We start from the raw sequence: 57671 nt of genomic DNA on the forward strand, positions 1-57671 counted from the left end.
TGGCCCCGCTCGTGAAAGCGAATTATGGGCGCTGTTTGATCGTCTTCTGTTTTCATACACTTCTTTTTAGTGTATAGTTTTTCCCGGACGAGTCAAGAGTCAAGAGATTAGAATCAAGAGTTAAGACAGCTTCAATTAAAAAGCTGGCAGTGGGCTACTACAGACCTCGGCTGTTCGAACAGCGGGGGAGAAATTACTTTTAAAATTAAAAAGCGGACAGAAGACACCTACGGAACCGGAATATTCGGGCATGATCTATAAACACGAGACTCCGCTGGAGTCAGAAATCTATTTTCAGGCTCCGGAGGTGCCCCGTGTTTATAGTAAATGTATATCCTGATATTTGGCTCCGTCAGGTGCCTCCTTTTTAAAAGCGGTCTCCCCCGTCCATATAATCCGTTTGTGCCGCATTAATTATTAAATAACAGTATTTATATAACCAGTATTAAACTTAACTATGCAATTATGTAATTTGCAACCTTGTTTATTCAGTTCATTGATCATTGTTCATGGAAAAAAGAAATTGCTGTAACAATTGTTAAATTGCATGCGTCTGTTATCCTGTATCATTATTTATGAATCGATAACCATGAACCATTATCTATGATCCATGAACCATTAACTATGAACTATAAAAAATGATATTAAAAAAAGCTACCATTTTAATTGTTGATGATGATCCGGATGTACTTACCGCCGTTAAGCTGTTGCTTAAAACACAGGCCGGTGAAGTAATAACCGAGAAAAATCCCGAAAACCTGAACTGGCTGTTGCAAAAAAACGAGGTTGACCTGGTTTTGCTGGATATGAACTTTAACAGTGCCATTAATACCGGTAACGAGGGCCTTTACTGGCTGCGCAAGGTTAAGGACTGGAAACCCAACGTTTGCGTGATCATGATAACCGCTTATGGTGATATTGATTTGGCTGTACGGTCATTAAAAGAAGGTGCCGACGACTTTGTGGTGAAACCATGGCATAACGAAAAGCTGATAGCCACCATAAAAGAGCTGCTTGATAAAAAAGAAGGCGGCGCTAAAGTGGCTAAAGCGGCTGTAAAAAGCACTGCCGGCGATACTTCTATACTTGGAGAATCGGAAGTGATGCAGGATATTTTTTACAAGGTGAACAAGATAGCGCCTACCGATGCCAATATCCTCATCCTGGGCGAAAACGGAACCGGTAAAGATTTGATGGCCAAGGCTATTCATGAACGTTCCTTACGGGCCGATAAGCCCTTTGTAAAGGTTGATGTGGGCGCGCTTACCGATACTTTGTTTGAAAGCGAACTGTTCGGCCATAAAAAAGGTGCCTTTACTGATGCGCGGGAAGACCGTGCCGGCAGGTTTGAGGATGCACAGGGCGGCACTTTGTTTTTAGATGAGATTGGCAATATCAGCCTGCAACAGCAAGCCAAACTGCTTACCATACTGCAAAACAGGCAGGTAACACGGTTAGGAACTAACAAAGCTGTTGATGTTGATATCAGGCTCATTTGCGCTACCAACGTGCCAATGAGCGAACTGGCTAACGAAAACCGTTTCCGTAAGGATTTAATTTATCGTATAAACACGGTAGAGATCAATATGCCGCCATTGCGCCGCCGCAATGAGGATATTGTGATATTGGCCAGGCATTTTGCCAAGCTATATGCAAGCAAATACCTTAAAGCGGCTATGGATTTTGATACCCCCGCTTTGCAAAAGCTAAAATCATACAACTACCCCGGCAATGTGCGCGAATTGCAATACACCATTGAACGCGCGGTGATCATGGCCGATGAAAGCACTTTAAGGCCCGATGACCTGATATTTTCTATCCTGGAAACCGCTACAGATAATAACACCAACGATGATAATATCCAGTTAAGCACCCTGGAAAAGAATGCCATTTTAAAGGTGATTGAAAAGCACAATGGCAATATCACCCGTGCGGCTAAAGAGCTTGGCCTCACCCGCACCGCCTTATACCGAAGATTGAGCAAATATGATATTTAACCGTTACGAATGGCGGCTGCTGCTGCGCGTATTTTTAATGTTCCTGGCTTTATGTGCCGCCGCCTTTGTTACTGTTAAGGGTCAACCACTATACCTTGTTATTTTTATTCCGCTCATTATTTATTCGGTGATAGAAATGATTCGCTTTCAAAAGAAGGCGCAGGATGAGGTTAACCAGTTTGTTGAATCGATCCATTACCGCGATTTTTCGCGCCATTTTGATGTACGTAAAGCGCCTAACGAATTAAAGCCTTTGCGCAAGGGTTTTAACGATATCAACACAACCTTTAAGCTCATCAGCCGCGAACGCGAAACACAATACCATTACCTGCAAAAGATATTGGAACTGGTAGATACCGGCATTTTATCGTACGAGGAAGATACAGGTAACATTAGCTGGATCAACGAAGCTTTTAAAAAATTGCTGAGCATCCCCTACCTTAAAACTATTCAATCCTTAGAAAAAAGGGAGGCCGACCTATACCAGGAACTGATCAAACTAAAACCCGGTGAAAGTAATATCATTACCATTACCCGCAACCAGCAACTGGTTAAAATATTGATCACAGCCAGCTTAATGCGCAGCGACGAGAAGCTTTATAAGCTGATAGCTTTTCAAAACGTAAGCGAAGCGCTTGACGAAACAGAATCAAAGGCATGGTCGAAATTGTTGAATGTAATGACGCACGAGATCATGAACTCCGTAGCCCCGATCTCATCATTGGCAGATACCTTGAAAAACCGGCTGCAAAGTCCGGAGATTGCCGAAGCTATGGATGGCAGCGACCTGGAAGACCTGGAACTGGGCATTGATACCATTAAACGCCGCAGCGATGGTTTGCTTAAATTTACCGAAAGTTACCGGAGCCTCAACAAGATCACCAAACTGGACAGGGACAAAGTATTGGTGCGTAACCTGTTTGAAAACCTCAACAGCCTGATGAGGCCTACGCTGGAGAAAAAACACATTGAGCTGGAAATCATCCTGCGCGACCCTGCCCTTGCCATTGAGGCCGATATAAACCTGATAGAACAGGTGATGATTAACCTGCTGGTAAACGCAATTGAAGCCGTTAAAGACCGCGAGGAACCCCGCATCACCCTATCGGCCGAAGCGCAAAGCGGCAGCAAAACACTGGTTAAAATTACCGATAATGGTATGGGCATGCCGCATGAGCTGTTAGATAAGATCTTTATCCCTTTCTTTAGCACCAAAAAAACCGGCAGCGGTATCGGTTTGAGCCTGTGTAAGCAGATCATGCTATTGCATAAGGGTAATATCCAGGTACAGTCTACCGAGGGTAAAGGGTCATCGTTTATTTTACAGTTTGTGCCTTAGGATAAAATAATTGTTTTTAGGACTACATCTTTTAATAAAAAAATGTCATTTCGATAGAGCGAAGAAGGGGGCTTAGTAAAGGGCGAAAGAGAAATCTTATACATCTTGCAATAACCGCAAAGTCGCTCGCATAAGATTTCTCCTTACCCCAACGCACAGCCTCTCCCGTTCGTCGAAATGACAACTTTTTTTACGGATAATGTAAAACATCTTTTTAAATGACCCAACATAAAATCCTCGCCATCTCCGGCAGTTTAAGAACAGGATCAACCAATCATAATATTTTAAAATACTTAGGCGGATTGATGCCTGCGGATATTGATTATACCATTTATGATTCATTAGCATTGATCCCTCCTTTTGATCCGGGCAATGACGATGACTATCCCCCTGAGCCTGTTTTTGAAGTGAGGGAGCTTTTAAAACAGGTTGATGGTGTAATCATTTGCACGCCTGAATATGCTTTTGGTGTGCCGGGTCAGCTAAAGAATATGCTGGATTGGATGGTTTCAAGTGCCTCGTTCTCAGATAAGCCGGTCGCCCTTATCACCGCCTCCTTAGGTGGCGAAACAGCCCACGCCGCCATGCTGCTGATCCTGGGCGCGCTTAATGCCCGGGTTGCCGATGGGGCCAGGTTGAATATCTCCTTTATCCGGTCTAAAATGGATGGCGATAAAGTAGCCGATGAGGAAACAATAGCGAAATTGAATGATGTAGTGAATGCGTTTTTGAAAGCATTCTAAAACCTTACTTATTAACCGATTTTGATTTTTTTGTATAGCGATTTTTCGCGATTTGTTTGGTTGATATTTTACCTTTCGCATCAATTACACTTTTAAAAACAACGGAGTCAACAACCAGTTCCCCTACCGGACCTTTATTTGCATAACGAAATTTAGATACACGATAACTTATAATTTCATTTTTATCTAATACCGAATAACTCTCAGTTTGATAATCAGTATAACTATTGTGATCCTGCGGAAAATAAGTTGGATCATCAAGGTCAATGTAGCTTATCGCTTTTCCATTTTTGTTCAATATAATCAATCTCAAAGCGAAGTAATCATGAACTGCCCCAACTGAAACTATAATGGGCTGCAATGACCCTATTTTATTTTGCTTTGAAACAAAATGTCCCCACATTTCATCAACAGCGTAATCAACTCCGTAACCGACAGGTAAAAAAGGGGCTAACAACAGAGCGCATTGATTTTTTGAGAATAATTTCAAAGGTTTTTTACAGGTCGAGTCGCTATATTTAATAAAGATTGATGAATCTATCTTGCTCTTTCTGTCTACAAAATTCAGGTTTTTAGTGGTACTTATATTTTTATAAACGTAATTACTATCATCCAGAAGCGAAGTATCCTCAGTTACCTGAAAAACGCTTTTTTTATTTTCGCAGCTTGTTATCGAAAAGAATGCCGGAGAAAAAAGCACTACTGAAACCAGTACTTTTTTCATTTTTGAAAGCGTGAAAATTTTCATGAACTATATTTATTTAAGTGCTATACGTCATTCAATAGATATCTTGTTCTCCTGGGTAACAAAATGCTGTTTAACCGTTTGTTTGGTGTTAAAACTGCCATCTGTTTGTATCAGCGTTTTAAATACATTGGAGTCTATCTGTATATCCTTTTTCGTGGTGTCTTTATAATCAGTTTCTTCCATCCGTACGGTGGTTATTTCCCTGTTTCTTAATTTAGAGTAGCTTTTCAGGTCGAATTTCATCAGCGAATCACCGATGTCTTCCGGCCCCGGCTGCATGCCTCCATCCAGGTTATAACCATCTATGGGCTGATGCAGTTTATTTAAAATGATCATGCTTAATGAGCCGTAGTCATCGCCGGTTATCCAAACAATAATAGGCTGTAAGTCCCCTATCTTCTTTTGCTTCGATATAAAGTAAGCCGACATAAGATCCCTCGCAAACTTCGGTTTAACGTCAAGCGTTTTGCCAATGAACGGACCGATCAGCTGAAGCTTTTGAGCAACTGTAAGTTCTACGTACTTGCGGGAGTAAGAAGAGTCAGTATAGATATTGTTATCCACGCTGGTGTCGTTAGTTCTCCGGTTAATCATCTTAACATGCCTGGTATCGAGAATATTTTGATATACATAATTCTTATCATCCAAAAACGAGGTATCAATTGCCAGGGTGGTATCTTTATGAGCAGTTGCGGGAGTTTCCTTCTTTTTGTTTTTGCAACTAATTACCGAAAGTAAAGTAACCAGTAAAAACAGGTTTAGGGTTATTATTTTTTTCATGTTAAGGTTTGCCATCGGCCTGGTAAAAATAATTAAAATATTCAAAATCTATCAAAACAAGACAATGGTGTACCAAAGGATGTAGAAAGGTGTTGCAAGGGCAATAAAAAAGGTATCTCAAAGGTATTTAAAAGTGTGCCGCCGGGTTACCGCCGGTAAGGTATTTATCGGCAGGCAAAAAGCAGTTTTTTATATTCCACTGCCAATTTGACAACTTATTGATCTTTGGAACATGCATTGATGGTTGCAGGTTGTAAATCATATTTAACTCAATCATAAATAATATTATGCAAGAAAAAGGCAGTATTTCGATCCATACCGAAAACATTTTTCCGATCATTAAGAAGTTTTTATACTCAGACAACGAGATATTTTTGCGCGAGCTGGTATCAAACGCTGTCGATGCTACCCAGAAGATCAAACGCCTGGCCTCTTTAGGTCAGTACAATGGCGAACTTGGCGATCTGCGTGTTGAAGTTGCATTTGATGAGGCCAAAAAAACCATCACCATTAGCGATAATGGCCTGGGTATGACCGCCGAAGAAATTAAAAAATACATTAACCAGATAGCGTTTTCGGGCGCTACCGAGTTTATGGAAAAGTTCAAAGAAGCTAAAGATGCCAATGAGATCATCGGCCGTTTTGGTTTAGGCTTTTATTCGGCCTTCATGGTTGCCGATAAAGTTGAAATTCAAACACTTAGTTACCAGGAAGGCGCCGAACCCGCTTACTGGGTTTGCGATGGCAGCACCGAATTTGAGATCGGCGAAGGCGTTTTAGCCGAGCGTGGTACCGAGATCACCCTGTACATCAACAGCGAATCTGAGGAGTTTTTAAGCCAGTACAAGCTACAGGAAATCCTTGACAAATATTGCAAATTCCTGCCTGTGCCTATTAAATTCGGCACCAAAACAGAGCAGGAAGAAGATGGCGTTGATGAAGAAGGCAAACCAAAATACATTGATGTTCAAATAGATAACATCATCAACGATACCAACCCTATCTGGACTAAAGCTCCATCTGAATTAAAAGATCAGGATTACCTTGACTTTTACAAACAGCTTTATCCTTTCAGCGAAGACCCCTTATTCTGGATCCACCTGAACGTTGATTATCCGTTTAACTTAACAGGTGTACTATACTTCCCTAAGCTGAAAAACGATTTTGAGATCTCAAAAAATAAGATCAAACTATTTAGCCGCCAGGTGTTTATCACCGATGAGGTAAAGGACATCGTGCCCGAGTTTTTGATGCTGTTACATGGTGTTATCGATTCACCGGATATCCCGTTGAACGTATCGCGTAGCTTCTTACAGGCCGATAGCAACGTTAAAAAGATCAACAGCTATATCACCAAAAAGGTAGCTGACAAATTATCAGAACTATTTAAAGCCGACCGCAAAGCCTACGAAGAGAAATGGACTGACATTGGCTTGTTTGTAAAATATGGCCTGGTAAGCGAAGACAAGTTTTATGATAAAGCAAAAGACTTTGTTTTGGTAACCAACACCAAAAAAGAAAACTTCACTTTGCCCGAATATAAAGAGAAAGTAGAAGGTAATCAGACAGATAAAGATGGCCAGTTAGTGTATATCTACACCAATGATCCGGCTAAACAGGATTCGTTTATCCAGTCGGCTAATAAAAAAGGGTATGATATCCTGGTGATGAACTCTCCTATTGATAACCACTTTATCAGCCAGTTAGAGCAAAAATTAGAGAAAACATCATTGAAACGTGTTGATGCCGATGTTGCTGATAAACTGATCAAAAAAGATGAAGCACCTGAATCTGTTTTAACCGATGAGCAGTCAACCAAGGTTAAGGATATCTTTAACAAAGCCATTAACAAACCTGCATATAGCGTTCAGTTAGAGAGCCTTAATCCAGATGAGTTGCCTGTTACTGTAACTATGGATGAGTTTATGCGCCGTATGAAAGATATGGCAGCCATGGGCGGCGGCATGGGCTTTTACGGTAATATGCCCGATAATTACAAGGTAATTGTAAATGGTAACCACAAGCTGATCACCCGTATCTTACAGGAAGATAACGAAGAAGTGCAGGCTCAATTGTCAAAACAAGCATTTGACCTGGCGTTACTTTCACAGGGATTATTAACCGGTGCCGAACTTACTGAGTTTGTAAACCGCAGTGTTAACCTGATATAAGGTAAACACCTATAAATAATAAAAAGCCATCCGTTTTATGCGAATGGCTTTTTATTTAGAGCCTGTAAATATTTACTCCTGGAATTTGTAATCAGCACTTTCCATCTCGTGGTTGTACTTCCCTAACTTGGCGGCCCCGTTGCAGGCCACCCTATGTAATAAAGCCTGTTGCGCTTCAAGAATATTTTCGTCTTTGCCTTTCCATATCTCCAAAGCGGGTTGCTGCACAGCTCTTGAATAGGAAAAAGTAAGCCCCCAGGGCATAACATTATCAAATTGCACGTGCATCTGGTTTAATCTTTCTGAGGCCAGTTCGGCAGGTTGTCCGCCCGACAAAAACGCGATACCGGGCACTGTTGCAGGCACTGTTCTTAAAAAGCATTTTATGGTAGCTTCTGCTACCTGGTTTGCCGAAGGCTTTTCAGCGCTACCCTCGCCGGGCAGTACCATATTGGGTTTCAGGATCATGCCTTCCAGGTCAACCCTATGCTGATACAAGGCGTTAAATACAGCGTGAAGTACCTCGGTGGTTACTTCGGCACATTTCTCAAGCGAGTGACCGCCATCCATTATAACTTCCGGCTCTACAATTGGCACCAAACCAGCTTCCTGGCAAAACATGGCGTAGCGGGCCAGTGTATATGCGTTTGCTTTGATGCAGGTTGCCGAAGGAATTTCAGCACCGATAGTAATTACAGCCCGCCATTTGGCAAAACGGGCACCCCTATTGTAATAATTTTTTAGGCGATCACCCAAACCATCCAGGCCTTCAGTGATTTTTTCGCCGGGGAACCCTACCATAGGTATGGCTCCCTCATCAACCTTTATTCCTGGAATAATCCCGTTTCGTTGCAGAATATTCACGAATGGCGTACCGTCATCAGCGCTTTGCTTAATGGTTTCATCAAACAATATTGCGCCACTTATATATCTACCCAAACCGGGTGTATTTACGATAAGATCGCGGTATTTACGGCGATATTCCTCTGTTTGGGGGATACCAACTTCTTCAAAACGTTTGTTACAGGTATGGGTACTTTCATCCATAGCCAACAAACCTTTATTATCGCGCATTAGCTGACCGGCAATGTCCTTAAGTGTAGTGGTGCTCATAAATACGAATGGTTAAAACGTATAGCAAGAACGCTGCTAATTGCCACTTGTTTTAAGCATTTTTAATTCATTGCCTTGTGTTGACAAAAATGGACTTATAAACAATTATTCCCAATAGAAATTGGGTTAGGATACGTTTTAATTGGCAATAATAAAGCCTTACCTTGATACCGGTACCTCAATGAAACTATTATTATACCATTTTACATTCAAAGGGATTTGGGCATCGGCTATGCTTTCGGTACTTACATCTTTACCCGTGCCATAATTGATTTGGCAAAACCGGTTTTTATTTACGTTGATCACAACCACCAGTCTGCTCCCTTTTTGCAATTGCCTGCTTACTATTTTGGTATTACTAAACGGCAATGTAGTTATTTTGCCCGGTTGTAGTAATTTGCGATGACTGATATCCCACGAATAACTTGCCCGTCCTACAAAATAAGTAAGCTCAAAATATTCGCCGTTAGGCATCATTTCATATAATACTACGCTATAATCAAAATCTTTTTTGTTGATGGAAGCCGTAAGCCGGCCGATGAACGCACCGTTTACTATCAGCGCTTGTTTTAAACTATCGCTTACAAAAGTGAAGCCGTTACTGCTGATATCTTTTTGAATAATGGGGTATGGATAAGCAAACGTGTTCATGGTAGTGCGATCTGCAAAATCAACCTCCTGTTCCAAGCTGGTAAGTTGCGCGGGCTTTTGTGCCGATAGTTTAAACTGGTCGTCCTTTTTAACGTTGCTGAGGTAAAGTCTGAGCATGCTGTTATGCATTTTATCTAATGATGGCGCATGCCCCCAGCGATTGGCCCCCATCACTTCATAACTGATCCTGCCTTTTAAAATGTCAGGCTTTTTCCCGTTTTTCATAATGTAATCAAACCATTCAAAAGTGATCCTTTTGGTATCGATAAGCGCTACAGAATCAACAACATAATCGCGCAGGTTGGCTACTCCTCCTCTTTGTGCACCGAAATGATCATAAGGGCCCAATATCACATAGTAATTTGCTTTGGGGTTGTATTTAGCCAACTGGCGGATGTAATAAAGCCCGGAGGTTTGCCCGTCATCATAATAGCCATCAAACGCCAACACGGGGATATTGATCTTTGCATATTCGTGGCCATATGGAATTGTAGATTGCCAGTAACTATCAAAACCGGGATGCTTTAGCCAACGTTGCAGCCAGGGATTGGGGGCATGGTCAACACTGTCTATCCTATTATAGGCTGCTCCGCTTTGATACCAGTTAGTTTGGAGGTTTTGCCAGCGCTCCTGGTTATTATAAGTGGCGGTATCCAGGTATTTGTTGTTAGTAACGTAAAAGGCCCAACCGTAATTGGCATTCAGGAATACGTTATTTTCCATGGGCAAACCCATCCCGGGTATCGCCGAAACATAAGGAACAATGGTTTTAAGTGCCGGGTGAACTTTATATTTAAGCCCTGCCCATTGCGCAAAGCCCGAATAACTACCGCCATACATCCCTATTTTATGATTACTCCAGGGCTGTTTACTTATCCAGTCTATTACCTCATATACGTCTGTTGCATCGTTTTCGTAGGGGGCAACCCCATCCAGACTAAGCCGTTTACCCCGCACATCGGCAACAACGCCTACATAGCCATGATCGGCGGAGTATTTTGCTTCGGCTAAACTCCTTTTGGTATCAGAATAAATAAATACAAACAGCGCAGCAGGTTGCGGGCCAGTCATATCGCGTCTGCGTATAACTACGGCCGAGAGTGTATGCCCCTGCGGCGTTTTTATAAACACGCTATCGTTAATAATGTACTTTTCCTTATCGGGCTGAGGCAAATTTTGAGCATAAAGTGTTACACACCGGCTTATGATAGCCAGTAAAAGGAATAATTTTTTCATGATGATCTGTTTTGGTTGAAACGGCGTATTACAATCCGTTTAGGGTTTTAAATTTTACCGATTGCCTTTCAGATACTTCCAGCAACTCACCGGTTTTAAGGCTGATGCTTAGTTTACCGCCGGGCAATGGGGTAACTTGTTTAATAAAAGTTGTGTTGATGATCTGCGCCCGGTTAATTCTGAAAAATATAACTGCGTCCAGCTTTTTTTCCAGTTGATTTAAGGAGCGTTTGATGTAAGTTTTTTGATCGTTAAAATATAAGCGGGCGTAATTGTCCATTGATTCAATAAGGTACAACTCGCTCAATTTTATAAAATGACATTTATCTCCGTCTTTAACAAAGATCTGCTGACTAGCGCCGGAGGAACTTAACTTATGCCTTACCTTTTCAATTGCCTTTGCAAAACGTTCGTCGCGTACCGGTTTTACAAGATAATCAAGGACGTTTGCCTCAAAGGCTTTTACGGCATATTGGTCAAATGCCGTAACAAATATTACTTCGGGTACCGGGTTGATGGTTTCCAGAAGATCAAATCCAGATTCGCCGGGCATTTGTACATCCAGTAAAAGCAAATCGGGCTTTTTTAAATTAACCATTTGCCGGGCTTCACCGGCATTACAGGCTTCGCCCACAATTTCAAGATCAGGGAAATTTGCTATCGTGCGCTTCACTTCGGCCCTTGCCAGGCGCTCATCATCTACAATTAATACTCGGATCTTCTTCATGATACCTGTATTTTAATGGTCGATAAAACCCGTTCGCCTGGTAATTGAATGATCGTAAATGATCCCTTGCTCCGATATTGTAGTTCCAATCGCTCCCTTAGGTTTTTTAAGCCCAGGCCAGTAGCTGTATTAAGGCCGTTTAATCGGCCGGTATTTTCAACACATATGGTAATATATCCCTGTTCGGCAGTTACCACAATACTAATTTTACCGCCATTTTTTTGCTGCGCGATGCCGTGTTTAATGGCATTCTCAACCAGGGTTTGGATACTTAAGGGCAGGATCTTGCAGTCGTTAACATGTTCATCTACCTTTACCAATATCTGTAAGCGATCTTCGTAACGGATCATTTCCAGTTCAAGATAATCATTCACCAGGTTCATTTCATCGCTCAAGGGGATAAGGCCTTTGTTGTTGCCATATAATGAGTTTCTCAATAAATCTGATAACAAATCAATAGCCCTGCGCGCCTTTGACGGATTAGTGCTTACCAGCGCTTTAACACTATTGAGCGAATTGAAAAAGAAATGAGGGTTTAATTGCGCCGATAACTGCTGTAACTGCGCTTCGTGGGCTACCATCTGCAAACGGGCATTATCCTTTGCGATACTAATTTCCATAACCGCATAATGATATAAATGAAAAGCCAGTAACCATATAGCCATCAGCCGAATCCCGGTAGCCGAAATGATGAGATAATTTTCGATGAAAAACTGCTTTAGGCTTTCATCAAACGAGTAGCTGAAATATATCCTTATGGCATACAGCTTCCATATTACCAGTAACATGTACAGCAGGCCCATTAAAATTACTGCTGGTATTAAACGTATGGGCATATCTTGAATACGAAGCTTTATCCAACCCAGCCTATGGGCAAATACGTGATAAGCATGCGTAACTCCAATACCGATGATGATATCCAATACAAAATGAACAAAAGCCAACAATATATTGAAATTTTGCGGCGACTGCACCCATGCCAAAAACGCCCAATATGTTGCCGCTGCCGACCAGCCTATGAGCTGACATATCCAATAAAGTGATATTTTTTTTTCGGGTTTCAATTTGAATGATTTGCCTGGTTAACAAAACAAACCAACAAAATCTATTCGGTATTATAAAGAGAAAATACAGCGGCGCGGGGATTTGGGGATAAACGGCCCTTTTTATACCAAAACAGGGCTTGTGTTTATACCAACAGGCAATGTAAAATAAAAACGGCTTCCCTTACCAGGTACGCTTTCTACCCCGATATGCCCTTTATTTTTTTCAACAAACTCCTGGCAAAGCATTAAACCAAGGCCGGTGCCTTGTTCATTAACCGTACCACGAGTGGTAAAATTTCCTAATGCAAATATACGGGTCAGGTTTTCTTTGCTTATCCCTACGCCGGTATCTTCTACACTGATGATCAGTTCACTATTTGACATCTCGGCTTTGATATAAATATAATCGCCACTACGGCAAAACTTAATAGCATTATTAACCAGGTTCCGTAGCACCGCCTGTATCATATCTTCATCGGCGTAAGCAAATGTTAGCTCTTTAACCTGGTTATGGATTACAACTTCCTTTTCATCAGCACTGCGCTGAAAAAGACCAAGCAGATGCTCCGCAGCCAGGTAAAGATCAAAACTTACCGGGTTTATGGTGGCACCGCCCAATTGGCTTTTCGCCCAAAAAAGCAGGTTATCTACCAACCCCGATGTATAGGTAATGTTTCTTGACAGTTCGGGCAGCATCGATACAAATTCTGCCTGACTTAAGTCGCCACTTTCTATCAAATAGATCATATCACCTAAATTGATCATAGGGGTGCGCAGGTCATGTGCTATGATAGAGAACAACCGGTCTTTCAGTTGATTTAGCTCTTCCAGTTTTTGCTCGTTCTGTTTACGTTCGGTAATATCTCTGAATAAAAATACATTGCCACTGTAAATAGTACGTTTTTCAAACAAAGGGGTAACCGTTACAGCATAAAAACGCGTTTGCTCCTGTTCTTTCCTGCTAATCTCTAATTGATAATTTTCGGGCCAGTTTTCGGCTTGTTTAAACAGGTCCATATCAATAAAAAGCTCATCAATATGATTGCCTATATAGGATGCCCGCTGCGCATCAAGCAATTTTTTCATTCTCGGGTTAAGGTCAATGATCATCCCGTTCAAATCGGTAACCAGGATACCTTCCTGCAATGCTTCAATGATCTTTTCGCGGGCAATGGGCACAATATCAAACAAACGGAACCGCAATAAACCAACACCAATAACCAGCGATGTGGCGATGAAAGCAAAGGGTGTAAGATCAAGATATTTAAACGGGCGAATATGTAGCAAGTAAATGAGGTTTACAACCCAGGGAAACATAGCGCCAACCAATATGATCCTGTTCTGTCGCCTAAGAATACCTTCGGCTTTTTTGAATTTGGCAACAATCATCCAAAAACCCCAGGCCAGCATGGCGTAAAAGAAAAGCGTGTGCACACGGTACCACCAACCTGGTGTAATATCTAGTAAAGGAAACGGCCCGTTATTGGCTACTTTGACAGTCGCGTATTGTAAGCCCCAGGCACCTGTCCATTTAAAAATGAGCGTTAAAGCAGGTTCTAAAAAGATGAGGGCCATCCCCCATATGCTAAGCCAGTTTTCTCTTCCGGTAAACCGCATCACAAATATTATCCACAGGCTTGGCAGCGTGGCCACACCAATGTATTCCAGATGGGTAAACATTACCATGGTTTGCAAGTTATTGCTACTTAGTTCAAAACTATAGGTAATGGCCCAAATGGCGGTTGCCAGTATAATACTACCAAACCAACGTACGGCACCGCCCAGTTTTTGAAAAACAGCAATACCTACGCCAAAGCTCACCAACCCGGTGATGAGTAGTGTTAAAGCAAAAATATTATCCGGTAAGTGCATAATGAGGGAGGGCAATAAGCTTTTTCCGGCATTTATACGGATGGATGGCCACAGGGTTCAAATTTTATGCAATTTATGTGTTAGCTGACAAACAACGATGCAACCTGCCGGGCTATGCCCTGCATAGAATTAACCAACACCGGTTGATGTTTGAGAGATTTATCATGTAGCAAGGCGGCTATCATAGCTGGCAAATCTTCGGCATTATCTGGAATATGATGCTGCGCAGGGCGTACATCCATCGGTTTTACCAGGCTAACCACATGTGCGCCCGCGTAAAGGGCTTCATTCAATACCACGCCATAACCTTCATAGTTGGAGGTATGCAAAAGCACTTTAGACCGTTGCATCAACGCCAATACCTGCCGATGAGGTAGTTCTCCTTTCAGCTCAACATTATTTTCGAGACCAAGCCTGTTTATTTGATTTTGCAGATTTTCCATTTCGGGCCCTTTGCCGCAAATGACAGCTTTGATATCCGGAAAATCGTTTGCTATACTTTTAATTACGTTGATAAACAAACTGTATTGTTTTAGTGGGATCAATGACCCGGCCCCCATAATGTCAATGTCGCGCGCTCGGGCATTTTTCTCAAAAATGGAGGTATCAATACCCACGGGGATCACGTGCCGGGGCTTAATGTTATAATTGAGATAAAACTCTTTTGCCAAAAAATCAGATAGGGCTATAACAGATCCAGGCATGGGCCTCACCTGGTCAACATAATGATTTCCCGCTTTAGCATCCTGGCCAAGCAGCCAGCAGTAATGCAGCAGGTTATTCCGCTTGGCAAACTTGTTGGCAACCAAGGCACACTCACCCATCCAAAAGCTTAGTAAGCCTGTTATTTCGTAATCTCGTGCTATCTTTTTCAATGCCTTAAATGCACGCTGCCAGGTAAGCAGCCGGTAAATCCGCCCCCGCCCCTTACCTGCCAGCGCTATTATTTCGGCACCGTACCAAAAGTAGCGGGATGCTTTAAATGGGTACTGAAAACTGATCACCATAATATTCAGTTCGGGGTTATCCTGCTGAAGTGTTCGCACAAAAATTTGCTGTAAGGGCAGGCAGGCGGTGTCGTCGCCATCGGCCGGGAAACCCGGACTTAATATAATCAGTGCTTTAGGTTTAATCATTCAGGGGTATTATTTTGTTGCAGTAAGCCAGGCTTGCTACATTGTGTGTAATAAAAATGACCATCTTACCCTGCGCCATTGCTAACTCTTTTAATTGACACAGGATAGCTTCTTCGGCCTGCTGGTCTAACTCGCCAAAAGCTTCATCCAATATCAACAGATCGAAATCATGGTACAGCGCCCTTGCCATAACGATGCGCTGCCGCTGGCCGCCGCTTAAGTTTTTGCCATTTTCGCGGATGACTGTATTCAATCCTTCGGGGTAGTTGATTAAAAGTTGATCGAGACCGCAAAAAGCAAATGCCTCACGCAGTTTATCGGGGTTATAGCCATCATCGCTCAGGGTAATATTTTTGAGGATTGTATCATGAATAAGATATGTTTGTTGCTTTATGTAAGCTATATTTTTCCAGTGTAATTTTCTTTTTTCTGTATCCAGGGTACGTTCGTTAATATAGATATACCCGGCATCAGGAGTTAAAAAGCCCAATAATAAATTAATTATAGTGGTCTTTCCCTTGCCAGAAGCTGCCGAGATACCGACAAAATCGCCGGGATTAATCTCAAAGTTGACACCGTTGAGCACCTGCTGATCTTTATAACTGAACCGTACGTTGTGGAATCTGATAGAACTAATAGGCTGTGGTATATTGATCAGCTCGCTTTTTATCTGGCAATCTGTTTCTTTAATTTTGAGCAGATCATTTAACGTAAATTCGTAGGTTTTTATCTGACCGCCACTATTCAAGATTTTGATAATACCCGGAATGATCTTGTATGCCGCTGCCATAAAAACCCCAATGGTAAACAGATCCACAACCGGTTCATGCGCCGACCATTTGTTGATTAACACCAGGATAAAAAAACCTAAAATAGCAAATACCTCTACCATGCGCGATGGCAAGCTTAACAGCGTTTGCTGGCCTGCAATATTGTTGTTCAATTGCTGCTGATAGCTGCCATAGCGATTAGCCAGGAAACTGGTTTTATCGTAAATATTACTTTCAACAAAGCCCGATAAGGATTCCTGTAAATGCTGGATACTTTTTTCGCTGGTTAATTTTATTTGTTCGCGGATGTGTTTTGATCCTCTCCTGAGAAAATAGGCCAGTAAAATTACAGGGGGCACCAGCAATACTAACAACAACAAAAACAATAAGGGCCGATAGAGTAAGATTGCCCCTATAGTAAATGCGATAAGGATAGCTTGCGAAATAATTTGCTGTACATTATTCAAGATATAATGACTAAACTCGATGGGCTGCTGACTGATTTGCCGGATATGGATGGATGAATCCACATTAACAAAATCAGCATAATCGCCTTTGAGATATTGTACTATATTCCTGTTAGATAAGCGCGTAGCCACATCATAAAAAAAGTGATGCTGAAAACGCGTAATCAAATAACCGAGCAGGTTTTTAAAGCAGAAAAGTATAAGGAAGATGCCTATTGGTAAAAGCGTATTGTTATTAAGCCAGGCGGCAGGGAGTAAAATATGGTGTTTTATAGACGCGCCACTGGTATAAAGCCCGATGACGATAAGCAGCATCCCCAAAAAGGCAATATCCAGCACGTTAATCAACAAATCGGACAGGATGAGCCTGTACAACCTGTTTTTTTCGCGGGTATTAAGGAGGGTCAAAATCCCTTTAATAATATGCTTCAAAGCGCCTGTTAAAGTGTAGTTATTACTTTAAACATTACGCTCCGGCGTGCACAATGGTTGCCTATTTAAATGCTCATAGTTGATAGATCATGGTTCATAGCAGCGATGAGGCGATTTTAAATAAAAATGGCTCGAAAACCTGAGTTCTCGTATGAACTCTGGTCTTCGAGCCACATTTGGTATAAATGACCTTTCGTCTATGATCTATGAACCATCAACTATGAACTAAAACTAATTAAGTTTTATCTCAACCCTACGGTTCAATACACGTCCTTCTTCAGTCGCGTTATCAGCAATTGGTTTGCTTTCGCCGTAGCCTTTAACTGTTAAATTATCAACGCTGATGCCGCTGTTAACTAAATATGTTTTTACCGAGTTGGCGCGTTCAACTGATAATTCCATATTGCGTTGGTCGGTACCTTCGGCAGATGAGTTTCCATTCAATATGAATTTTACAGTCGCGTCTTTTTTCATTTCAATAACTGCCGCGTCTAAAGCCTGGTACGACCCGGTTTTTAACACTGCCGAATTAAACTCAAACTGAATATTGCTGAAATTATAATTTGGCTTTACCGGCGCTGGTGGAGGTGTCTGAGCCGGGGCCGGTGCAGGCGGTGGAGTTGGTTTTGGCGCAGGCGCATACATTTTCTCTGTCTCAACAGGTGCTGGTTTCTCGGCTAATTTTTTTGCTTTACAAGCAGGTAAAGCTAAAGCTGCGGCCGCTATTAATAATACGAAAGAAGATGTTTTTAGAATTTTCATTGCTGAGTTTGTTTTTTGGGTAAACATAAAAAATATTGGTTATTTAAGCCTAAACCAAAGCAACCTAATTATAAATAAAGGGATAAAATGACAATTTATTTCAGTTTTGCCGCTCCTCTCCCATGCTGCCAGTTAAAACGACAATTTATCGGCCTAAGTATTCCCTGCCTTACTCCTGTTTTACTGGAAAACTATTTTAAGCATCACCAAATCACCATATAACGCTGTATTTTAAGTATTTATACGCAAACTTTAGCGTACAACTACTGGGAATATTTTGTAAATATTTATGTTATTTAGTATATCTAAACAACACACTATGAAAGCCGAAACCCCTTTTGAGCCTATCGATACACCGGATATTCATTTTTTGCGCCGGATAGAAGTTTTGAAAAAACATCCCGAAGTAAAGCAACTGATGGGTTATGATCCATGGGCCGCTGTGTTAACGTTTTTTATTGTAGCCGGGCAAATTAGCTTTGCCTGGAGTGTGAGCGTTTGGTTTCCCTCATTCGGCGCGTACTGGTGGCAAATCATATTATTATCTTATGTGGTTGGCGGTACAATGAACCATTGGTCGGCTATGGCCGTGCATGAGATGGCCCACAACCTTATGCTTAAAACACCGGCGCAAAACAAGGCTTTGGCAATTTTCGCCAATATTCCGGTATTAGTGCCGGGTGCCATTGCTTTCCGAACACATCATATGAAACACCACTCCCATCTGGGTATTGAACAGGTGGACAATGACTTCCCCAGTCATTGGGAAGTTAAAATGGTAGGTAAATCGGGTATTCGCAAGTTTATCTGGTTATTCTTTTATATCTTTTTCCTGTTTTTGGTACGCGGTTTTGATACCAAGCCAACCCGCTGGGAATGGGCCAATATTATCACACTGATTATCACCGATGTGTTGATCTTTGTTTTTCTGGGTAAAATAGCCATCATTTACCTTTTCCTTTCAACCTTGTGGGGTTTTAGCCTGCACCCCGCCGCCGGGCATTTTATTCACGAACATTTTATTTTTGAAGAAGGACAGGAAACCAACTCCTACTACGGCTGGCTCAACTGGGTTTGCTTTAATGTGGGCTACCATAACGAGCATCATGATATTATGAACATTCCCGGCCGCTTTTTGCCTAAATATTACCGCATTACCAAAGAATTTTACCAGCACCTGGATTCCACCCATTCCTGGACACGTATGTTTTATGATTTTATTACCAAACCCAACCTGGGTGCCGATAAGCGCTATGTACGCACCGAACAAATACGGAAACAAGGTATCAAAATGGCCGAAGCCATGAAAAGGGATAAAGAATTAGCTTAGCGGTGTTACAAATTAAATAAATATACCATTTGAATTATCTCTACAGATAAATGTACTTATTATGCTCGTAATCAATCCTTTTGGGGCACGCTGGTCATTTTAAACTCCAAAGTGCCACCATGGCTGATCTGTTCGTGCGAGATTATATGGTTTTTAATGAGTTGCCCGTCAAACCTTACTTCTTTAACATATTTATTTTGTGCCGATAGATCTATAGCTTTAATAACCAGCTTATTTCCATTTTGTAAATTCAATGCGATGTAAGGGAATTGCGGTGCACCAATACTATACAGCCCGGATGCGGGAGTTACCGGGTAAAAGCCCATGGTACTAAAAATATACCAGGCCGAGGTTTGTCCGCAATCATCGTTCCCATTTATGCCGATAGGCGCGTTCCTGAAGTTTTGCCAACCTGTATGCTGCCGCACCAATTCCTGTGCTTTCCATGGCATACCACAGTAGTTAAACAAGTAAATATAATGATGCCCCGGCTCGTTATCGGCCCGGTAATGTCCGTCATTAAAATTATGTTTTAGTTTATCGGCAAACGGCTTTTCGCCTCCCATCAGGCTGATCATACCCGGGATATCCTGCATGGCGCCAAAAGTATATGTCCACTTTGTTCCCTCGGTAAAGCCGCTATCGGGCTTTGCCGACCATTGCCCGTTGACATTTTTAGGAGCCATAAAACCGGTTGCCGGGTTATAAACGTTTTTATAATTGGCACTCCACTTCATTAACTCATTATAGTCTTCTGTTTTGCCCAAACTTTTGGCTACCTGCGCTACGCAATAATCATCAATACCATATTCAATGGTGCGCGAAACAGACTCCCTTACCTTATCAACCGGAACAAAGCCTAGCTTGTGGTAATAGGTTAATCCTCCCCTGGCCTCATAGCTTGTCCACAGGTCGCGATCTCCCCATTTCTTTTGCATATCGCCATCCGGTGCCTCAAAAGCATCTTTATGCATGGCATCGTACGCCAGTTTGGTGCTGTAACCCCGAAAACCTTTTACATAGGCATCTGCTACCACAGCATCAGCGTGGGTACTTATCATGATATTGGTATAAGTTGGGTTAGGCCACATGGGCATCCATCCACCCTCCTGGTACATTTGTAGTAATGATTTCACCATACCGTTAATACGTTCTGGCTGGGTTAATATCAACAGCGGGTGTAAGGCCCGAAAAGTATCCCATAATGAATAATCGTTATACGATTCGCCGTTGTGTATCTTATCATCAAAGGCACTGTAATATCTTCCATATTCAGAAAATTGCCGTGGGAATAATAGCGTATGAAATAACGCGGTATAAAAAATCGTTTTTTGCTCATTAGTAACACCGTTAACCTGCGCCACTTTTAACTGCTGTTGCCAATTATTGCGGGTGTCTTTAACTATTTTCTCGAAATCCCAGTCAGGTATTTCTTTTTTAAGGTTGCTGCGTGCCTGATCAAGGCTAATAAACGATGTTGCTACAGCAACTTTAATTTGTGTATTGGCAAGTGTTTTAAATGAGATAAATGCGCCCATCCTGGTACCAAACTGCTCTTCGCTGCCTTTTTTGATGATTTTGTTATCCCAGGTACCATATTTGCGGATTTGTTTATCAAACTTAATGATAAAATACCCTTTAAAGTTTTTAAGCTCGGGACCAAGTTGTGCTGATTGCCTATCGGGATTATAGCCGGTGATCTCGTTATTAACGGTATCTATATGAACATATCCTTTTAGTCTTTTTAATCTTGATTTGTAATCGTTAGCCCAATCTGTAAGTTCGGGGTTAAGGTTGATGCCCTGGATAATGAGATGAGCTTTTTCTGCTGCGGGAAATGTAAACCTAAACATACCACAGGTATTTGCCCCGGCAATTTCGGCTTTGATGCTTGTTTTGGCATCGGCTTTTAGTTTTACCGAATAATAATAAGGCTTTGCAATTTCGTCTTTATGGTCATAGGTTAGCCTGCGCTCTTTAGGTAGTACCCTTAAACTACCGGTTTGCGGCATAATAGATACATAACCATAATCGCCCATCCAAACAGTTGGCTGATGTGTTGCCAACAAACCAATAACAGCCTTATCTTCATACTGATAACACATGCGCCCCATTTTGCTTTCGCCGGTTTGGGCTACAAAATTGGTCATGGCAAAGGGCACATTAACACAAGGCATAGTACCGCCACCGTCAAGGCCTTTGGCAAAACCGGTTATTGCTGTACCTATTAAAGGATTAACAAAATCAACTTCATCTTTATGTATTTTGGGTAAAGACTGCTGCGCGCTAATAACTTCACAAAATAGCAGTGACATTATTAAAAGATTCACGCTTAATTTGAATTTCAGGCAGATGGTAGATCTCATATCAATAAAATATCTTGACATTTTCAGGTTAAAGCAAATCTCTAATTTTATTTTATAATCAGTACAAACATTCTTTTTTAATTACGGTTTTAAAAAGAACAAAAAAACCGGAACCGATACGCGACAGCGGATCAGCCCGGTTTCACCCTTCCCTAATTAATATTGCTTTCTGTAGATTTAAAACGCTAATTATTAGTCATTTATAGAGGTATAAGTTTATTTCAACGTAAAGAGCAACAGTACTGTATTCAGTAATAGCAAGGTTGGTTGTACAATTGTTGATATATTTTGGATTTTGTCGTTACGCACAGCCCGCTTATTTTGACCAACATACACAATATCATCATTTTGCATAATTACAGCCGGATTAGTAAGCGACTCCAATTCGCTTAAATTGATCTCGGTTACTTGGGGATTTACGGTCCCTCCCCGGATGATTTTCACGCGCTTTTCATTACCCTTATCAGTAATGCCGCCCGCCTGCCCCAATACATCTATCAGCGTAGTTTTGTCCTTTACCAGTGCATAATTACCTGGTGACCGTACCTCGCCAAAAACAGAAACCTTTAAGTTAATAATCTTAACCTCAATAATAGGGTCTTTGATCAGCTTCTTGCGGTACATATCCTCAATGGCTTTTGATGCCTCCTGTCGGGTTAGTCCAGCCACCGCTACGTGCCCAATTACAGGTAATGCAACAGTTCCGTCTTGTTCTACCGGATAAGCTTGCGAAGCAGCGTTGCTACCACTCCCTTGTGAAGATGAAGCAGAGGTATTTACATCTTCTAATATAAATTTGATATTTTGCAGGTTACGCACCTGCAAAATATCTTCAGGCTTTATTTTATAAACGCCTGCTATAGTGAAGTTATTAGGCTGATTAGCTGTGATATTGCCATTAGGTTCAAAAAGTGTTTGATAAGGTTTATTTGAACAGGAGCTAAAGCCAATAATCAGTCCGCTAAACAGGCAAATAAACTTTATATAATTGAGGTAAATTTTTGTCGCCATATTAATGATCCAGTGAAAAAGTGATCTGCGGAGTTAAAACCTTTTGAGGAGTTGCCTGTACTCTTTCGTAAACAATTGATTCAAAATGACTCGCATATGAATTGATAATGTTATCACAAGTGTAAACAGTGCTTATTTTCTCTATGTTATTTGCTAACAATTGCTTGTAACATGGCGCGCTTTTAACAGTAACAGCCAACTGCAGGGCAACGTCCGCGGCGGTGCTAAAATAAAACGCATCTGTACCTAATATTGCACGGTTAAATTTGTTATCGTTTGAACAAATTAAACTGTTAGATGCCATGGCTTCGAGTAAAGATGGGTTTGTTCCTCCAACAGTGTGCCCGTGAAAATATAAGTTTGAATAGTATCTTAAATTATTAAGCTTGCCCAAATCGTAAACGGCACCCGCGAATACAATATTTTTATGGAATTGAAACTTTGCACGTATATACTCGCCATAATCATTATCTGTACTACCCACAACCAAAAACTTCCTGTCCAACCCAGCCTTGGCAACACCATCCAAAATAATTTCTATACTATTTTCTGGTTCCATTCGCGCAATAAGCATATCGTATTGCTCAGTTTCCAGGTTATATTCATTTAAAACTGTAGCATTTGGACTATTGAAAACCTCTGCACCGTAGGGGATAAAACAAGAATCCTCACCGTACTTCCCTTTGAGATATCTTTGTATTTCGAGTGAGTCGGAAATTAAATGATCGCTATATCTCACCGCAAGTTTTTCGGCATATTTTAAAAAAGCCTGAACCGGTTTGCTGTATTTCGCTCTTTTCCATTCCAACCCGTCCATATTGGTGGTAACAATGGCTGCACCGGGCAATAACCATCCCCATACAGAACTGCTGGTGTAGCCCAATTGCAAAATAATATCAACCTTACGTTTGCGCACGTCCCGGATGCAATTAAGGTCATAAAGAAACTGGCCAACAGTACCCATTTTGTATTCGGGATCATAACAATGGCAAATTTCTACTCCTTTCCAATCCTTTTGCTGGTATGGGTGATTATGGGAGTTGTATACAATAACCTCGTACCCCTTTTTAATTAAACCTGCCGCTAAATATTCGGCACATTGTTCAAAACCGCCGTAATGGTTTGGAATCCCCCTTGTTCCTATGATAGCAATCTTCATATTATTATGTTTTAATACTTTTAAATTCCATTGATTAATATTTACAGGTATTTCAAATAGATATTTCTATTTTGGATATCGTACATTTAAATGTATGCATAAACAAAGTAGATTGGGCTTAAATGGGCCTATTTGAACATATCGTATAGAAAAAAACAGAATGAACAGAATAAATAAACAAGAGTATATTTTATCGAAAAAAAAGTATTATAATTATACTTCAGAGCGGATAATAATAAGAAAATGCAAAAGGCAGTAAAATTCATTAAAAGAGTCAATTTGAAAACCATCATTTTCAACTTCAGGTATTTTCCGTTTAAAACGGCCATTAAAATGCCTGTATTTATATCCAATAATGTTTTCTTATATAAGATGCAGGGAACAATAAAATTTAACTGCCCTATCAAAACCGCTATGATACAAATTGGCTATGGTCAGATCGGAATTTCGGATTTTAAAAGAACAAGAGGCATTTGGGAGGTATATGGAGAAGTGATTTTTAATGGCCGTGTATTTATCATGCACGGAACTAAAATAGTAGTTGGAAAAGATGCTCAGCTTGTTTTGGGCGATAATTTTACGACCAGTACTGAGGTATCGATAATTGCGGAAAAACGAATTACATTTGGTAATGGATCCGGAATATCATGGCAAACACAGGTGATGGATACCGATTTCCATCACATAGCCGATGAACATGGAGTAGTATTTAACCAGCCGGCGGAAGTTATCATAGGAGATAAAGTTTGGATAGGTTGTCGTTGTACTATTTTAAAGGGAGTTACAATACCCAATGGTTGCATCATTGCGGCCAACTCATTAATAACCAGAAAACTATCTGGAGAGAATAACATTTTTGGAGGTAACCCAACCCGGGTATTAAAAAGCAATGTTACCTGGTGGTATTAACTCTTTACGATAAATTAGGAGAGCAAACTTTATATTATAGGTAACACAGCATCGCTTAAATCATAATTGAGATTTTTGTTTCTGCTGGCGATTTGTTTAGCAGGTACGCCTCCAACAACTGTATATGGCAGTACATTTCTGGTTACTACCGCACCGGCTGCCACAACCGCTCCTTTACCAATGGTAACCCCAGGTAAAATAACCGACCGGGAACACAACCAAACATAATCTTCAATTACAACGGCCTGGCCAACCTGTGCAAAATCGGTCGCGTTATAGTCGTGATGCAATGACCAGATCATTACTTCATTACTGATGTTTACATTGTTGCCTATAATTAGTCCCATCCTTGCATCCAGCAAAGCATTATGGCCAATTATAGTCCCTTGTCCTATTTTTAGTTTCCAGGGACTCCTGATTTCGAAGCCACGATAGATGCCTGCTTTATAGCTGATTTTTGCCTTTAAGCTTCTTAATAAAAATATTCTCAAGGTATGAAACGGTAACCAACTAATAATTCCACAAGCCATGAAAAGGCAAGATCCTTTAAATTTATCGATACTTTTACTGCTCATTGCTTATGACTTTATTTAAACAATTTTGAGATTCACTTTATAGGTTGGATTTTCTGGCAATGGAAGTTCGGTGCGTTTTTTCATTACCCTGCCTGGTATACCCGCTACAATTGAATTTGGAGCCACTGTTTTTGTAACAATACTACCTGCGGCAATCACACTTCCTTCGCCAATAGTTACACCGGCCAATATGGTAACCCCCGCGCCTATCCAACAATTGTTTTTAATACAGACACCATTGCGAATCACTCCCTGGTCTTTAATATTTACATTCAAATCCGAGAACTGGTGATTTTCAGAGAATATTTTAACTCCCGGGCCAATTATTACGTTATCGCCAATTTCTATTCCTCCTTGTCCGCCTAAATAAGTACCCGCATTGATGCCGCTGTTATTACCTATAATAATTCCTTTTCCTTTTTGTGATATTACACCTGTGCAAATTAAAGTGCAATTACGTGCTATTGATACATTATCTTTTACCATAATGCCGTTTAATGACAGCGCATTTATATAGGTATTATCTTCAATAATTAGATTACAACCAGCAGTAAATTGGTAAGCATGATCAATAACAACACGGGAACCAATAAACAAAAGCCCGTTTGTCTTTTTAAAAAAAAGCCGACTACCCGTCCCTCTTAAAATCTGCATTGTTCTGTTAAATAGAATTATAAACAACTCTCTGAGGTTGTAATTGCTTTCAAATTTATAATCGGGCTTATTCTTAAGCTTGCGTATTACGCTTTCAATTATCACATGCATCGCTTATAAGTTTAAGTATTCCGTTTGCTGATTTGAGCCAGGTAAATTCACCTGCACGTTTAACCCCGGCTATTACCTTCTCTTTATATAAATCAATATCATTCAATAAATCATTGACTTTATTGGCTATATCTGCTGTATCATCCGGGTTGATATAAGTAGCTGCGTTTCCACATATTTCGGGCATTGCGGTTCTGTTTGATACTATCACAGGCACCCCACATTGCATGGCTTCCAGTGGTGGTAATCCAAATCCCTCGGCATATGAAGGAAAACAAAATACAGTTGCATTGGCGTAAATAACATATAGATCTTCCTCGGGTACATGTCCGGTAAAAACCACTCGATTACGCAAACCTTCTGTATGAATTTGTATTTTTAAGGCCTCTGCCGTATTACCTTGCTCTCCTACTATTACTAATTTTATAATTTTATCATCGAGCAATTTTATTGCGCTTACCAATTTTGAAATATTTTTCCTGATGTTTACCCTGCCAACGCAAAGCAGGTATTTGGGAGGCAAATGGTGTTTAATAACAACGGCCTTAACCCTCGCTGCCGAATAATTAGATAGCTTTTTAAAATTATTATTAACACCATGATATATAACCGAAACCTTATTTTCACTACCAACTTTGTTTTGTATTAACCTATCTTTTTCGGTATTTGAAATGGTGATGATCAAATCTGATTTAGCTGCAAGGCCTTTCATCTTCCTGAAATAAAAAAGTTCGGCCCCGGAATAATATTGCGGGTGATCCAGGAATAAAACATCGTGTATATAAACCACCTTGAACAGGCTTTTCGGCCATATACTGTTAAAATTCTGAAATAACATGGCGTCTAATCTGTATCTGCCCGCATATATCGGAATAAGCAACACGTTATTCAGCAAATTGGGGATAGCAGGTAAAAAAATAAGCTTAATATTATTGGGAAACTGTCCAACTGCTTGTTTCTTAAAATTGCTTGTTATAAAAAGGTAAAGCTCAATATGTGGGTGATTACCGGCTATCATTTCATCAACCAGATTTTTTACCACCATATTACCACTTGGCGGCCCTTTAAAATACCATTTGGCATCTATTCCCAGTTTTATTTTATAAACACCTTCAACTTTCATAATCAAGAAGTTAATGATGAATAAATTAAGGGTGCGGCTTTGCGTTCAGCATATTTACCAATAGCCTTATTGTACATATTGTTAAGTGTGGCAAGCCGGGTATTCCAGTCATGCTCCCTGGCGCATTGTATGGTTGTTTGAGCTAAGTCGATTAAAACAGACGGATTACTTAATACGGAGACTAATGCAGCCCTCATTTTGTCGATCATTACCGGATAGTCATCATTCTTGATTTTAATGCCGCTTTTGCCGCAAATAACATCCCCCATCCCGCAATGGTCAATAGTTAAAGTAGGTACCCCACAGGTTAATGCTTCAAATATTACTGCAGGGTTATCTTCGGCAATGCTGGTGATAATATGAAGATGCGATGCCGACATGATGCCAATAGCTTCGCTACGCTGTATATGGCCATGCCATGTTATCTTATCTTTCAAATTCAGCGCAGCTGCCTTTTCCTTCAATTTTTGCTCAAGCGGTCCGCTCCCTAAAATGTGAAGTATCCAATTGTTATGGCCCACGCCAGACAATATCTCCAGGCACATATCCAAATTCTTCCGTTCAATAAGATTGCCACACCATACCAGTTGTACGCATTGATCTATCCGGTTGAATTTTGATTCATCAAGAATGGGCGCACTGATGATGCCTTGTTCTGACAAATAATAACTTTCAACCCCAAACTTTTCCCAAATAGTATGTTGCCCCGCCGATGTAGCCGCTATACACACATCAGCTTGTTCAAAAGCGTGTGCTATCCTGCCCGAATAATTGAGTTGTAAATGATTAATATAATTTTTTAACGCAAATTTAAATTTAGTAAAACGGGGTTTGTTTACCAGCAGGCGGGTATCAATTTTATTCATCCCCCCTATCGGCCCCCACACTAATGGTTTTTGAAGCTTCCATAAAAACCCCGGCTCCCTAAATCCAATCGGGCCCAACTGATGTATTACATCTATCTCAACTGTTCTACAAATTTCCCGCGCTGCCTTCAAGGCGCTTTTCTGCCATAAATAGTACGCAAAATAAAAGAACCAGCCCCAACCGATTTTATCAAGCAGCGTAATGCATTTAGCCAGCCAACCTGGCTCAACCTCCACAAAGTGAACCGATTTTAAGGGCGTATGCTCAATAAACGCATGCATTGTTTGAGTATCGCCCATATAGCTATCACTCATGCCATATAATACCCATAATTCATGTTGCGTAGCAAGGTTCATTACAGTATTCCAGGCGGCCCCATATTCAGACCCTTTCACCGGAGATATTGCATATGCTGATATCAGGATTCGTTTTTTCATAACATTTACGAATTGGCCAGGTTTCTTAGAGGATCTTTATAAAAATATCGCCAACGCAAGCGGTTTAAGTAGTTGAACAGGTAAGAACAGTAATAATTCAACCCATTTAAATGCCTGCGCATAACACTCAGCTCTTCGCGGTGCATTTTCACAGTATCATTACTTACCCCATCAAGCCGCATGTAAGCAACCACCTCATCAACATGCTTTATTTTAAATCCGTTACGTTTTATGCGCAGGAACATATCAAAATCCATGGCTATTTTCAACCCGGTGTCATAACCACCAACTTGCAGATAAACCCCTTTTTTTATAAAACAAGTAGGGTGCATAATATACATCCCGAAATTGAGCCAGCTTACTTTGCTTTTTTTCTGACGCTCAATTTCATTTGCACCAACAAGCATAATATTGCCACAGCATACATCGTCATCTTTTGATATACTGTGCATCATTACTTCGACAGCGTTGGGCGTATACCAGTCGTCTGCGTTGATCATACCTATCCAATGGCCCGTAGCCATAGCTATGCCCTTGTTAAAACCATCGGCAATTCCTTTATCAGGCTCACTAATGTATTTAGCTAATTTCCCTTTATATTTCTCAATAACCTTTTGCGTACCATCGGTTGATCCACCATCAATAATAATGTACTCCAGATTCTGGTAAGTTTGGCCCAACACACTCAGTATGGTAAGTTCAATAGTAGCCGCCGCGTTATAGGCAATGGTGATAATGGTTACTTTGGGTTTGTGCTTTAAGTATAATTGCTTTTCCATACGCTTACTTAAATAATTAAAGGTTGTTCAAATTTCATTTGTAAGGCCTCTTCACGTTCCTTTTGTTTAAATAGTAAAGAGTTAAAATTCAAATAACTATATCCCAGGGTAATCATCAGAACGCTCATTTCAACATTAAAAAAAGCAGTCACTATGTAATTGGTTAGTAACAAACAGATGATGCACCCAACAGTTAATGCGGCGAAAAATCGAATTATCGGAGGGCCGGTATTGTCGGCATATTTGCGCCAGTTAACCACAATGAGGCTTAAAAAAACAGCTGCGTAGACCATTATACCAATGATGCCGGTTTTTACCAGGATATAAAGCCAGCCGTTGTGCAGCACCGGGATAAATTGAAAATCGGTATCCTCTCCAAGCCTTACGAAAGTTTTAAGGTCTATTAGTTTACCTAACCCACCAAAGATCCAATTTTTGGTGTCGCCTTCGGTATAACCTTTAAGCGCCATAAATGATTCGTAACCCCGATATTGCATATTAATATCCTGCTCGTTAGTGTATTGACCTATACTTACTTCGGAGAATGAACCCATTATTTTCCCCATGAAGGTGCCGTCAGAATTAACTTTTAAAGCATCAAAAGGGATAAGTGTAAATGCAATAACCATTAAAAGTATCACCGGCGGAATCCAAAGTCGCTTTATGCGATCTGCAATCAATAACAGCAAAAAGCAAAATGTGATAATGAGATATGTACGCGAGGCAAACATATAAACCCCCATCACATTGATAGCGGTAAGTGCATTAAACAAAAGCGGACTAAATAACCGGATATTAAATTTACGGGTAAGCAACAAACAAGCTAATGCCACCGGCGGCCCTGGGGTACCTACAATACCCATGGCATAATGCGCCGAATATGGATCTGTTAAAGCCCCAAAACCCATGTAAGATATTGAAATACCGGTTACCATAATTGACGTTATTACCCCGGCATAAATCAATGTTTTTAAAAACTGATCGATAGTAAGGCGGCAAGCCATAACTATTCCGGCGGTTATAAACAACATTGGAATAGTAAAGTAATAGAAATCTTTGAAGATAAGGTATGTGTCATTTTCAAAACCAACCAGCAAACCCAGTAGCACCGGCACCATCAGAAATAAAAACAGCCGGGCCATTTTAATTGCCGTAATCTGCTGATCCATTGGCAGAAGAATCACCAACAAAGCAATTCCTAACGCTATTGCCTGAATGTGGAAAAACGAAGCAAGGATGAGTATTAACAGTAAAAATGAAGTAAACCTTTGCTGATTCATATTACCTATATTAAAACCGCTGAGTATTGATTTTCTTTTACAAATCTTGCGGGGTTGCCTATCCAGATCTGTTCATCGGGAATATCCTGAAACACTACGGACCCAGCCCCCACAATTGAATTTCGACCTATAGTTACGCCTTTTAAAATAGTGCTGTGGCCGCCAATGAATGCGCCATCCTTAATAACCACAGGCCTTGATTTTACGCCGTCCAGCCGTTCAGGATAACTGTTCCTATACCTTGCATCTAACGAATGAAAATCGGTGTCGTAAATGACTGTATTGATGCCAATCTTTACATTGTTACCAATGCTTATCTTATCATGGCAAATAATGGCTACAGATGTGACACCAACATTTTCACCGATAGATAGTTCGGCACCTTCAGCAACTACAAAATAACATTGTTGCTGTCTACCCCCCATAGCATGATACTTACCGCTATTGAACCTGAAACGCCTGCCAATGGTAAATTTCCCCCTCATGTTTATATCAAGGATAGGAATCCCAAATCCTATAAAATCATAAGAAAACTGCACGCCGTTTAAATAGAATTTCAAACAACTGATGATCCATGAGTAAACCCGTGCCATTTTGTAGTATAAAACACGCAACGCACGATAAAACTTCCTGATCAGGTACATCATCATATTATACGGTTGCTAAGGTTGGTTCAACAAAATTTTCTATATTCCAGAATTTCGAAATATTTGCTTCAATCCACTCTTCACTTTTATTCCACCATTCGGTGCGCTGCAGATATTTGATCTGCTCGTCGTCAAAGCGTTTTTTTATAAACCTGGCAGGATTGCCGCCCACTATTTCATACGGGCCAACATCATGTACCACTAATGAATTGGCTGCTATAATAGCCCCGTTGCCGATAACTACGCCATCAATAATAATTGAATTTGCCCCTACCCAAACATCATTACCAATAGTTACAGGTTGATTGTTATTGAATTTTGATTCGGTACAATAATTTTTTATAAGGTTGGCCTGATTGTTAAACGTTACGGGATGCGTGCTAACGAAAACGGAGGTGGGATGCTTACCCGGCGCTATTTTTACATTTGGGCCAACCGAACAATACCGTCCCATTTTAGTATTTAACACGTAGCTGAAGCTGTTAATGTAGGAGAAATCACCTAACGTACAGTTAGTAACAATGCATTGAGTTCCCAAGGTATTGTATCTACCAAAAGTGGTATTGCTAACTTTGCTTAAATAACCTATGCGCAGGTGATTACCCCAATACTTTAACTGGTAAATGGTTTTGCACTTTAGCCATTTTAAATACTCACCCATTGGGTTTGTGATGAATGAACTGTCGATATAAGCTTTCATAAACGGTCAGGTTTTATGTTTCAATCACGCGTTAAAAATTCCCGAGGCTGTTTTATTGATTATTTTATTGGTTTGGATATAAAAAACAGTGCTCATTAATATAAATAAAATGGTATTGGCCATGGTTACCCCGGCTAAACCAAACCACCTGCCCAATATTATAGCTAACGGGATATTAACTACTGCGCTTATAGTAACCAGGTAAAGCTGTAACTTAATTTTGCCTGTGCCATTTAAAAGATAAACATGTATTGTTTGCCATATAGAAACAATGGTATAAATACACATACTTATAGAAAGGCTCAAGGGCACAGACAAGGCCTTACCTAACCATAGCGTATACAACCAAGGCGATACCACCAACAATAGTACCGTGCACAGGCTCAATACAAGCCATATCTTTTTGATGCTGGTTAAGGTATTTTTTATCCATTGATGATCGCCTTTAGTATAAGCTTCGGTAAATGCGCTCCAGAATGGCGTAATTACAATAAGGAAAAACATTAATATTACCGAAAATAGCTTATATGCCGCATTGAAGGTTGTTACCTTGGCCGGCCCAAACAATTGGGTAATAACGATATTGTCTGTTTCGTAGAGTACTAAAGCCCCTATCTGAATAATAAAAAAAGCACTTCCAGTAAACAGCAAGCTTTTAGCATACTTGAAGTTTAATGAACTTATACGCGGCGCAATATGATTGTAATTACCCTTATAAAACCATATACTGCCTGCTATGAGCGCCAACAAAGGCAAACCGGCCATAATTATTACCAGGTCTGTTAACGAACCTGTTTTAAGTTTCATTAAAACAACTATTGATACTAAGGTTATTACCTGACCCACAAGGTTTATAACCGCAGCTTTAGCCGGCTCATGATTGGCCGTTAAAACGGTATTTATTAACTGTACTACAAATTGAATGCAAAAGAAACAAATGGTAAGGAACACCAAATGAGATAAATTGGGGTATGTTGACGAATGAACGTTAAATATGCGCTGCCAGTTAATAAAAGGATTTACGATACAAAAAGCGACAAAGATTAAAAAAGCGACAATTACCAGCATCAGATAAGCTGTGCTTACATAGCTGCGTGCTTTTGAAAAATCGCCAATAGTTATGGCTTCGGCAAGCTTATTTTTAAGTCCATTTCCCATACCCAGATCAAAAAAGCCTGCCCATATAATAAACGAACTCAATGTTAACCAAATGCCGTATTGAGTTGGGTTTACATAACTAATAGTAAGCGGCATCAACAAAAACGAAATAGCTAAGCTGCCACCTTTAAGTAATACCGATTTAAGGATATTCTTTTTAGCTTTAACAGACCGTTCATGCCCCCTGTTAATCAACTTAAATATATTAGCTTGTACTGCCTGAATCATCGTTTTTTCTATTAAGAAATGTGTGATTTTTTCATTAGGCTGGATAGCCCGTTTTCAGTGCTTTCATCTATAACATCATATCCGTAGCTGCCATAACCGTGGCCATAGCCTGTTATATTGTTTTTATGGAGTTCGATGTCGTTTACAATGAGATATAGGCGTTTGGCCTTTTTAGTTTTGTACAGATCATTAACTATACCCAATTGCGATTTATAAGTATAATTTTGTCTTACTACATAGCAGGTTATATCTGCAAACTCCTCTATGATCAAAGCATCGGATACCAAACCAACAGGTGCGCTGTCGATAATTACGTAATCAAATTTTGTTTTTAAGTCATCTATCAACACCTTAAGGTGATCGGTCATCAAAATCTCGGCGGGATTTGGAGGAATTGGCCCGGAGGAAATGAAGTAAAAGTTTTCATTGAACGTCGACGGTTTGATTAGCTCATCTATACGAGTTTCTCCGTCTGATATCACGTAATTTGTAAAACCGCAATCATTTTCGACCCCGATGTTTTTTAAAAGTCTGGGCTTGCGCAAATCGAGCTCCAGTAATACTACTTTTTTGCCGGATAGCGCAATTGAATTGCCCAGGTTAAGGGAAATAAATGATTTTCCTTCGCCACTCATGCTTGAAGTAAAAAGGATTACGTTTGATTTACCTTTTTCGGTTACGTACTTTAAATTGGTACGCAGGGCCCTTATCTCCTCAGATATAATAGAACGTGCATCATTATAAATCAAATTTCTACTCTTGTTGGGGTTTCTGCTTATTTCACCCAGTAACGGCACGTTGGTATGTTTATCTATGTCTGATTTCGAATTTATGCGAATATTTAACATCTCCTTGATGCTTAGCCCTGCTATAGGTATAAACAAGCCGGCAAATACACTCAATGTATAAATTAATGATTTTTTGGGTGCAAATGGGACTTCGTCGCTTTCTGCATCATCCAAAATGCGGCAGCTTGATAGCGTAGCGGTTTGCGAAATGGCAGTTTCTTCGCGCTTTTGAAGCAAAAACAGATAGAGGTCTTGCTTTAAACTCTGCTGCCTGGCGTAATCAAGATAGATCCTTTCTTTTACAGGTGCGCTTGATATTTGGTTTTCGATAGTTGAATTTTGCCTGCGAAATGCTGATTGCGAAACCTGCAAACTATTCCTATAATTACCTAAGCTTGTTAAAAGCGCCTTGCGTGCCAGTGAAATCTGCTGATCTAAATTTTGGATATAAGAACTATTTTCGGTGAGGGTAAGTTTAAGTTCTTCCTTTTTCAAGAGCATTTCATTGTAAGAATTAATAGCCGTACCAAATGCCATATCCTTGGTAATCAATGAACTTGGCACAACCTGATTGCCATTTTCCTTACTCACATATTTATACAGGTCATTAGCAACAGCCAGCTGCACCTCATTTTCGTTTAATTTATCCTGGTACTGATTTGCTCCTTCAACTAACGCCTTTGATTGTGCATTAATGTCTGATATCTTGTTTTGAACTTTATATTGTTCCAGGGTTTTCTCAACCCTGTTTAATTCAGCTCCAACCACAACAAGGCGGGTGTCAATAAATTTCATGGTGCTATCAGCAATCCTTATTTTATTTGAAAGGTTATTTTGCAAATAAACTTTCATCAGTGTTTGTAGTATCCGCTCGCCCTTAACAGGATTGCCGGTAGTTAGCTGCAGATTAATTACCGTGGCCTGTTTATCGTCCAGCCCCGCATTAAAGTCGCCTGAAAGATCTGTTTCCGCTTGTTTTATTGATTGTACTTTTACAACATAATCGCCTTTGGGTTTAAATTTTAAGGTCTTGTTCAAAACCAACGTATATTTATCAAGTTCAACGGGTTTCCCAAACTCTCCTGTTACATCAATATTCTCTTTGTCATTACTCAACCTAAAAGCCTTTTCGTTAATAACTTGAATATCATATTTAGAAAGTTTTAAAAAATCATGTTTATAAACCGCGGTTACTACAAACGGAGCGTCTTCATATAATTCAAACTTCCGTAACCCGTTGTTATCAAGCACATGTAAGTTTAAATTGAGTTTAGATACCACCTGTTTTAAAAGTCCCCTCGATTTTAACACCTTAACCTCGTTATCGGCATTACTTTTAATGTCAAACAACGAAGCCAAATCGGCGTTCACTCCATTTGTTAGTGACTTTGAAGTTGAGTTTTTGTCGTCCTCGACTATAATTTTACCAGATACATTCCATTGAGTAGGTAAATAATTAATATAACCAAGCGCAAAAATGAGGCAAACAATAAGGCTTATAAAAAACAGGTACCAATAGTTAATACATATAGCTATTAAACCCATCAAATCACCCTGTCTAACTTCCTTCTTATAGGAAAAATCAAGTTTTTCTGCCAAAATATCCGTGTTGTTCATAGTGCTTAGTTTATAAAGTCAACTTAATGCAATTGGTATCAGATGTATATAATTTATAATTGTATGTATCCTCAGTTTTGATATTATTTGCAAGAGTCTTTTTTAATACGACCTTAATAAGTGGAAAGTTAAGGTAGAAAAGGCAATATAAATGAGCTTTAGTGGCTTTGAATAAAGTGAATAGGATGCAAAACAGTGAATGGAAAAGATGGCATTCCAAATGGATTTCTGCATTCACTCCCCTATTCGGAGGTTGATACTACCAAGTATTTTAATTGAAGTTGTGATGATTGCTATGCGACTTAGCCGTATAGCCACAAACTCAATTAATATAACAAACAGCTTAGGATATTTCTCTCTTTAGAGTTATATTCGATGCAATCGATTAAATCATAAGTGACTATAAATTATTGTTCGTTTGCTGAAATGCTTGCCCTCACGGAGCAATCGAATAGTATCTGAGATATTGTTATAACCGGGTCCCGGCATCCAAATATCTCAGGTTAATGAGAGATTGCCTGTATTACAGGATCTTGTTTCTAAGTAGTTTTTTGTGTCTATCGATTAATATAGCCAGTAGTTTAATGCTTGAAATTTTTATTGGTAAATATTAGCCCAGGCTACAGAATATTTGACTTTATTCCGCACAAACAATTATATTTATCTATAATAATTATAATAACTATACAAATGTAAAGTAACAAGCTTTAAATAACCAACATCATATGATCAGAACGCTTATTAATTTTTATTTTTAAAACCAACACACTTATTATTCATTAAATGAAATCACATTCATTCCATTCATTTATATTTCGACAGTATGTTTTAGCTATTAACAATCATTACATTCATACAATTATTCATCCCCCTCAAGTTGAATCCCCTCACCAGCCTGGAATAATAAAAAGTAATCGTCTTTGCAGCATAATTTAATTATACTACTCTAAAACCTAAATATATGACAGCCACCTCTTCGCATTCATTTGAATTCTTAAAATCGTGTGTCTTAAATGTATCTAACCTTAAAAGCGTCACTCCCAGCGACTGTAAAGTGATTTCGGCACTTATTTTCAACAAAACCAAATTTATTGTAAGTGAAACCACCTTAAAACGAATTTATGGTTTTGCGTACAGTAAATTTAACCCTTCCATATTTACCATCGATGTTATGGCCAAATACTGCGGATACAACGGATGGGATGACTTTTGCGAAAAACATGATAATAAAACTACAAAATCAGATAGCGTAAATGTTAATTGGGATACGTTAAACAACAAAGCCTTAAAAATCACCAACTTTACATTGCAGGCTTTAAAAAACAAGTCGGGAATTCCATATAATCAAACTATAAAAAGAGGCTTTATTGACGATCATTTTAATGAGTTTTTGAGGGGGAACTACACAGCTACTGTATTCACTGCTCCATCTGGCTACGGTAAAACTATAGCGCTTTGCCATTGGATAGACGAAAAATTAGCAAATAACTTTAATACCCAAAGCAACGACATCGTATTATTCTTTAGCAGTAGCGCACTGATGAGCATCTTTTTAAGTGGCCGCGACCTTAACGATTGGTTATTAACCTTGCTTGGCTACACACCAGAAGAGGATGTGATGTCGCTACTTGACGTAAATAACCGCAAGGAAGGCAATTTTTACCTTATTATTGACGGCTTTGATGAACATATGTTCAAGAATGACCAGTTTGAGTTAATGTTATACCAATTGATGGACGTTTTTTCTTTCTATCAGTCACAAAACTGGTTTAAGCTTGTGCTCACCATGCGCTCATCAAATTGGATGAATAACAAACACACATTGGCTTACAATCAAGACAAATGGTATCATGGCTTTACAACAGACGACCAGTCTGGAGACAATGTACCCCTGTTGAGCATTCAGGAGATAAAAGAGCTTAGTAATAAGATAAATCCTGCCAACCAAAGCAATATAACAACAGATATTGCTAATGATTTTACTAACCCGTTATACTTTCAATTTTATTACAAACAACATAAAGAAAACTTTACACTCAGCCATATCGATCATTTTAGTATTTATGAACTTATATCAACCTTTATATTAAACAAGGTTTACCTGGGTCATTATGCAACCGAAAAAATACTTCTTTTAAACGGACTTATTGAAAATATGGATTTTGAAAACCGGGTATACGATCTTAACAAACTAAAAGTTAACGACTTGTTAAGGCTATATGGCCATGCTTATAATGAACTTTTAAGCATTGGTTTTCTAAAGGAGGTTAATACCAGCGTCGAGTCGCAATTTAACACCAGTGTGCAGTTTGGGAACACCAATTTCTTAGAGTTTACCATTGCGGCCAAATTACTAAATGATAGTAACCAACGTTTTGATAGCAAATTAACAGCCACAATAAGTGGCTTGTTTAAAAATAATGAACGCAAAGTTGCGGTATTGAAATGGTGCATAATACATGCCATAAAAAGTAACCAGCAAGAGTGTTTTGAGTTGTTATCGTTAACGGAATTAACACCCCATGAAAAATCTGAGCTGATTATTTTTTTAGGAAGCTTACTTGAAAAAATGAGCGTAACAGTTACTCACAGTGAGTCACTATCAGGTTTCTTCAAACAAAGGTGTACAGATGAGTTGTTTTATTATTTCTTCGGTTTGGAGTTTATTAACATAAACTATAAGAGAACATTGCAAACCCTGCTTAAATTTGAATTATCGGCCTCAAAAAAAATAATTACCTACACGGCACTTGCGGTAATAGCTATTCAGCAATTTGAGTTTAATCAACTTGAGAGTTACATTAATAAATTAAAAAGTTTCCCTGCCGAGGAAATGCAGCAATTTATTATTAACCCGCTAAATTGTATCGACGCTATTTATCACTTTTTTAAATACGGAATTATTAAGCGGGCATTTTACAGTGATTTAACACATTTTATTTTTAACCCTCCCCAGTCAACCAGTGCTTATAATAACCCCGCAAATGATCTCATTTATTTAATTGCCGGGTATTCATTGATAATTTGCCAGCATCCGAAAAAAATACAAAGGTTTATTAATGTTATTAAACGGTTAAATCATGGCGACAATAGGGATACATCGGTATATAATTTCTTTTTAGATATGTTACAGGCCGAAGCCTGTCATAAACTGGGCAATTTAAAGGAACTCAATAGGATTTATCACCCTGTTAGCGACCTGTATGATAATGATGGAAACACATTTACATCGTATATGAAATCGATGGTTTATAGTCTTAAAATTAAAAGGGCATTACTGAGCAACGATTATACAAAATTAGGCAGTTACTGGCGTTTTATTATACAGATCTGTGACGAGTATGGACATCGGCTTTCTGCCACATTCATTGCAGAAACATTATTAAAGAGCGCTGACTTTGAAGAATTGGAACCGCAACTATACAAACAGGTTTATTATGATTATACCAAGATATTAAGGCAGGCAGGATTATCTAAAGAAACATTTTTAAAACCGATTGAAGCCCTGGTGTCAAAAAGTTAGAGACACAATAATCAAAATGAGGCTGTCTCAAAGATCAGAGAACAACCTCATCCTGATTGAATTTATAAGAATAGTGCTGAATAGTGTTTTGAACAGACGTTTCCCAGGATCCCGATCTTACCTTTAAGAGTGCTTTAAATTATGTTTTTATATTTTAACTTTCTTTTCTCCTGAATCAACGCCTTTTATAAATTTAATTAAACCAGCCATATAAACCTGCTGATCATCATACATGCTCATATGGCTACCATTGGGGCAATATAAATAGCTGCCATTTTGCACAAGTTGAGATACTTTTTCCATGTGCTTTGGATCCATAGTATCATATTGACCGCCGATGCTTAGCGTTGGTACCCCTATTTTAGGCAAATCGGCCATTCTATCCCACTTAACTAATTTACCAGCTACACCAAATTCGCTTGGCCCCTGCATGGTTACGTATAATGATTCATTCAATTTACCCAACGAACGGTTAACAGGCTCGGGCCATTGGTCAAGCGGGATACGGCAAATGTGCTTGGCGTAAAAATTAGGCAATAGTAATTGCATATATTCAGGGTTCTTAAAATCGCCTTTTGCTTCAATGGCACGGATTTTTGCCAAAACTTTAGGATCAAATTGCTTTGCCAATACGTCATTAGCGTATTTACCGTAATCGGGTACGCTCATCATCATATTTGAAATGATCAAACCTTTTAAATTATGCTGATATTTCTGGGCATACTCCATAGCCAGGATGCCACCCCACGAATGACCGAGCAGATAAAAATTACTGCTATCTAATTTTAAAGCCTGGCGCACCTGTTCTACTTCTTCAACATACCGCGGTAAGCTCCACATAGCGGTATCTTTTGGATTATCAGAATTGCCACAGCCTAATTGGTCATAATAAACCAACTCTATTCCCTCGGCCGGTAAAAAGCTTTCCATACACTCAAAATATTCATGTGTAGCCCCAGGACCGCCATTTAGCAGCAACAATTTAATTTTAGGGTTGTTACCTATCTTTTTTGTCCAAACATGAAATTTACCTTTGGGTGTGTTAATGGTTACCATTTGCACTCCGCCGGTTTTTACGCCTGCGGTAGTATCTTTAAAATAATCGGCCGGGCTGATACCACTTTGCTGAACGGTGGATGTTTGCTTACAGGCATACAAACTTGTAAAAACCATTAAAATAACGAATTTCAAGTAATTCTTCATCATACGGGATTAGTTTTTGATTCCATTAAAACTAATAATAAAACGCCATATAAAAGAAAAGGCCACCTTTTGGGAAGAAAAATCGCTTTTGACATTTAACTTTATTTTGTCACAAGCTGAGCGTTGAGTAAATACGAATTTAACTGCCTGTAAGATAGATTATAGCTAATTTCACGAATTTTTTCAATCACATTTTATTTTTGCGACAGGGCAAACGCTGCTAATTGGGTTAACATAACTTAACACATTTCAGATAAAGCACATTGTAAATACCTAATAATCAACCACTTATTATTTTACATGGTTAACACAAAACTGATGGATAAACAGGATTAATCCAGGTATTTCTTTTTTAGTGTTTTGATATCTTTATCACTCAAACCTATCTGGGTTTTAAGGTAATTATCAACGGAGCCGTACTTTTTAATAATCTCATTAAAAGTAGCATCGAGATATTCCTTTTTAGCGGCCATTACATTTTTGGCAACGCGCTCATCCAATTTCATGGCTTGCACCATTAGTTTCTCTGTTTTTTCGTTTTCGGCAGTGCGATAATAATTTGTTGCTTCATAATCGCTCATGATGGTATCATAAGGGACACCCAGGCTGTATAACAACAACGCGGCGCCAATACCAGTGCGGTCTTTACCCGCGGTGCAATGAAAAACCAGGCTTTTATCGGCAGGTAAATTCAATAATTTACCAAACATAGGTTTATATCTATCTGCAAGTGGAGTAATGTTACTGTAATAAGTGATCAGGATAGAATCTCCATCGCCTTTAACATTTTTAAAGCTGCTCATCATATTACCCACGTTTTCGCTGCCCGCGGGGCATAAAATGTAATCGGTATTAGGATTCATACGGTCTGGTGCCTGTTTCGCCTCCTGAGTACCGCGCAAATCAACATCATAAGCAATATTTCTTCTGTTTAATTCAGCCAAATCATCGTCTGTAAGCTTGCTCATATCAGCGCTGCGGTAAACTTTACCCCATTTTACGTGATGACCGTCGGCAGTAGTATACCCACCTAAATCGCGAAAGTTCACGGCTCCTATTAAATCCACTTTACGTTTGGCGCTATCAACAATTTGAGCCTTTGCTGCACCGGTAACGCAAACGCTCAATAATAAAATACTTAAAAATTTCATATCCGTTTATAAATTATAAAACAGGAACCTATTGCTAAGTTCCTGTTTGGTAAATATTTAGTTTAGTGTTGCTTATTTAGTAAGCCAGGTATCTTTTGTAAGATCATCTGTGCCGCCAAATTGCGAGCTAAGTGCTGCATTGTAATTAGCAGTATTGTAAGCCGACTCTGAAGCCGGATATTGCCAACGACGTGGAATCAGGTTATTAGGCGTACCTATACCACTACCACCTTGCACCAATGCAGGTAAGCCAGTACGGCGGAAGTTATAAAATGCTTCCCAACCAGAGTTGTTAAATAACGAGATATACTTCTGAGTCAGGATCTGTGATAAACCAGTAGCATTATCACCTGCGTAAGCTACATTAGCTAAAAATTGGGTAGTATTAGCAGTTGCTGTCCCCCATACATCACCTTGTTTTAGTAACTTAGGGTTAACAGATGGTTCTGTTGATGAGATAGGGAAAGTAACAGTTAATGTTTGACCATTAGTTATTCCGTATAATGCCAACGAAGCATTGATACCATTGGTGTACCATGTAGCACTTGCGCCGCTCACCCAGCCCCGGTTAATAGCCTCGGCTATGTTAAAGCACATTTCTGAATATCCGATAAATACAAATGGCTCGGCAGTTGCACCGGTTGCATTGTTATAATAGCGGGTAAAACTATTGAACGAATAAACACCATTGTTAGAGTTGGTTAATAACGCGGCTTGTGACTGGTTGATATCAGAACCTACATAGGCCGAGAAATCGCCGATTGCTTTGCCACCGCTTACCTGCAATGGAGCAGGAGTTGAAGTTACAAACAAGCGAGGATCTTGTGTAGCCACAGAAATGCTTACATAAGTACTTCCAGGATTTGCAAAGTTATTGTAAGGGTTTAGGCCTAATGAAAACGTAGGATACCTGTTTACTGCATTGAATTTATAAACAAGGTTATCGCCGTTGCCAGTCATGATTGGATATTTTACCGGGTTGGCCACTATAGCTGCAAAGGTTTGTGGAATTTGCAGGTCGGCATTATCGGTGGCACGTTTGCTTAGGCTAATCAATACTCTTAAACGGTAAGTATTAATCACTTTTTGCCATTGCAGGTAAGTTAAACCATAAATATCGCCGCTTGCATCTAATATAGTAGCACCAAGCGTAGGGTTAGCAGTTATTAAATTACTTAAAAGTGTGTTAGCATTATCTAACTGTGTAAGAGCAGCTTTGTAAACATCATGCTGAGTATCATACTTTGGAGTGAGAATAGTTGCATTGCCGGCTTGTGAAAAAGGGATATCCCCTACCCTTTGGGTAAGCCAAATACCAGCGTAAGCTTTAAAAAACTCGCCTAAAGCATAGTACTTATTGGTTTGATTACCCAATTGGGCAGTAGCCTGCTGTTCAAGCTTAAGCGTATACTTTAATATATCATAGCTATCAGATGTATTGCCAAAGTTATAAGTATTGTTACCCCTGTAATAAGAGTAGTTGGCAATAACATATTGGTTGGCAACCTGCGAGTAACCCCAGGGCTGCTCGTCGCTACGGATCTGTGTTGCGGTGATGTGGTTAAGTAACAAAGAAAGCGGAACGATTGAATTTTCACCGGCCACGTTAGGGTTATTGATCAAATCCCCTTTCTGACAACCGGTTATAGATACCATACCCATTGTTAACAACAACGCGTAGGGAATTAATGATTTTATTTTCATAAATTTTCTTTAAATCAATTAAATAATTAGAATGTTAGGTGGATGTTGAATCCATAACGGCGTGCGGTTGGGCTTTCCAGATCGCTGCCACCATTGGTACCCACCAAACTACGATCTGACGCGTTGTAACCAGAAGCAAACTGATCAAGATCGATATCCTTACGTGCAGCAAAATAAAGCAGGTTACGACCAACTATACCAAATGATGCTCTTCTGATAAACGTACCCTTCAACAAGCTTTGTGGTAACGAGTAGCTTAAAGTAGCCTCACGTAATTTAGCATATGAACGGCTGATCATGTAGTACTCGTCAAAGTTGCCTGCAATACCGCTCGATACATAACTTTGTACAGTTACAGCAGTAGTATTTGGTGCAAATGTTAACTGGCTTAAGTTGGTGATCTGACCACCTGAGTAAGTTGGCGTACCACTCACAATATGCACACCAGCACCAACATATGAAGGTGTAGCACCTACCGTACCTTCTTTTGTGCTGTTCCACTCAGCTAAACGAGCAACACCAAAGGCTCCGGTTGCCGTTTCAAGGTTAGTACCACCATTCATTGACTGGTAGTAAGTTCTGTCGTAAATTTTACCACCTATGCGGCCGTCAAACTGGAAGCTCAAAGAAAAGCCTTTGTAACGGAAAGTGTTGGTAATACCAAAAGAGAAATCGGGGTTAGCATAGCCTAATAAGCCCTGGTTTGATAAACCACCTGGTGAAGTTAAAGGTAAGCCACCCGCGGTGTTCACAATGTTACCACTACCATCACGTATAAACTTAGTACCGTAGATAGCATCTGGCCTATCGCCAACTACATAATTGTGGTTATTTTGCTGTAGAGTACCCTGACCTGCGTAAATTGATTTAATAGTTTCTCTGTAAGTTGCATAATTAGCATTGATATCCCAGTTAATACCATCAGGGTTTTTCAATACCGAGCCCATTAATTCAATTTCAATACCATGTTTGCTGGTTGTTACACCATTTACCAATTGGTTGGCATCACCTGTAGATGTTGGTACACCTAATTGGAAAATGTTAGGCCCGTTGGTTGTTGTAAAATAAGTAGCATTTAAACCCAACCTGTTACCTAAAAATTTGGCATCAAAACCGGCCTCATATGATTGAACATCAAAAGGCTTGATTTTGGGGTTGGCAATGGTATTTGATAAAGTTACCGAAGGGGTTCCGTTATAGAAAGTACCGGTTGCGATAGGTGAGGCGTTGGTATAAGTTGGGCCGTTGTATGGGGTATACAACTCAGAGCCGTAACCTAACAAGCCGCTAACCGGTTTTGAGTTCCAGCCTGTACCCAATGCTGTTGATTGTAAAGCATTATAAGATGAGCCAATTGTAGGTGAAGTTAAACCGCCTTTAACATCGGCAAATGAACCACGTATTTTTAAGAACGAAATAAACTCGGGCAATTTAACATAGTCTGTTACCACACTGCTTAAAGCAACTGAAGGATAAAAGAAAGTGTTAGCACCTGAAGGCAATGTAGAAAGGTTATCTACACGACCGGTTGTATTTACGTTGAAGTAGTTTTTGTAACCTAAGTCAAATGAATAGTAACCGCTATACACCTGCATTTTTGAATCAAAATTGTAGATGTATGGTTTACCTGCAGAGTTGTTTAGGTTATAAACACCGGGTAAAGCCAATACCTGGGTTGTGCCCCAGTCAGAGTTATAAGTAAATGACCTTTCGTTGCTACCTGCTAATGCCGATACATTCCAATCACCAAATTTGTGGTTATAAGTTAATGTTAAATCAGTGTTGTTTTCCAACAGGTTACGGTCATCTTGTCTGTAATCGCCATACCAGCCAAAAGTATACCATGACAGGTATTGATTAAGGTTAGCGCCTGCAGGTACTTTTTCGGTATTTTGCTCATTATAAGTATTGAGCGCCGAGCGTAAGCTAATTGCTAAATCCTTATTGAATTTATAGCTTAATTTTAATGATCCGTAAATGGTTTGCTTTGTTCTGCCTTTAAGCCATTTATCGGCCACAAAATAAGGGTTATTTAAACGGCCATACTCCTGGGCATACTGCTGTAATCCCGGAACGCCCTGCGGGCCCTGGTAAACATTTTTAAGATCGCGCACATCATAATCGGCAGAACCGTATACTTTAAACATGTATACATAGCTTTGCGGGCTATAATCAACATCGGGGATGTTAGGAGAATATTGTTCGTTCAGGTTTAAGTCGCCTTCAATACGCAATTTAGATGTGATATCGTAACCTGCGGCGATTTTGAAGTTATCAATATTTAAACCTGTATTAGGGAAATCACCTTTTTGATAAGTGTGACCGTATGATAAATGAAGATCGTAGTTAGATCCGCTGGCTGCAACAGATAAGGCGTTGGTAGTTGTTACACCAGTTTGCACAAAGTTGTTAAAGTTGTTTGCGCCACGTGCCAGCCATGGTGTTTTTTGCCTGATGCCAGTAGTTGCATCATAAGGGCTATCATATTGTTGAGTTTGAAATACACCATCAAAACGCGGACCCCATTCTGGTAAACGTTGTGTGTTATCGTATAATACGTTACCGTAGCTATAGCCAAAGTTAGTACCACGGCCGTATTCTGTTTGACTTTCAGGTAATACTATAAAGCCTTTTTCTAATTCGGTAGTGCTGTTGAAATCAACCTGCCAGCCTTTTTTATCTTTTGAACCACGTTTGGTAGTAATAATGATTGCACCATTAATACCACGGAAACCATAAAGGGCTGCCGCGTTGGGGCCTTTCAATACGGTGTATGTTTCAACGTCATCGGCGTTAAAGTCATAAGTATCTGATGCTACGGGCTCGCCGTCAACAACATATAATATGTCTTTGCTACCACGTAATACTACAGTTGGCGCACCTGCAAACTCAGAGCTTGCACCAATATTTAAACCGGCAATTTTACCGGCAACGGAGTTTAAAGGGTTTGCGTCACGTGCAGTTGTTAACTCATCACCTCTTATTTGTGATTGTGAATAACCCAGTTTTTGAAACTCTTTTTTAACACCAAGAGCCGTAACCACTACTTCTGATAGTGCCCGGGTATCTGGCTTCATTGAAATAGAAAGATTAGTTTCGGTTCCGATAACTACTTCCTGAACGGCAAAACCAATAGTCCTGAAGGTTAAGGTTTGTCCTTTTTCGACAGATATAGTAAACCTACCAGCAATGCCGGTTGCTGTACCGGTAGTTGAGCCTTTTATCATCACACTAACGCCGGGTAGTGGCTGGTTAGCATCATCCAAAACTATACCCCTGATCGTCAGATTTTGGGCGTATAGGTTACTGAATGCAAACACCGAAGTGATCACAATAAGCAACCATCGAGAAACTTTGAGTAATCTTTTTTCCATTGTTAAGTTAATTTTTCCTACAAAATTACCTTGACGCTGTTAAGAGACTATGCGCACATCAACACTAAACGGTTATGGAATTATTAAGAATAAACTTTAAAAGCAACCAATATATCCATGATGTTAAATTTTGTTAAAATCATAACCATAACGAAAAAATATCGCATCGATTAAATACAGTCAGAAAAACCTGAGCAATCTTTTTTGAGGCTGCTAACGTATATATTCAATTCGCAAACAGCCCCTTAAAATGTCTGATTACCCCCTCATTAAATGATAGCGTTGCGGGTATATTTGTTTAAATCAATAAACAACTATTATGAAAATTCAACAAAAGATCACCCCGTTTTTATGGTTCGATAACCAGGCCGAAGAGGCTATAAACTTTTATACCTCAATATTTAAAGATGCCACCGTTGGCGATATCTCCCGTCACGGAGAAAACGGCCCGGTAATGACGGGGACTTTTACTTTAGCCGGCCAACAATTTATGGCGCTTAACGGTGGCCCAATGTTTAAATTCACCGAAGCAATCTCATTATTTGTAGATTGTAAAGACCAGGCGGAAGTTGACTACTTTTGGGAGAAACTATCTGAAGGAGGGCAAAAATCGCGCTGCGGTTGGCTTAAAGATAAATTTGGTTTATCGTGGCAAATTGTACCCGACACCCTGGGTAAAGTATTATACGGTGCCGATAAGGCGGGATCGGCAAGGGCCATGCAGGCCATGATGAAAATGGATAAACTTATTGTTAAAGATTTGCAGAACGCTTACGAAGGGAGGTGAGTTTTAAGTTGATTGAGTTGGAATAGGTTGATTAGGTTGCCTGAAGATTGATTCTTTGCATTTATGGAAAATTCACTTGATTTTATTACCATCAACTGGGTCACTTAACCCAATCAACTTATTCAAACTTAATCAACCAATTAATTACCCAAATCTGCCTTTATTTGTTAAATTGCAGTTTAATTAACTGACTGACCGACTTATGAAACAATTGCTACTCTTTTTAGGGCTTGCCATGTGGTGTACCTTCGCCAGCGCCCAAACATCTGAAGACTCCACCTACATCAAGCAAAATTACACCAAAATGGAAAAGTACATTACCATGCGCGATGGTAAAAAGCTGTTCACATCCATTTACCTGCCCAAGGATCAATCCAAAAAATATCCTATCGTGATGACCCGTACGCCTTATACGGTATCACCCTATGGCGAAAATGAATACAGGCGTACCCTTGGCCAAAATATGCTGTTTGCCCGGGCAGGCTTTATATTTGTTTACCAGGATGTACGCGGAAAATGGATGAGCGAAGGCGACTACGTAGATGTACGCCCGATCATCGACAAGAAAAAAAGCAAAACCGATACTGACGAAAGTACCGATACCTATGATACTATTGACTGGCTGGTAAAAAACCTGCCCAATAATAATGGCAGGGTTGGTATTGAAGGGATTTCTTATCCCGGCTTTTATTCATCAGCTTCATTGCCTAACGCTCACCCGGCTTTAAAGGCAGTATCGCCGCAGGCTCCTGTTACCGATTGGTTTTTAGGTGATGATTTTCACCACAACGGTGCCTTTATGATGATGGATGCTTTTAACTTTTATACCGGCTTCGGCATTCCGCGCCCAAAACCAATTACTCCTAAAGAGTTTAAAAGCAACATCAAACCTGTATTTAAAGATAATTACAAGTTTTACCTTGAAATGGGCGCTCTGCCAAACTTCAAAAAGAAATATATGGGCGATTCTATCAAGTTTTGGAACGATCTGATGTCGCATCCAAACTACGATGAGTTTTGGAAAGCGATGAACATTCGCCCGCACCTCGTTAATATTAAACCTGCAACCATGACGGTTGGCGGTTTCTTTGATGCAGAAGATTGCTTTGGTGCATTACATATTTACGAGGCTTTGGAGAAACAAAATCCGCAAACGCATAAAAACATGCTGGTGATGGGGCCGTGGTTTCACGGTGGTTGGGAAAGTAAAGATGGAACTTTATTTGCCGATCAAAACTTTGGCTCAAACACCAGTGCCTGGTTTCGCGAAAATATCGAACTGCCTTTCTTTAATTACTATCTAAAAGACGAAGGCACCATGGATTTACCGGAAGCATCGATATTTGTAACCGGCAGCAACCAATGGCACAAATTTGAAACCTGGCCACCCAAAAACACCACCGAAAAAACGCTTTACTTTCAGCCGGATGGCAAACTTTCTTTCAGCCCGGCCACCGCTACTGATAGCTTTGATGAATATGTAAGTGACCCTAACGCGCCGGTGCCATACCAGGATGGCATTCAAAAAGGCCGTACAAGAGAGTACATGCTGGATGATCAGCGCTTTGCTGGCCGCAGACCGGATGTAAAGGTTTATCAAACTGATACCTTAACTGAGGATATGACGCTTACCGGCCCTTTAATGGCCGATCTGTTTGCATCAACAACGGGCACCGATGCCGATTATGTGGTAAAACTGATTGATGTTTTCCCGGATACCTACCCCAACCCTATTCCTAACCCTAAAAACGTAACGCTTGCCGGTTACCAGATGTTGATCCGTGGCGAGGTTTTCAGGGGCCGTTTCCGTAATTCATTTGAAAAACCCGAGGCATTTGTACCGGGTAAGGTTACCGAAATTAAATACGCTTTGCCGGATGTTGGTCACACTTTCAGAAAAGGGCACCGCATCATGATCCAGGTGCAAAACTCATGGTTCCCATTGGTTGACCGTAACCCACAAAAGTTTGTGGATATATACCAGGCTACCGATGCTGATTTCCAGAAAGCCACCCACCGTATTTATCACGACGGACAAAATAAATCATCATTAAAAATCACAGTTTTAGAACAATAGAAAAACTATTTTAAACAGTGCAAAGGTTACCGGAGTTTTCTGGTAACCTTTTTTATTTCCTAAGATCCTTATCTGGCAAGTACTCCTCTGTCCCTCTTTAAATAATTTTCGCGAAAAGTTTGGATTTTTAAATTATAGTGCCTACTATTGCAGTGTACTATTCTAGTAGTACACTAAAACACAAACCAACATGATTAATATTGAAAACCTTACCTTTGGATACCACAAAAAGCAGGCAGTGCTTGAAAATCTTGATCTGCACCTTAAGCCTGGGCATATTTATGGCTTGCTTGGTCGTAACGGTGCTGGTAAATCAAGCCTGTTACATAACATATGCGGCTTATTATTTCCTGACGCAGGTACTTGCCAGGTAGCAGGTAAAAACCCGGCAGATCGCTCGCCAGAGTTTTTACAGCAGGTATTTTTATTGCCTGAGGAAATTTACCTGCCCAACGTATCTATCAAAAGCTATCTTGACATCTACGCCCCCTTTTATCCCGAATTTAACCGGGATTTGTTTTTTCAGTTTTTAACGGAGTTCGAAATCCCGGTGGAAAACAAATTACAAAGCATGAGCTATGGCCAAAAAAAGAAAGTGATGATCAGTTTCGCGTTGGCCACTCAGGCAAAAGTTTTATTGATGGACGAACCCACAAACGGCCTCGATATTCCATCCAAAAGACAATTCCGTAAAATAATAGCCGGCATCATTAAAGAAGATCAACTGATCATCATCAGCACGCACCAGGTTAAAGACCTGGATAGCCTGATAGATTTTGTATTGATTCTTGAAGATAAGAAGATCATCCTGCACCAACCGGTTGACCATATAACCGAAAAACTGAGCTTTAAACAGGTAATGAGCCTTGATGAAATAGCCACCCCTATTTACAGTGAGGGGGCTTTAAAAGGCTATGCGGTTGTGGCAATAAATAATAAGCAGGAGCATTCACGGCTGGATATGGAAATGTTTTTTAACGCCGTACTAACCGAAAAGCAACAGATCCTTTCACAATTTAATTAATAACAGCAACATGCAATTCTCACTACACAGAATATGGTTACTTACCCGCAAGCAATGGGCCGAAAATCAACAATTGTATATTTTAGGATTATTGGCTATTGCCGGGATCATTGCGGCCACAGTAATATTTAACCTTATAGGTTCACCGGGTTTTGAACGGCGCGTACAAGAAAACACATTGATTATAGGGCTATTGGCAAGCGGATTTGTTTTTGCCACAACAACATTAACTCAGCTTAATCAAAAAACCGCCGGCATAAACGTATTAATGTTACCGGCATCGGCTTTAGAGAAGCTGGCAGTAGCAGCAATCTATAGTATGCTTGTATTTCCTGTTTGTTTCCTTGTAGTTGTATATCCTTTAATAGTTATAGGTCACTATGTAGAGCATGATGTTATTGGGCGTCCAAATTCATTATATTTTATAAATGCCGATGAAAAAGTATTTGGTATACTGTTCACCTTCCTGGTATTTCAAAGCACCGCGTTATTTTCCACTGTTTTATTTAAACGCTATGTACTCATAAAAGGGGTTATATTGATAATGATCATATTTTTCGGCACATTGATCTTAAACCCTTTTTTGGCAAAGTCAATTATAAAAACAAATCCGGGTACCCCCATTGCCGCAACCGTAAAAGAGACCTACTATGATGCAAAACAAAATATAGTAGAAAGCAAAATTACTAAAGAATCTTTATGGACAAATATCTGGTCGGCCACCCCCTACTCGGATATACAAATTAACAACTGGGTGGTAAATAAAAAGTTTAATGGAGTTGATTATGTATCATACCGCATCGTAATAACCAACCCATATAGAAGTGTATTTATACTATTGTTTATAATAAGCATCCCGTTTTTATGGGTGATCACTTGGTTTAGGCTTAAAGAAAAAGAATTGTAAACCGGTTATGGAATTTAACAACACACAAGCTATATACCTGCAAATAGCAGATTATGTATGCGATAAAATACAGCTTAAAGTATGGCAAGCAGATCAAAAGATCCCATCTGTGCGCGAGCTTGCAGTTATGCTGGAAGTGAACCCTAACACGGTGATGCGCTCATATGAATACCTGCAAAGCCAGGAAATAATTTATACCAGGCGCGGCATGGGATATTTTGCACAGGTTAATGCCGCGCAAAATATATTGAAAACAAGGAGGGCACAGTTTATGGACGAGGAATTACCCCTGCTGTTTAAAAAAATGAAGTTACTGGGTATACCAGTCAATGATTTGCAGGCTCAATACCAACTTTTTATAAATAACAACATCAGCTAAGTAATTTAACATCACTATAATGAAAACCAGCACCAAACTAATTATCATATTATTTACATGTATTCCGGTATCGCTGCTTGCCTATAATTTCATTTTAAAAGCCGAGTACCAAAAAGGCAATTTTGTGCGGGACCTGTACCCACAAGATAACACCAGCTACATAATCAAGCCCGGACTGCCCGACTTTAAACATATTGTTATTGAAGGCTCCCTGAATTTGGGTGAAGGAAGATCTGAAACATGGATGGCCCGCGTGTGGATAGGTGGCAATAATGCCACTCAGAAAAGCGGCAACAGCCTAAGTGTCATTGAGGAATTAAAAGACAACCTAAACGCCACAGTAAAACACGATACGCTCTTTATTTCATTTCATGTAACCGGAAAGTTTGACAACACAGCAACAACCTGGAACCATGGAAATGATATCGTAAAAATTTATTGCAGCCAGGTTAAATCTGTAAGTATCAGGTACGCGAATGTTACTATCGGCAATAACCCGGGTACTGCCGACTTCTTAAAACTCATTGTTGGAGACGGCAGCAACTACAACATTCAAAGACTACACCTAAAGAGCCTGGCGGTTATAGCTAAAGATAGTTCGTATTTAAATATCCTGAAAAATAATCAGATAGGCACACTTAGTTATTCTTTGCAAGGCAAAAGTACCCTAAACGTTGATGAAAACCCTGCCCGCCAATATATTGCCGAACGGGTAGACAGCGCTGCTAAAATTCAATTAACAGGCAAAGCAAGCGTTTTACAAAAACAACTGCGTTAATACCATGAATCATTGAATATCTAAAATCTAATGAGCCGATCAAAGCAACTTTGGATAAGTGCAGCGCTACTGGCCAGCATCCCCTTACTACTGTTATTGATGCAGGCTGCCACACACCATCTATGAAAAACCTAAACCTTTAAAACAAAAAAAGATGGGTAGCCTAAACGCTATCCATCTTTTGCTTACAACTAAATGTAATGCTTAAATTATTTTGCAACCTTTTTTGCCGGGATTAAAGGCAAAACGATAACTGCTAAAAATGCTGCTACTTCTAATACGATTAACATGATCTTGATTTTTTAAAATGATTTATAAATTGTGACAACGGTTGATACCTTATTATTTCGCAACTTTTTTAGCTGGAATTAATGGTAATACGATAACTGCTAAAAAGGCTGCAACTTCTAATACGATTAACATAGTTTTAATTTTTTAAGTGATTTATATATTATTAATAGCTCCTGGAAGCACATTGCTAATCGCATAAATCCCTAATATGTATGGGCTTAAGTGATAAACATTTACGGTTTCCTGAACAGGAATCGACTAAAAACATGCCACAAAACCGGGCCGCTTTTTAATGAAGAATAAGCGAAATTTTAAAATTGTCGATTTTTAAGAATCACAAAAATTGTGAAGAGATAAGAAAAAAATAAAAGACGCTTACCGCCTAATGAAAAAAATATACTTTGTTTTTACAACCTAAATTTTAAAAAATAAAAAAAAGTAAAATTCAGGCGCGCAAAAGCATGACATTCCTGAAAAAGGTTGAATTTTCTGCCTGAAAATTCAAAAACAGACGTCGAAAATGATTTTCCGGCTTAAAATACGGCTCTTGCAATCATTTCAAATCTAAAAACGCTATCTGCAAGCTATATTTCAATCACCTTAGCTATTTGAGATTTTTTTTGCCATTTTGTCACCACGCATGACAACACCTTTGGCTACTGACAAAAAATCCTAAAAAAACATGACAAAACACTTCCAAAATCTCAAAACAATCAAAAATCTCAATCCAACACCCAAAATGCACCCGTGCCAAACCTGTGTAGGTTCAGTTTATAAATTGTCAAACAATTTGATTAAACTAACCGTTGGTTTACCTATTAACCTATCTACCCCTCACCATGAAAAAGTATTTGCTCCAGCTGGCTATTTTAATGAGTCTGTCGGGTTTTGCCTCGGCCCAGGATATCAAAGGAAACTACGCTATTAAAAACGTGCAAACGGGCATGCTGCTTCGTGTAAAAGACGCGGCTTCAAAAAACGGTACCCCACTGGTTGCCTACTACCCCGAAAACTGGAAGTGCATGACCTGGAATTTCAAAAGCACAGGCAGTAATACCTACCAGCTTCAAAACCTGTTAACCAATAAAACCTTTCAACCGGCTGCCCCGGCAAACACTGATGTTCCTTTTGAAGAACAGCCCCTTATAGCCAATGCGCCCAACCAGCAATATGAGTTCATTAAAGTAAAACAGGACACCTATATGATAAAGTTGAAAGGTACCGATCTGTACGTTACCCCTGCCGATGATAATGGCAAGGTAAATTCGCCAATTATCCTCACGGCTAAAAAAAATACACCGGAGCAATTGTGGACAATATATGAGCAGGTACCAACCATGTAAAAAACTACAGCCTGGCTTGATCCATCTTTGCGGTCACCACTATAAGGTATTTCATCCCAAATACACATTATTATAATAAGGAATGCCTAAAACGAAATCCTATGCTTTTAATTAAACTCTTGTTTGCAACAGCCCTTTATTATATTTTTGAGATATGAAGCATATATCCATCTTAGTGCCCAAAGGTGCCATACTGGGCAGCCTTGAAGGCTCCAGGCAGTTGTTAACCCAGGTAAACCAGTTTTTTTTATCGATGGGAAAAGAACCTGTTTTTAAGGTTGAACTGGTTGGCTTAGCCAAAGCTACTCCTGTTAGCGGGGGATGTTTTACTGCTAATACAGATGTTTTATTTGGAGATGTAAAAAAAACCGACCTGATCATTATCCCGGCGCTTGATGGCGAAATAACCGCCGCCATTGAAACCAATAAAGATTTCATCCCCTGGATAGTTGATCAATATAAAAATGGAGCAGAGGTGGCCAGTTTATGTATGGGGGCATTTCTGCTTGCTTCCACAGGTCTACTTAAAGGGAAAAGCTGCGCCACCCATTGGATGGCGGCCAACCAGTTCAGGGCCATGTTTCCGGATGTTAACCTGGTTACCGAAAAGATAATTACCGATGAACAGGGTTTATACTCATCTGGTGGTGCTTTCTCCTATCTTAATCTTATTTTATACCTGATAGAAAAGTTTGCCGGCCGGGATATGGCCATTTTAAGTTCAAAGGTATTCGCTATTGAAATGGAGCGTACCAGCCAATCATCGTTCATTATTTTCCAGGGACAAAAAGATCATTCAGACGATCCTATAAAAAAAGCACAGGAATTTATCGAGAAAAACTACCAGGAGAAAATAAGCGTAGAGCAATTGGCATCTATGTTTGCTTTAGGCAGGCGTAACCTGGAACGCCGCTTTAAAAAAGCAACTGCCAATACCGTGGCCGAATATATTCAACGTGTAAAAATTGAGGCCGCAAAAGTAAGCCTGGAGACCTCACGGGATAATGTGAACGAAGTGATGTATAATGTTGGCTACACGGATAATAAAGCCTTCCGCACTACCTTTAAACGCATCACGGGCCTATCACCTATCGATTACCGGAATAAATATCAGCGGGAATATCTTAATTAAGCGATTGGGCGTATTGAAGTAATTTTTCCAGCTCTTCTCTTTTTTCGAAGCTAATATTATTGGTGCCGATATAATCGTTAAGCTCTTTTTCATGTTTGGAAAACGATTTCAGGAAATTCTTTTTATTGGCAGGAAGTAAGCTTTTAGATGGTGTGAACAAATAATAAGTATCGCTTAAGGTATAAGTTTGATTTTCATCAACTCCAATCCGCGATTGTACCCCGTTTTTAACATTGCTGATAGATTCATTTGCCGATGCATTTGAGTAGGAACCATATCCGTCGGCTTTTTTCTCGGTACCGATATATTGTAACCTTGATTTTTGAACCAGATTTATTGTTGGATAGGCTGTTAATTGCCTAACATAAACACCGGATACGTAAAAGTATATATCGCTGCCAATAATGATATTATCGGTGGTTTCGGGACTGCTCAACGCCAGGGTGTCTTTTTTATCGCCAATAAAAAGGATCTCGTTATTTAACCTGTTATAATTTAACCACGCTTCAACGGTGGAATTATCTTTTAAATGAACCCTGCCTTCTGTGAAATCGGGATAAACATATATGGCTTTTAGCAGCGCGTCTTTATCTTTTATCGTATTTATTTTAATCACCTTATCCTGGGCAAATAATGCATTGCAGGCCAATACCAGCACCGTGGTTGTAAAAAAACAAGCTTTCATTGGTTTAATTGAATTGGTGAGTTATAAAAGTAAATAACCACAGCAAAAGCAATTCTTCATATAGTATCATACTTTCATCATTTTGTATCTATCCATGGTAAACAAATAAACATTTTATATATTTGCGTAATCAGTTACGTAATTATATTTATAATATGAACTTTTTCAACAAAACAGGTAAAATGGCTATTGGCAGCCGGTTAAGAATGCTAACCGAAATGATAACCGAAGACGCGGCTAACATTTATAAGCTTTACAATACCGATATGCAGCCCAAGTGGTTCCCGGTATTTTATGTTTTATCGCAGGGAGAGGCTAAAACCATTACAGATATTGCCAAAGAAATTCGCCACTCCCATCCTTCGGTAAGCAAGATTGCCCGGGAGATGGTAAAACATGGGCTGGTAATTGAAAAAAAAGATAATACCGACGGTAGGCGTAATATGGTTAGCTTATCGGCTAAAGGCCTAACTATAGCTCAAAATATGGGAGATCAGTATACTGATGTAAACCTGGCCATTGAACAGCTTATGTCCCAAACCCGTAATGACCTGTGGAAAGCTATTGAAGAATGGGAGTTTTTGTTGGAACAAAAATCACTTCTGAACCGCGTACGCGAACAAAAAAAGGAAAGGGAAAGCACAAACGTTAAAATAGTTGATTACATCCCAAAATACAAACAGGCATTTAGAGATCTGAATACAGAATGGATCTCCAAATGGTTTAAAATGGAAGAAGCCGACTATAAAGCACTGGATAACCCCGAAGGGTATATCCTTAATAAAGGCGGTTATATACTTGTAGCGCTGTACAACAACCAACCGGCAGGGGTTTGCGCGCTAATAAAAATGGACGACCCGGATTATGAATATGAGATGGCAAAAATGGCCGTATCTCCTGCCGTTCAGGGGAAAAACATCGGTTTTTTATTGGGCAACGCAATAGTTGAAAAGGCAAGATTATTAGGTGCAAAAAAAATATACCTGGAAAGCAACACTATACTAAAACCTGCCATTAACCTATACCATAAATTAGGCTTTAACAAGGTAGCTGCCCGTACTTCACCATACGAACGCAGCAATATTCAAATGGAGTTGATCATTAAATAGCCAAAAACCATGTACGATAATAAAATAGCCATTGTAATTAAGGATGATCTGCTAACCTGGCAAAAACTAAATGTAACTGCCTTTTTAGCCAGCTCCGTTGCCATAAAGCTCCCCGAAACGCATGGACAGGAATTAATCAGCGCATCTGGCACGGTATATTTACCTTTTATTAAACAACCTGTAATGGTTTACAAAGCCGATACCTACGAGCAACTGAAACGCGCCTTTAACCGCGCAAAAGATCGTGAATTACAAATAGGAGTTTATACCCACAATCATTTTGCAACTAAAACCGAACAGGAAAACATTGCCGAAATTGCCCGCCATACCGATGATAACCTTGATCTTGTTGGGATCATTGTATATGGGCTCAACAAAAAGGTAGATAAAGCCTTAGACGGCCTTAAATTCCACCTATAAGCCTGATCGTTTAAAGAACTGCTGAATGGTATCGGGCTTGCTCATCAACAATGTT

46 protein-coding genes and 1 pseudogene (1 of these 47 running past the window's edge) are annotated in these 57671 nt (G+C 39.7%); 17 read left to right on the top strand and 30 right to left on the bottom strand.

The features are described 5' to 3' along the window. The first annotated feature begins 638 nt into the window (after positions 1 to 638). From FHS10_RS25705 to FHS10_RS25715, 3 genes are all read left to right on the top strand, one after another. On the top strand, positions 639 to 1997 hold the full coding sequence (locus FHS10_RS25705; RefSeq protein ID WP_259096697.1) for a sigma-54-dependent transcriptional regulator: 1359 nt from the start codon (positions 639 to 641) through the stop codon (positions 1995 to 1997). Continuing rightward, entirely contained in the window at positions 1987 to 3336 is a 1350-nt protein-coding gene (locus FHS10_RS25710; RefSeq protein ID WP_259096699.1) for a sensor histidine kinase, read from the top strand. Before FHS10_RS25705 ends, FHS10_RS25710 begins: the two co-directional genes overlap by 11 nt. A 218-nt stretch (positions 3337 to 3554) precedes the next feature. Then, positions 3555 to 4079, top strand: a complete 525-nt coding sequence (locus FHS10_RS25715; RefSeq protein WP_259096701.1) for an NADPH-dependent FMN reductase — start codon at positions 3555 to 3557, stop codon at positions 4077 to 4079. 4 nt (positions 4080 to 4083) lie between these two features. Here the strand turns inward: FHS10_RS25715 and FHS10_RS25720 are convergent, their stop codons facing one another. The 3 genes from FHS10_RS25720 to FHS10_RS25730 form a co-directional block, all read right to left on the bottom strand. Further along, entirely contained in the window at positions 4084 to 4803 is a 720-nt protein-coding gene (locus FHS10_RS25720) for a hypothetical protein (protein ID WP_259096703.1), read from the bottom strand. Between the two features lie 51 nt (positions 4804 to 4854). Next, complete coding sequence (locus FHS10_RS25725) at positions 4855 to 5607, bottom strand: hypothetical protein (RefSeq protein ID WP_259096705.1); 753 nt, start codon at positions 5605 to 5607, stop codon at positions 4855 to 4857. Positions 5608 to 5734: 127 nt separating this feature from the next. Further along, on the bottom strand, positions 5735 to 5884 hold the full coding sequence (locus FHS10_RS25730; protein ID WP_259096707.1) for a hypothetical protein: 150 nt from the start codon (positions 5882 to 5884) through the stop codon (positions 5735 to 5737). Positions 5885 to 5894: 10 nt separating this feature from the next. On the opposite strand from FHS10_RS25730, the gene htpG reads away from it, so the two are divergent. Beyond that, a complete protein-coding gene (gene htpG, locus FHS10_RS25735) occupies positions 5895 to 7778 on the top strand; it encodes a molecular chaperone HtpG (protein WP_259096709.1) in 1884 nt (627 codons plus the stop codon). Between the two features lie 72 nt (positions 7779 to 7850). Here htpG and FHS10_RS25740 read toward each other — a convergent pair whose 3' ends face one another. The 8 genes from FHS10_RS25740 to FHS10_RS25775 all read right to left on the bottom strand — a co-directional run bounded on the left by FHS10_RS25740 (position 7851) and on the right by FHS10_RS25775 (position 17990). Next, entirely contained in the window at positions 7851 to 8891 is a 1041-nt protein-coding gene (locus tag FHS10_RS25740) for a class I fructose-bisphosphate aldolase (protein WP_259096711.1), read from the bottom strand. Between the two features lie 159 nt (positions 8892 to 9050). Further along, on the bottom strand, positions 9051 to 10778 hold the full coding sequence (locus FHS10_RS25745; RefSeq protein WP_259096713.1) for a CocE/NonD family hydrolase: 1728 nt from the start codon (positions 10776 to 10778) through the stop codon (positions 9051 to 9053). A gap of 28 nt (positions 10779 to 10806) precedes the next feature. Beyond that, complete coding sequence (locus FHS10_RS25750; RefSeq protein ID WP_259096715.1) at positions 10807 to 11505, bottom strand: LytR/AlgR family response regulator transcription factor; 699 nt, start codon at positions 11503 to 11505, stop codon at positions 10807 to 10809. Then, positions 11502 to 12569 (bottom strand): sensor histidine kinase, encoded by a 1068-nt coding sequence (locus FHS10_RS25755; protein WP_259096717.1) that lies wholly within the window; start codon positions 12567 to 12569, stop codon positions 11502 to 11504. Before FHS10_RS25755 ends, FHS10_RS25750 begins: the two co-directional genes overlap by 4 nt. Before the next feature lie 102 nt (positions 12570 to 12671). Continuing rightward, the gene (locus tag FHS10_RS25760; protein ID WP_259096719.1) at positions 12672 to 14423 is read right to left on the bottom strand and encodes a sensor histidine kinase; all 1752 of its coding nucleotides are present in this window, start codon (positions 14421 to 14423) and stop codon (positions 12672 to 12674) included. 80 nt (positions 14424 to 14503) lie between these two features. Beyond that, positions 14504 to 15559 (bottom strand): glycosyltransferase family 4 protein, encoded by a 1056-nt coding sequence (locus FHS10_RS25765; protein WP_259096721.1) that lies wholly within the window; start codon positions 15557 to 15559, stop codon positions 14504 to 14506. Next, entirely contained in the window at positions 15552 to 17228 is a 1677-nt protein-coding gene (locus tag FHS10_RS25770) for an ATP-binding cassette domain-containing protein (protein WP_259096723.1), read from the bottom strand. The genes FHS10_RS25765 and FHS10_RS25770 overlap by 8 nt, the downstream gene beginning before the upstream one ends. A gap of 231 nt (positions 17229 to 17459) precedes the next feature. Further along, a complete protein-coding gene (locus tag FHS10_RS25775) occupies positions 17460 to 17990 on the bottom strand; it encodes an OmpA family protein (RefSeq protein ID WP_259096724.1) in 531 nt (176 codons plus the stop codon). 319 nt (positions 17991 to 18309) lie between these two features. Here FHS10_RS25775 and FHS10_RS25780 point away from each other — a divergent pair, with 319 nt between their 5' ends. Further along, positions 18310 to 19320, top strand: a complete 1011-nt coding sequence (locus FHS10_RS25780) for a fatty acid desaturase (RefSeq protein WP_259096726.1) — start codon at positions 18310 to 18312, stop codon at positions 19318 to 19320. Positions 19321 to 19391: 71 nt separating this feature from the next. Here the strand turns inward: FHS10_RS25780 and FHS10_RS25785 are convergent, their stop codons facing one another. From FHS10_RS25785 to FHS10_RS25795, 3 genes are all read right to left on the bottom strand, one after another. Further along, positions 19392 to 21635: a GH92 family glycosyl hydrolase gene (locus tag FHS10_RS25785; protein WP_259096729.1), complete on the bottom strand. Its 2244-nt coding sequence runs from the start codon at positions 21633 to 21635 to the stop codon at positions 19392 to 19394. Positions 21636 to 21902: 267 nt separating this feature from the next. Next, the gene (locus FHS10_RS25790; RefSeq protein ID WP_259096731.1) at positions 21903 to 22697 is read right to left on the bottom strand and encodes a polysaccharide biosynthesis/export family protein; all 795 of its coding nucleotides are present in this window, start codon (positions 22695 to 22697) and stop codon (positions 21903 to 21905) included. Position 22698: 1 nt separating this feature from the next. Next, positions 22699 to 23856: a DUF1972 domain-containing protein gene (locus tag FHS10_RS25795; RefSeq protein WP_259096733.1), complete on the bottom strand. Its 1158-nt coding sequence runs from the start codon at positions 23854 to 23856 to the stop codon at positions 22699 to 22701. 243 nt (positions 23857 to 24099) lie between these two features. On the opposite strand from FHS10_RS25795, the gene FHS10_RS25800 reads away from it, so the two are divergent. Next, entirely contained in the window at positions 24100 to 24765 is a 666-nt protein-coding gene (locus tag FHS10_RS25800) for an acyltransferase (protein WP_259096735.1), read from the top strand. An 80-nt stretch (positions 24766 to 24845) separates the two neighbouring features. Here the strand turns inward: FHS10_RS25800 and FHS10_RS29360 are convergent. From FHS10_RS29360 to FHS10_RS25850, 10 genes and pseudogenes are all read right to left on the bottom strand, one after another. Next, positions 24846 to 24995 (bottom strand): annotated as a pseudogene (locus FHS10_RS29360) (acyltransferase); the annotation flags it as partial. Positions 24996 to 25355: 360 nt separating this feature from the next. Beyond that, on the bottom strand, positions 25356 to 25994 hold the full coding sequence (locus FHS10_RS25810; RefSeq protein ID WP_259096739.1) for an acyltransferase: 639 nt from the start codon (positions 25992 to 25994) through the stop codon (positions 25356 to 25358). A gap of 94 nt (positions 25995 to 26088) precedes the next feature. Further along, complete coding sequence (locus FHS10_RS25815; protein WP_259096740.1) at positions 26089 to 27228, bottom strand: glycosyltransferase family 4 protein; 1140 nt, start codon at positions 27226 to 27228, stop codon at positions 26089 to 26091. Between the two features lie 2 nt (positions 27229 to 27230). Beyond that, complete coding sequence (locus tag FHS10_RS25820; RefSeq protein ID WP_259096742.1) at positions 27231 to 28532, bottom strand: glycosyltransferase; 1302 nt, start codon at positions 28530 to 28532, stop codon at positions 27231 to 27233. A gap of 5 nt (positions 28533 to 28537) precedes the next feature. After that, on the bottom strand, positions 28538 to 29311 hold the full coding sequence (locus FHS10_RS25825) for a glycosyltransferase family 2 protein (RefSeq protein ID WP_259096744.1): 774 nt from the start codon (positions 29309 to 29311) through the stop codon (positions 28538 to 28540). Positions 29312 to 29319: 8 nt separating this feature from the next. After that, complete coding sequence (locus FHS10_RS25830; RefSeq protein ID WP_259096746.1) at positions 29320 to 30591, bottom strand: O-antigen ligase family protein; 1272 nt, start codon at positions 30589 to 30591, stop codon at positions 29320 to 29322. 5 nt (positions 30592 to 30596) lie between these two features. Further along, complete coding sequence (locus tag FHS10_RS25835) at positions 30597 to 31241, bottom strand: acyltransferase (protein ID WP_259096748.1); 645 nt, start codon at positions 31239 to 31241, stop codon at positions 30597 to 30599. A 1-nt stretch (position 31242) separates the two neighbouring features. After that, a complete protein-coding gene (locus FHS10_RS25840; protein WP_259096750.1) occupies positions 31243 to 31938 on the bottom strand; it encodes a CatB-related O-acetyltransferase in 696 nt (231 codons plus the stop codon). Between the two features lie 24 nt (positions 31939 to 31962). Further along, positions 31963 to 33324 carry a lipopolysaccharide biosynthesis protein gene (locus FHS10_RS25845; RefSeq protein ID WP_259096752.1) on the bottom strand — a complete coding sequence of 454 codons (1362 nt, stop codon included), beginning with the start codon at positions 33322 to 33324 and terminating at the stop codon, positions 31963 to 31965. Positions 33325 to 33335: 11 nt separating this feature from the next. Next, complete coding sequence (locus tag FHS10_RS25850; protein ID WP_259096754.1) at positions 33336 to 35729, bottom strand: GumC family protein; 2394 nt, start codon at positions 35727 to 35729, stop codon at positions 33336 to 33338. Positions 35730 to 36690: 961 nt separating this feature from the next. Between FHS10_RS25850 and FHS10_RS25855 the strand changes: the two genes are divergently transcribed. Beyond that, a complete protein-coding gene (locus tag FHS10_RS25855) occupies positions 36691 to 39252 on the top strand; it encodes a hypothetical protein (RefSeq protein WP_259096756.1) in 2562 nt (853 codons plus the stop codon). A gap of 147 nt (positions 39253 to 39399) precedes the next feature. Here the strand turns inward: FHS10_RS25855 and FHS10_RS25860 are convergent, their stop codons facing one another. The 4 genes from FHS10_RS25860 to FHS10_RS25875 all read right to left on the bottom strand — a co-directional run bounded on the left by FHS10_RS25860 (position 39400) and on the right by FHS10_RS25875 (position 46684). After that, positions 39400 to 40458, bottom strand: a complete 1059-nt coding sequence (locus FHS10_RS25860) for a proline iminopeptidase-family hydrolase (protein WP_259096758.1) — start codon at positions 40456 to 40458, stop codon at positions 39400 to 39402. A 329-nt stretch (positions 40459 to 40787) separates the two neighbouring features. Continuing rightward, the gene (locus FHS10_RS25865) at positions 40788 to 41606 is read right to left on the bottom strand and encodes a tyrosine-protein phosphatase (RefSeq protein ID WP_259096760.1); all 819 of its coding nucleotides are present in this window, start codon (positions 41604 to 41606) and stop codon (positions 40788 to 40790) included. A 72-nt stretch (positions 41607 to 41678) separates the two neighbouring features. Beyond that, entirely contained in the window at positions 41679 to 43310 is a 1632-nt protein-coding gene (locus FHS10_RS25870; RefSeq protein ID WP_259096762.1) for a SusD/RagB family nutrient-binding outer membrane lipoprotein, read from the bottom strand. A gap of 26 nt (positions 43311 to 43336) precedes the next feature. After that, positions 43337 to 46684, bottom strand: a complete 3348-nt coding sequence (locus FHS10_RS25875) for a SusC/RagA family TonB-linked outer membrane protein (RefSeq protein ID WP_259096764.1) — start codon at positions 46682 to 46684, stop codon at positions 43337 to 43339. A 319-nt stretch (positions 46685 to 47003) separates the two neighbouring features. Here FHS10_RS25875 and FHS10_RS25880 point away from each other — a divergent pair, with 319 nt between their 5' ends. From FHS10_RS25880 to FHS10_RS25915, 8 genes are all read left to right on the top strand, one after another. Then, entirely contained in the window at positions 47004 to 47471 is a 468-nt protein-coding gene (locus FHS10_RS25880) for a VOC family protein (protein ID WP_259096766.1), read from the top strand. A gap of 202 nt (positions 47472 to 47673) precedes the next feature. Next, positions 47674 to 49548 (top strand): CocE/NonD family hydrolase, encoded by a 1875-nt coding sequence (locus FHS10_RS25885; protein ID WP_259096768.1) that lies wholly within the window; start codon positions 47674 to 47676, stop codon positions 49546 to 49548. A gap of 190 nt (positions 49549 to 49738) precedes the next feature. Beyond that, the gene (locus FHS10_RS25890; RefSeq protein ID WP_259096769.1) at positions 49739 to 50572 is read left to right on the top strand and encodes an ABC transporter ATP-binding protein; all 834 of its coding nucleotides are present in this window, start codon (positions 49739 to 49741) and stop codon (positions 50570 to 50572) included. A gap of 10 nt (positions 50573 to 50582) precedes the next feature. Then, on the top strand, positions 50583 to 51479 hold the full coding sequence (locus FHS10_RS25895; protein WP_259096771.1) for a hypothetical protein: 897 nt from the start codon (positions 50583 to 50585) through the stop codon (positions 51477 to 51479). Positions 51480 to 51486: 7 nt separating this feature from the next. Further along, on the top strand, positions 51487 to 51858 hold the full coding sequence (locus FHS10_RS25900; protein ID WP_259096773.1) for a GntR family transcriptional regulator: 372 nt from the start codon (positions 51487 to 51489) through the stop codon (positions 51856 to 51858). Between the two features lie 19 nt (positions 51859 to 51877). Further along, a complete protein-coding gene (locus FHS10_RS25905) occupies positions 51878 to 52636 on the top strand; it encodes a hypothetical protein (RefSeq protein WP_259096775.1) in 759 nt (252 codons plus the stop codon). 1130 nt (positions 52637 to 53766) lie between these two features. Continuing rightward, positions 53767 to 54270, top strand: a complete 504-nt coding sequence (locus FHS10_RS25910) for an RICIN domain-containing protein (protein ID WP_259096778.1) — start codon at positions 53767 to 53769, stop codon at positions 54268 to 54270. 154 nt (positions 54271 to 54424) lie between these two features. Beyond that, a complete protein-coding gene (locus tag FHS10_RS25915; protein ID WP_259096779.1) occupies positions 54425 to 55402 on the top strand; it encodes a GlxA family transcriptional regulator in 978 nt (325 codons plus the stop codon). Here the strand turns inward: FHS10_RS25915 and FHS10_RS25920 are convergent. Next, complete coding sequence (locus tag FHS10_RS25920) at positions 55395 to 56087, bottom strand: hypothetical protein (RefSeq protein WP_259096781.1); 693 nt, start codon at positions 56085 to 56087, stop codon at positions 55395 to 55397. The two genes, FHS10_RS25915 and FHS10_RS25920, sit on opposite strands and share 8 nt — an antisense overlap. A 155-nt stretch (positions 56088 to 56242) precedes the next feature. On the opposite strand from FHS10_RS25920, the gene FHS10_RS25925 reads away from it, so the two are divergent. Beyond that, entirely contained in the window at positions 56243 to 57196 is a 954-nt protein-coding gene (locus FHS10_RS25925) for a bifunctional helix-turn-helix transcriptional regulator/GNAT family N-acetyltransferase (protein WP_259096783.1), read from the top strand. A gap of 9 nt (positions 57197 to 57205) precedes the next feature. Next, positions 57206 to 57616, top strand: a complete 411-nt coding sequence (locus FHS10_RS25930) for a DUF2000 domain-containing protein (RefSeq protein WP_259096785.1) — start codon at positions 57206 to 57208, stop codon at positions 57614 to 57616. Here FHS10_RS25930 and FHS10_RS25935 read toward each other — a convergent pair. Beyond that, positions 57611 to 57671, bottom strand: partial view of an HAD family hydrolase gene (locus FHS10_RS25935; RefSeq protein ID WP_259096787.1) — the end only. It continues 569 nt past the right edge of the window; the window shows 61 of its 630 coding nt (coding positions 570-630); the start codon falls outside the window, past its right edge; it ends in the stop codon at positions 57611 to 57613. The genes FHS10_RS25930 and FHS10_RS25935 overlap by 6 nt on opposite strands.

It is taken from the genome of Mucilaginibacter dorajii, assembly GCF_024808255.1.
Taxonomy (GTDB): Bacteria; Bacteroidota; Bacteroidia; order Sphingobacteriales; family Sphingobacteriaceae; genus Mucilaginibacter; species Mucilaginibacter dorajii.

What these genes read in the sequence shown, in the direction of transcription:
- FHS10_RS25705 (WP_259096697.1), top strand. Translation starts at nt 639, where the DNA reads ATGATATTAAAAAAAGCTACCATTTTAATTGTTGATGATGATCCGGAT.
- FHS10_RS25710 (WP_259096699.1), top strand. Translation starts at nt 1,987, where the DNA reads ATGATATTTAACCGTTACGAATGGCGGCTGCTGCTGCGCGTATTTTTA.
- FHS10_RS25715 (WP_259096701.1), top strand. Translation starts at nt 3,555, where the DNA reads ATGACCCAACATAAAATCCTCGCCATCTCCGGCAGTTTAAGAACAGGA.
- FHS10_RS25720 (WP_259096703.1), bottom strand. Translation starts at nt 4,803, where the DNA reads ATGAAAAAAGTACTGGTTTCAGTAGTGCTTTTTTCTCCGGCATTCTTT.
- FHS10_RS25725 (WP_259096705.1), bottom strand. Translation starts at nt 5,607, where the DNA reads ATGAAAAAAATAATAACCCTAAACCTGTTTTTACTGGTTACTTTACTT.
- FHS10_RS25730 (WP_259096707.1), bottom strand. Translation starts at nt 5,884, where the DNA reads ATGATTGAGTTAAATATGATTTACAACCTGCAACCATCAATGCATGTT.
- htpG (WP_259096709.1), top strand. Translation starts at nt 5,895, where the DNA reads ATGCAAGAAAAAGGCAGTATTTCGATCCATACCGAAAACATTTTTCCG.
- FHS10_RS25740 (WP_259096711.1), bottom strand. Translation starts at nt 8,891, where the DNA reads ATGAGCACCACTACACTTAAGGACATTGCCGGTCAGCTAATGCGCGAT.
- FHS10_RS25745 (WP_259096713.1), bottom strand. Translation starts at nt 10,778, where the DNA reads ATGAAAAAATTATTCCTTTTACTGGCTATCATAAGCCGGTGTGTAACA.
- FHS10_RS25750 (WP_259096715.1), bottom strand. Translation starts at nt 11,505, where the DNA reads ATGAAGAAGATCCGAGTATTAATTGTAGATGATGAGCGCCTGGCAAGG.
- FHS10_RS25760 (WP_259096719.1), bottom strand. Translation starts at nt 14,423, where the DNA reads ATGCACTTACCGGATAATATTTTTGCTTTAACACTACTCATCACCGGG.
- FHS10_RS25765 (WP_259096721.1), bottom strand. Translation starts at nt 15,559, where the DNA reads ATGATTAAACCTAAAGCACTGATTATATTAAGTCCGGGTTTCCCGGCC.
- FHS10_RS25775 (WP_259096724.1), bottom strand. Translation starts at nt 17,990, where the DNA reads ATGAAAATTCTAAAAACATCTTCTTTCGTATTATTAATAGCGGCCGCA.
- FHS10_RS25780 (WP_259096726.1), top strand. Translation starts at nt 18,310, where the DNA reads ATGAAAGCCGAAACCCCTTTTGAGCCTATCGATACACCGGATATTCAT.
- FHS10_RS25785 (WP_259096729.1), bottom strand. Translation starts at nt 21,635, where the DNA reads ATGTCACTGCTATTTTGTGAAGTTATTAGCGCGCAGCAGTCTTTACCC.
- FHS10_RS25790 (WP_259096731.1), bottom strand. Translation starts at nt 22,697, where the DNA reads ATGGCGACAAAAATTTACCTCAATTATATAAAGTTTATTTGCCTGTTT.
- FHS10_RS25795 (WP_259096733.1), bottom strand. Translation starts at nt 23,856, where the DNA reads ATGAAGATTGCTATCATAGGAACAAGGGGGATTCCAAACCATTACGGC.
- FHS10_RS25800 (WP_259096735.1), top strand. Translation starts at nt 24,100, where the DNA reads ATGCAAAAGGCAGTAAAATTCATTAAAAGAGTCAATTTGAAAACCATC.
- FHS10_RS25810 (WP_259096739.1), bottom strand. Translation starts at nt 25,994, where the DNA reads ATGCAGATTTTAAGAGGGACGGGTAGTCGGCTTTTTTTTAAAAAGACA.
- FHS10_RS25815 (WP_259096740.1), bottom strand. Translation starts at nt 27,228, where the DNA reads ATGAAAGTTGAAGGTGTTTATAAAATAAAACTGGGAATAGATGCCAAA.
- FHS10_RS25820 (WP_259096742.1), bottom strand. Translation starts at nt 28,532, where the DNA reads ATGAAAAAACGAATCCTGATATCAGCATATGCAATATCTCCGGTGAAA.
- FHS10_RS25825 (WP_259096744.1), bottom strand. Translation starts at nt 29,311, where the DNA reads ATGGAAAAGCAATTATACTTAAAGCACAAACCCAAAGTAACCATTATC.
- FHS10_RS25830 (WP_259096746.1), bottom strand. Translation starts at nt 30,591, where the DNA reads ATGAATCAGCAAAGGTTTACTTCATTTTTACTGTTAATACTCATCCTT.
- FHS10_RS25835 (WP_259096748.1), bottom strand. Translation starts at nt 31,241, where the DNA reads ATGATGATGTACCTGATCAGGAAGTTTTATCGTGCGTTGCGTGTTTTA.
- FHS10_RS25840 (WP_259096750.1), bottom strand. Translation starts at nt 31,938, where the DNA reads ATGAAAGCTTATATCGACAGTTCATTCATCACAAACCCAATGGGTGAG.
- FHS10_RS25845 (WP_259096752.1), bottom strand. Translation starts at nt 33,324, where the DNA reads ATGATTCAGGCAGTACAAGCTAATATATTTAAGTTGATTAACAGGGGG.
- FHS10_RS25850 (WP_259096754.1), bottom strand. Translation starts at nt 35,729, where the DNA reads ATGAACAACACGGATATTTTGGCAGAAAAACTTGATTTTTCCTATAAG.
- FHS10_RS25855 (WP_259096756.1), top strand. Translation starts at nt 36,691, where the DNA reads ATGACAGCCACCTCTTCGCATTCATTTGAATTCTTAAAATCGTGTGTC.
- FHS10_RS25860 (WP_259096758.1), bottom strand. Translation starts at nt 40,458, where the DNA reads ATGATGAAGAATTACTTGAAATTCGTTATTTTAATGGTTTTTACAAGT.
- FHS10_RS25865 (WP_259096760.1), bottom strand. Translation starts at nt 41,606, where the DNA reads ATGAAATTTTTAAGTATTTTATTATTGAGCGTTTGCGTTACCGGTGCA.
- FHS10_RS25870 (WP_259096762.1), bottom strand. Translation starts at nt 43,310, where the DNA reads ATGAAAATAAAATCATTAATTCCCTACGCGTTGTTGTTAACAATGGGT.
- FHS10_RS25875 (WP_259096764.1), bottom strand. Translation starts at nt 46,684, where the DNA reads ATGGAAAAAAGATTACTCAAAGTTTCTCGATGGTTGCTTATTGTGATC.
- FHS10_RS25880 (WP_259096766.1), top strand. Translation starts at nt 47,004, where the DNA reads ATGAAAATTCAACAAAAGATCACCCCGTTTTTATGGTTCGATAACCAG.
- FHS10_RS25885 (WP_259096768.1), top strand. Translation starts at nt 47,674, where the DNA reads ATGAAACAATTGCTACTCTTTTTAGGGCTTGCCATGTGGTGTACCTTC.
- FHS10_RS25890 (WP_259096769.1), top strand. Translation starts at nt 49,739, where the DNA reads ATGATTAATATTGAAAACCTTACCTTTGGATACCACAAAAAGCAGGCA.
- FHS10_RS25895 (WP_259096771.1), top strand. Translation starts at nt 50,583, where the DNA reads ATGCAATTCTCACTACACAGAATATGGTTACTTACCCGCAAGCAATGG.
- FHS10_RS25900 (WP_259096773.1), top strand. Translation starts at nt 51,487, where the DNA reads ATGGAATTTAACAACACACAAGCTATATACCTGCAAATAGCAGATTAT.
- FHS10_RS25905 (WP_259096775.1), top strand. Translation starts at nt 51,878, where the DNA reads ATGAAAACCAGCACCAAACTAATTATCATATTATTTACATGTATTCCG.
- FHS10_RS25910 (WP_259096778.1), top strand. Translation starts at nt 53,767, where the DNA reads ATGAAAAAGTATTTGCTCCAGCTGGCTATTTTAATGAGTCTGTCGGGT.
- FHS10_RS25915 (WP_259096779.1), top strand. Translation starts at nt 54,425, where the DNA reads ATGAAGCATATATCCATCTTAGTGCCCAAAGGTGCCATACTGGGCAGC.
- FHS10_RS25920 (WP_259096781.1), bottom strand. Translation starts at nt 56,087, where the DNA reads ATGAAAGCTTGTTTTTTTACAACCACGGTGCTGGTATTGGCCTGCAAT.
- FHS10_RS25925 (WP_259096783.1), top strand. Translation starts at nt 56,243, where the DNA reads ATGAACTTTTTCAACAAAACAGGTAAAATGGCTATTGGCAGCCGGTTA.
- FHS10_RS25930 (WP_259096785.1), top strand. Translation starts at nt 57,206, where the DNA reads ATGTACGATAATAAAATAGCCATTGTAATTAAGGATGATCTGCTAACC.